The organism is Pseudomonas yamanorum, assembly GCF_013386765.1.
Lineage (GTDB): Bacteria > Pseudomonadota > Gammaproteobacteria > Pseudomonadales > Pseudomonadaceae > Aquipseudomonas > Aquipseudomonas yamanorum_A.
Window position 1 is genome coordinate 1 of record NZ_JACARE010000010.1, and the last position, 57671, is coordinate 57671.

Genomic DNA, 57671 nt, shown 5'->3' on the forward strand with positions numbered 1-57671 from the left:
CTTTTGATCTTGATCTTAGGCGCCCCGTTAAACCACGCTGGCCGAACGCAGGTAGTACGGAGCGGGTAAACCGGCAGGACGCCGGTTTAGCCGCGACGGGGCAGGGACGCCCCGTCGCGGCGGCCCGCTTCGTGCTACCGGAGCTGAGGGCACACCGAGCCCAAGCGAGGTGCCGAGTGGTGGGGCAAGAGCGTTTTGCTTACTTTTGCGCTGTTCAAAAGTGAGCCGCTGTAAGAGCGGAACCAATAGACGCCGTTACCTAAATAACGGATATGCCCCACCAACACAAAAACACTGATCTATCGTGCGTGTCAGCTTTTACGCGTCGCATCATCCAACGCCAAAATCGTATGAGCATTGGTCACCGTAGTCGCCAAGGTATTGATCACCCCCGACCGCAACGCCCCCAGCGTGGCCGCCGCCTTGGTATTCTCACTGGCAATCGCCACCACATCCGGAATCCGGAACAACTCCTGAACCGTCAACCCGATCACCCGCCCCTGGATCGCGTTGACCGCAGGCTGCCCGTGAATGTCGATAAAGTCATACCCCATCATGTCCCCCACCGTGCCGGACAACCGCGCCTGGGCGATTTCCTGCGGTGAAAACCAGCCCATGCGCACCATGTTGCTGTTTTCACTCATGTCGCCAATACCAATCAACGCCATGTCGGCACGGCGGGCACGGTCAAGGGTCGAGCGCACGGTATCGTTGCTGATCAACACACCGCGCAACTCCGGATTAGCCACCAGCGCCGGCGCATACAGGCTTTCACTCTCGCCACCAAACCGCAGGGCCAGGCGCCGGCAGATATGGTCGGGATTCATATATTCGCCAGCCTTGAGCGAACCACCAATGGCGCACACAAACGTGCAGTTGCGAGTCACCGGCAGGAACACGTTATCCGCCACCGCGCCGACGTTACGGCCCATGCCAACCGCGACAATCATCCCGTCGCTGAGGGTTTTGTTCAGGTAGTTGGCCACCAGGCTCGCAACCGCCGAGCGCTGAGTGTCGGGGTCGCTGTGGTCGACTGCGATCAAGGCGCGGTCCAGCTGGAAGCGATCCACCAGCGCCTGTTCCAGCTCGTTGTTCATCGCCGGGTGCTGCAACACCCGCACCTCGACAATCCCTTCATCCCGTGCGCGTTTGAGCAGGCGGCTGACTTTTGCACGGGACAGGTCGAAGCGCTTGGCGATGGCTTCCTGAGTGACGTTCTCAAGGTAATAGAGCATCGCCACTTCGGTCATCAGGTCGATGTCGCTGGCGATGCGCTGGGTACTGTCACTCATGGGCACGGGCTTCCGTTTCGGTGTCAAAGGCACATTCTCCCGACTCTTGCCCCGTTCCGTCCACTACTGATGCCCGTCACGCTCGATCGCGTTGATGCGGTCGACCTTGGCCCCGGAACGCGCCGCTTCGAACTCCGACTCCAGGAACGACTTGACGATGCTCTTGGCCAGTTCCGCGCCGATCACCCGTGCACCAATGGACAGGATCTGCGCATCGTTGCTCTTGCGCGCCCGCTCCGCGGAATAGGTGTCGTGAGCCTGGGCCGCACGAATCCCCAGGACTTTGTTGGCCGAGATGGCCATGCCGATGCCGGTGCCGCACACCAACACGCCCAGCCGCTGTTCGCCGGCATTGATCGCCGTGGCCACCGCCAGGGCGATGTCCGGGTACAGCACCGGCGCCGTGGAGTGGGTGCCGAAGTCGGTCACCGGGTGACCCAGCGCCTCGATATGGCGCTTCAACAGTTCTTTGAGCTCATAACCCGCTTCATCGCATCCGATAGCCACCGGGAAAGGTGTGTTCATGGCGTTTGGCTCCGCTGCCGTTTTGGGTGCTGGAGAATGATCATATGATCACTCAATGAAATTTCGCTCAGTCATTTCTCGGATATTCCAGGCGCCCTGTCAAGCAGGATTTAGCTGACCTCACAGTCAAAGCCCTCTAAACCGGCACACTTTGCGCAAATCCGTCCATTTACAACTTTTCAGTGAAAGAGATTGACTGATCAGAATTTCATTTGATACACATATGCTCACAGCGAAACATGACTGTGCGACCTAATAAGAATTCACAGCACGAGGACACGCCGATGGCCACGCCATTACTGCTCCAGGCTGAACACGTCGCCAAGGCTTACGCCGGGATCCCTGCCCTGCGTGAGGGGCGCCTCTCTCTGCGGGCCGGCAGCGTCCACGCCCTGTGCGGCGGCAATGGCGCAGGCAAATCGACTTTCCTGAGCATCCTGATGGGCATCACCCAGCGTGATGCCGGGACCATCCTGCTCAACGGCACACCGGTTCAGTTCAACCGCCCCAGCGAAGCACTGGCGGCGGGGATCGCGATGATCACCCAGGAACTTGAACCGATTCCCTACATGACCGTCGCCGAAAACATCTGGCTGGGCCGCGAACCGCGCCGCGCCGGCTGCATCGTCGACAGCAAGGAATTGAACCGGCGCACTCGCCAATTGCTGGAAAGCCTGGAATTCGACGTCGACGCCACCAGCCCCATGCATCGCCTGAGCGTGGCGCAGATCCAGTTGGTGGAGATCGCCAAGGCGTTCAGCCACGACTGCCAGGTAATGATCATGGACGAGCCCACCTCGGCCATCGGCGAACGGGAGGCCGAAACCCTGTTCAAGGCGATCCGCCGCCTCACCGCACGCGGCGCCGGCATCGTCTACGTGTCGCACCGCCTCAGTGAGCTGGCACAGATTGCCGACGACTACAGCATCTTCCGCGACGGCGCCTTTGTGGAGACCGGGCGCATGGCCGATATCGACCGCGCCCACCTGGTGCGCGGCATCGTCGGCCAGGAACTGACCCGCATCGATCACAAGGTGGGCCGTGAATGCGCCGCCGAATGCTGCCTGGATGTGGACAGCCTGAGCCGTGCCGGCGAGTTCCAGGACATCAGCCTGCAACTGCGCCAGGGCGAGATCCTCGGTATCTATGGCTTGATGGGTTCGGGCCGCAGCGAATTCCTCAACTGCATATACGGCCTCACCACGCCAGACTCCGGCAGTGTGACCCTGCAAGGCAAGCCGATGCCCATCGGCCTGCCCAAGGCGACGATCCAGGCCGGCATGTCGCTGGTCACCGAAGACCGCAAGGACAGCGGCCTGGTGCTCAGCGGCAGCATCCTCTCGAACATCGCGCTGTCGGCGTACAAGCAGCTGTCGAGCTGGTCGCTGATCAATGCGCGCAAGGAAAACCAGTTGGCCCAGGACATGGTCAAGCGCCTGCAGATCAAGACCACCTCCCTGGACCTGCCGGTGGAATCCATGAGCGGCGGCAACCAGCAGAAGGTGGTGCTCGCCAAATGCCTGTCGACCCAGCCGATCTGCCTGCTGTGCGATGAGCCCACCCGGGGCATCGATGAGGGGGCCAAGCAGGAGATCTATCACCTGCTGGACCAGTTCGTGCGCGCCGGTGGCGCGGCGATTGTGGTGTCGTCCGAAGCCCCTGAATTGCTCCACCTGAGTGACCGTATTGCCGTGTTCAAAGGCGGAAGGCTGGTGACCATCAGCAGCGATACCGCCCTTTCCCAGGAAGCCTTGTTGAGTCTTGCCTCATGAATGCCAAATCACTTTCTACACCTGCAGCCGCCCCCATCACCACCGTACCGCGCAGCCGCCTGCGCCTGTCCCTCGACCGCTTCGGCCTGCCGCTGGTGTTTATCCTGTTGTGCCTGGTGATGGCCTTCGCCAGCGAATACTTCATGACCTGGCGCAACTGGATGGACATCCTGCGCCAGACCTCGATCAACGGGATCCTCGCCGTGGGCATGACCTACGTGATCCTGACCAAGGGCATCGACTTGTCGGTGGGCTCGATCCTGGCGTTTGCCGGGCTGTGCAGCGCCATGGTCGCGACCCAGGGCTATGGCGTGCTGGCAGCGGTCAGCGCCGGGATGTTCGCCGGGGCGATGCTCGGGGTGGTGAACGGCTTCATGGTCGCCAACCTGTCGATCCCGCCGTTCGTGGCGACCCTCGGCATGTTGAGCATTGCCCGGGGCATGACCTTCATCCTCAACGACGGCAGCCCGATCACTGATTTACCGGACGCTTACCTGGCGCTGGGCATCGGCAAGATCGGCCCGATTGGCGTGCCGATTGTGATCTTCGCGGTGGTCGCGCTGATCTTCTGGATGGTGCTGCGCTACACCACCTACGGCCGCTATGTGTACGCGGTGGGCGGCAACGAGAAGAGTGCGCGCACCTCCGGGATCGGCGTGCGCAAGGTGATGTTTTCGGTGTACGTGGTCTCGGGGTTGCTCGCCGGGTTGGCCGGTGTGGTGCTCTCGGCACGCACCACTTCCGCCCTGCCCCAGGCCGGCACTTCGTATGAGCTGGACGCGATTGCCGCCGTGGTGATCGGCGGCACCAGCCTGTCGGGCGGCACCGGCACGATTGTCGGCACGCTGTTTGGCGCGCTGCTGATCGGCGTGATCAACAACGGCCTGAACCTGCTCGGCGTGTCCTCCTATTACCAGCAGGTCGCCAAGGGCCTGATCATCGTGTTCGCAGTACTGATTGATGTGTGGCGCAAGAAAAAACGCTAGTCGCTTTTCCTCGAAAACCGAACTGAACGACCTACAACAATAAGCGGAGTTCTCATCATGAAAGTTGGTATTTCCCTGGCCGCCGTCGCGGCACTCTCCCTGCTCGCCAGCAGCATTGCCCTGGCTGCCGATGGCAAGACCTACAAGATCGGCGCGGCGGTGTACGGGCTCAAGGGCCAGTTCATGCAGAACTGGGTGCGTGAGCTGAAGGAACACCCGGCCGTGAAGGACGGCACCGTGCAGTTGACCGTATTCGACGGCAACTACGACGCACTGACCCAGAACAACCAGATTGAAAACATGGTGACCCAGCACTACGACGCGATCCTGTTCGTGCCGATCGACACCAAGGCCGGCGTCGGCACCGTCAAGGCTGCCATGAGCAACGACGTGGTGGTGATCGCCTCCAACACCAAGGTGGCTGACGCCAACGTGCCGTATGTGGGCAACGACGACGTGGAAGGCGGCCGCCTCCAGGCCCAGGCCATGGTCGACAAGCTCAAGGGCAAGGGCAACGTAGTGATCATCCAGGGCCCGATTGGCCAATCGGCGCAGATCGACCGCGAAAAAGGCGAGATGGAAGTGCTGGGCAAGCACCCGGACATCAAGATCATCGAGAAGAAAACCGCCAACTGGGACCGCGCCCAGGCCCTGGCCCTGACGGAAGACTGGCTGAACGCCCACCCCAAGGGCATCAACGGGGTGATCGCGCAGAACGACGACATGGCCCTTGGCGCGGTGCAGGCATTGAAGTCCCATGGGCTGACGTCCAAGGATGTGCCGGTGACCTCCATCGACGGCATGCCGGATGCGATCCAGGCCGCGAAGAAAGATGAAGTGACCACCTTCCTGCAGGATGCCCAGGCGCAGTCTCAGGGCGCGCTGGATGTGGCATTGCGGGCTTTGGCGGGCAAGGATTACAAGCCGCAGTCGGTGATCTGGGAACGCTATGGCAAGGACGTGAAATGGGGTGACGGCACGGCCAAGAACTACATCCTGCCGTGGGTGCCGGTGACCAATGCGAATGCGGATGCGCTGTATCAGCAGGTCAGCGGTAGCAAGTAGCAAGTAGCAACACGATCACTGTGGGAGCTGGCTTGTCGGGTCGCCGCATCGCTGCGATGGCATCACCTCGGTGCTGCTGATACACCGAGTCGCCTGCATCGCAGGCAAGCCAGCTCCCACATTTGACCGGGCTCCACCCTTAGATCTCGATTGTCAGTAAGGAGTCATGTTCATGTCTGGATTCTGGAATCAAGCCTTCGACCTCACCGGCCGCTGCGCCGTGATCACCGGCGGGGCCGCCGGGATCGGTCTGGCTTGTGCCAGCCTGCTGGTGGAGCGCGGTGCGCGGGTGGCCCTGCTGGATCGCGACCCGGCCGTGGCCGACGTCGCCGCCAGCCTCGGTGCCGGGAACATCGGCATCGCCGTGGACCTGCGCCAACTCGACCAGGTGCAGAGCACCGTCGACTACGTATTCGATCACTTCAAGCGCCTCGATTACCTGATCAACAGCGCCGGCGTCGCCCTGCTGGACAAGGCCCTGGACGTCAGCGAAAACGCCTGGGACACCACCCTCGACATCAACCTCAAGGCCAGCTTCTTCGTGGCCCAGGCCTGCGCCAGGCACATGCTTGCCCAGGGCAGCGGGCGCATCGTCAACCTGGCTTCCCAGGCGGCTGTGATCGGCCTGGACCGTCACGTCGCCTACTGCGCCAGCAAGGCCGCCGTGGTCGGCATGACCAAGGTGCTCGCGATGGAATGGGCGCCCCACATCAACGTCAACGCCATCTCCCCGACCATCGTTGAAACCGCCCTGGGCAAAAAGGCCTGGGCCGGCGAGCTGGGGGAACGGGCCAAATTGCAGATCCCGGCGGGCCGCTTTGCCCAGCCGGAAGAAATCGCCGGGCTGGCGTTGTACCTGCTCAGCGACGCCGCCCAGATGATCACCGGGGAAAACGTGGTGATCGACGGCGGCTACAGCATCCAGTAATTGATCTTTTGTCGTGAGGTTTATCGTCATGTCTACCGTTACCGAACGCACTGCCGAACAACTGTCGCCCGTGATTCCGAAAACCATGCAGGCCGTGGTCTGCCACGGCCCCGAAGACTATCGCCTGGAGACCGTCGACGTGCCGACGCCCGGCCCCGACGAGATCCTGACCAAGGTCGAGCTGTGCGGCATCTGCATGGGCGACATCAAGACCTACCGCGGCGCGCCGTCGTTCTGGGGCGACGCCGAGCAGCCGCGCTATGTGAAACCGCCAATGATTCCCGGGCATGAATTTGTCTGCCGCGTGGTTGCCCTCGGCCCGGGCGCGGAAAAGCGCGGGGTGAAGGTCGGCGACCGGGTGATTTCCGAACAGATCGTGCCATGCTGGGGCTGCCGTTTCTGCAACCACGGCCAGTACTGGATGTGCCAGAAGCACGACCTGTACGGCTTCCAGAACAACGTCCAGGGCGCCATGGCCCAGTACATGATTTTCACCAAGGAAGGCATCATCCACAAAGTGCCGGACTCGATTGCCCCGGACGAAGCGATTCTGATCGAACCCCTGGCCTGTTCGCTGCACGCGGCGGAACGGGCGAATGTGGATTTCGACGACATCGTGGTGGTGGCCGGCGCCGGCACCCTGGGCCTGGGGATCATCGGCGCGGTGCGCATGCGCAACCCGAAAAAACTCATCGTGCTCGACATGAAACCCGAACGCGCCGCCCTCGCGCTGCGCATGGGCGCCGATGAAGTGTGGAACCCCGCCGAAGTCGACGTGATGGCGAAGATTCGCGAGATCACCGATGGCTACGGCTGCGACATCTACATCGAGGCCACCGGGCACCACAAGGCGGTGAACCAGGGCCTGGCGATGCTGCGCAAGCTGGGGCGCTTCGTGGAGTTCAGCGTGTTCAACGACGAGGCCACGGTGGACTGGTCGATCATCGGCGACCGCAAGGAACTGGACGTGCTGGGCTCGCACCTGGGTCCGTACATGTACCCACGCGCCATCGACTTTATCGGCAACCGCAAGATCGACATGCGCGACGTGGTGACCCACAAATTTGCCCTGGCGGACTTCAAGGAAGCGTTTGCGGTGATGGAACGCGGGGACAAGTCGCTTAAAGTGGTCCTGGAACCCTGATTTGCTTAATAACACAGAACCCTGTGGGAGCCGGGCTTTGGCTTTTTGTGGGAGCTGGCTTGCCTGCGATGCAGACGCCTCGGTCTATCAGTGACACCGAGCCGATGCAATCGCAGGCAAGCCAGCTCCCACACAAGCCCGGCTCCCACACCCAGAACAAGAACAAAGGAAACCGCGTTATGAATCGAGTGATAAACGATCCGGATCAGGTGGTCGAGGACATGCTGCGGGGCATTCTGGTCGCGCACCCCGAGCTGCGCCAGTACGAAACCAATCCGCGGGTGATCGGCAAGGCCAAGCCGTCGCCACAGGGCCGGGTGGGCATCGTGACCGGCGGCGGTTCCGGGCATGAGCCGGCCTTCCTCGGCTATGTCGGCCCGGGCCTGGTAGACGCCGTGGCCGTTGGCGAGATTTTCTCCTCGCCCACCGCCAAAAGCTTCTTCGACGCCTTCCGCGCCGCCGACCACGGGGCTGGCGTGGCGTGCCTGTACGGCAACTATGCCGGCGACAACATGAACGTGAAGCTGGCAATGAAGATGGCCGCCAGCAAGGACATGCGCATCCGCACCGTGGTCGCCAACGACGACGTGGCCTCCGCGCCCAAGGCCGATATCGCCAAGCGCCGTGGCGTGGCCGGTGAGATTTTCATGTGGAAGATCGGCGGTGCCGCCGCTGCCCAGCATTACGATCTGGACGGAGTGATTCGTGTGGCCCAGAAGGCGGTCGACAACTGCCGCTCCATCGGCATCGGCCTTACGCCCTGCACCATTGCGGCGGTGGGCAAGCCGAACTTCCAGATCCCCGACGGCCAGATGGAATTGGGCATCGGCCACCACGGCGAGCCGGGCATTGAAGTGATCCCTATCGAGTCGGCCGAAGCCATGGCCGCGCGCATGCTCGCGCCGATCCTCGCCGACCGCGACTTCAGCCAGGACGACAGCGTGGTGGTGCTGGTCTCGGGCCTGGGCGCGACGCCGGTGATGGAGCTTTACATTTTCTACGCCGAGGTTGAACGTCAGCTGCAGGCCAGGGGCTTGAAGATTCACCGCTGCTACGTGGGCAACTACTTCACCTCCCTGGAAATGATGGGCGTGACCCTGACCTTGCTGGGCCTGGACGCCGAGCTGAAAACCCTGATCGACCAACCCTGCCGTTCCATCGGCATGACCCAGGCGGACTGAACCATGAGCCAGCATTTCTCCACCCACGACGGCAGCGCCATCGTCGCCGACCTGGTGAGCGTGATCGTTGCCAACCGCGAGTACCTGAGCGAAGTCGACGGCGCCATTGGCGATGGCGACCACGGCATCAACATGGCGAAGGGGTTCGCCCATTGCGGGCGCACCATTGAAGGCCGCCAGTTGACCCTGGCCGAAGCACTGGACGAGTTGACGCTGAGCCTGATGGAAGGCATCGGCGGCTCCATGGGGCCGCTGTATGGCAGCCTGTTTATCGGCATGGCGGATGAGGTGCGGGGCAGCGAGGAGATTGACGCGGCGACCTTTGCGCATTTGCTGCGGGGCGGGCTGACGTCGTTGCAGGACATCACCGAGGCTGGTGTGGGCGACAAGTGTTTGATGGACACGTTGATTCCGGCGGTGGAGGCGTTTGAACAGGCCCATGCGTCGGGGGCGTCGTTCAGTGAAGCGCTGGAGGCGATGAAAAGTGCTGCTTCGCGGGGGCGCGACTCCACCAAGGATCTGGTGGCAAAAATCGGCCGCGCCAGCCGCTTGGGCGAGCGCTCGCTGGGCGTGCTGGATGCCGGGGCCGTGTCGTGCTGCCTGATTCTGACGCGGCTGGCGGATTCGGTTCAACCCCGACTGATCTAACCCAACCATTACCACCTCCGTAGCAGCTGTCGAGCCTTGGCGAGGCTGCGTAGCGGTACATCAGACACACCGCCACGCAGCCTCGCCAAGGCTCGACAGCTGCTACGGGAGGTTTGGAGTTTGTTTGACCTGCTCGATGTACCGCGCCACCGCCGGCGCCTTTTCAAAGCGCCGGTGGATCAGCGACAGCCACGACGACGCCTCGCTGCCTTCAATCCTGCGATACACCACGTTCGGCAACCCCACATGCCCCACCACCGACTCCGGCACCACCGCCACGCCCTGCCCCAGCGACACCAGCGCAATCACCGCCACCAAACCACCCGGCTGCGGCCCTAACCGAGGCGCATAACCGCCCTGCGCCGCCACATGCAGCGTGCCGCTGATCTGCTCGGGCAAGATAAAGGTCTCGTTCTGCAGATGCTCACAACCGATCGCCTTTAACCCCAGCAGCCACGAATCCTGAGGCAGCGCCAGCACAAACCCCTCACTGCTCAAGCGCACCGCGTCGACGCCATCGGGCAAGGTCATCGGCGAACGAATGTAGCCAATATCAAAACGCCCCTCCGCCACCAGCCCCGGTAACGCGGCCATGGGACTTTCCCGCACGCTCAGGCTCACATCCGGGCAATCCTTGCAGAACGCCTGCACCTGGCGCTGCAACAGCCCCGAATACACCGCCGACGCCACATACCCCAACTCGATATGACCGATTTCGCCACGCCCGGCGCGCTGGGCATTGCGTTGGGCAAACTCGAACTGGCGCACCGTGGCTTCGGCCTCAATCAGCAACGCGGCACCCGCCTCGGTCAGGCTGACTTCGCGCTGGCGGCGGATGAACAGGCGGGTGCCGAGGGTGTTTTCCATGTCCTGGATCTGCCGGCTCAGGGTCGGTGGCGCGATGCCCAACTGCTCGGCGGCGCGGGTGAAATTGCGTTGCCGGGCAACGGCCAGGAAGTAGCGGAAATGCCGTATTTCCATCACAGGATTAGCTCAAAGGTAATGAAGTGCTCCGCCGTACCTAATAAAAGCACGCAACGCCGGAGATAAACTGGCAGCAGGCCCACCTTAGAGAGCATTTGCGATGTACGTCAAATTCCGTTTCAGGATTGCCCAGCAGGTAATTCGATCATGAGCAACGTCAGCCCACGCCTCACGCTGCTGACCGCCTCCGGGGTCTGCTCGCTGATTGTGCTCGACACCAATATCGTCGCCGTCACCCTGCCGAGCATCGCCCGGGACCTGGGGGCGAATTTTGCGGATATCGAATGGGTGGTCAGCGCCTACATGCTTGCCTTCGCCGCGCTGTTGCTGCCGGCCGGAAGCATTGCCGACCGCTTTGGCCGCAAGAAAAGCCTGATCTGGGGCCTGAGCATTTTCATCCTCGCCTCCCTCGGCTGCGGTGCGGCGCCGACTGCGTTGTTCCTGGACATCGCCCGAGCCATCAAAGGCGTCGGTGCGGCCTTGCTGCTGACTTCTGCACTGGCCTCCATCGGCCACACCTTTCATGACGAAGTGGAGCGTGCCAAGGCCTGGGCGTTCTGGGGCGCGTGCATGGGCGTGGCGATGACCGCCGCGCCGACCCTCGGCGGCTTGATCACCCAGTACCTGGGCTGGCGCTGGATTTTCTACCTCAACTTGCCCATCGGCCTGGGTTTGATGGCGCTGTCGGTGCATGCCATCCCGCATTCACGTGACAGCCAATCGGCGCGGCTGGACCCTTGGGGCAGTCTCGCTTTCAGCGCCAGCCTGCTGTGTTTGATCTGGGGCCTGATCGAAGCCAACCGCATCGGCTGGGACAACCCGCTGACTTACGCCCGGTTGCTGGGCGGCATCGCTTTGCTGGGCTTGTTTGTGCTCGCCGAGCGCCTGCAACAACGGCCCATGGTGGACCTGCAACTGTTCCGGCACCCACGATTCATCGGTGCGCTGTTGGGGATGTTCGCCTACGCCGGCTGCGCCCAGGTGATGATGACGCTGCTGCCGTTCTACCTGCAAAACGGTCTGGGTTTTTCCGCGATAGCGTCCGGGTTAGGCATGCTGCCTTTTGCCTTGACCATGCTGGTGTGCCCGAGGATTGGCGCACGCCTGGCCGGTCGCTTTGCGCCAGCGACAATGATGGCCACAGGGCTCACGCTGGTGGGTTGCGGCAACCTGCTCAGTGCCTGGGCGGTGAATGTCGGCGGCTACCTGCCCTTCGCCCTGGCGATCGCCGTCACCGGGGCCGGCGCCGGATTGCTCAACGGCGACACCCAGAAAAACATCATGGCCTGTGTGCCACGGGACCGTGCCGGGATGGCGTCAGGCATGAGTACCACCATGCGCTTCAGCGCGATCATGTTGGCGATCGGGGTGTACGGGGCATTGTTGAGCAGCCACAGCGAACAGTTGCTGCACACCAGCCTGGGCACGCAGTGGCAAGAACAAGTGTCGGGGATTGCGTCACGGGTGGTAGCAGGTGATATGCCGGCGGCCATGGCGCTGCTGCCTGAATCGGCGCGGGTGATGGTGCAGCCACTGGCGCGGCAGGCATTTGTCGGCGGGTTCAGCGTGGTGTTGTGGGTGGCCGGATTGTTGGGATTGCTGGGGGCGCTGGTGGTGGGATCGTTGATGCGCCATCCCATACCGGCGGCGCCGCAGGCTTCACTACCAACTCGGTGAGTTGACCACCACAAACCCATGTGGGAGCGGGCTTGCCCGCGAATGCGGAGTGTCAGTCAATACATGTGTGACTGATCCACCGCATTCGCGAGCAAGCCCGCTCCCACATTTTGATCTTCGCCAGTCAGTTGATCTGTTACCAGAAACGCTGCTGGGTCAGGCGACTCCACCAGGTCAGCAGCACCCGGTCTACCGAACCGCTGGCTGCCAGGCCTACCCGCTCCTGCAGGCTTTTACGCTCGGCATAGTGCAGGTGGAACACCTCGGCGGTCTTGGCCTTGGAGGCCAGGTATTCGTCGCTGGTTTGCAGTTGGTCTACCAGTTGCTTGTCCAGCGCCGCGACGCCGAGCCAGACTTCGCCGGTGGCCACATCGTCAATGGCCAACTGCGGGCGGTAGCGCGACACGAAGTTCTTGAACAGTTGATGGGTGATGTCCAGGTCTTCCTGGAACTTCTCCCGGCCCTTCTCGGTGTTTTCGCCAAACACGGTCAGGGTGCGCTTGTATTCACCGGCAGTCAGCACTTCGAAGTCGATGTCGTGCTTCTTCAGCAGGCGGTTGACGTTGGGCAGCTGCGCCACCACGCCAATCGAGCCCAGGATGGCAAACGGCGCGCTGATGATCTTCTCGCCGATGCACGCCATCATGTAGCCGCCGCTGGCCGCAACCTTGTCGATGCATACCGTCAACGGCACGCCGGCCTCGCGGATACGCGCCAGTTGCGACGACGCCAGGCCATAGCTGTGGACCATGCCGCCGCCGCTTTCGAGGCGCAGCACCACTTCGTCCTTGGGCGTGGCCAGGCTCAGCAGCGCGGTGATTTCATGGCGCAGGCTTTCAGTGGCCGAGGCTTTGATATCGCCGTCGAAATCCAGCACGAACACCCGTGGCTTGGCCTCGGGTTTCTTCTTGCTGTTCTTCTTTTCAGCCTTGCTTTCAGACTTGCGCAAGGCCTTGAGCTGGTCCTTGTCGAGCAAGGTCTGCTCCAGGCGCTCCCGCAGGCCCTTGTAGAAATCATTGAGCTTGCTGACCTGCAATTGGCCGGCAGATTTGCGACGCCCTTTGCTGCGCAGCGCGGCAAAACTGGCGAGCACCACCAGAATGGCGACCACCAGGGTGACGGTTTTAGCTAGAAAACTTGCGTACTCGGCAAGAAACTCCATAAGGCACCTGTGAGGCTTGAAAGGCGCAGTCTACGGGGATTGTCGTCGTGATGTCTAACACTGTCGAACGCAACAATTTCCTACAAAAATAACCAATTTTTCCTACTTGCGTAGCTCAATTCCCACAACATTTTCAGACCTGACGACCAGCATTTACGGGAAAAAACCGACTTAAACTCCGCGTTTATCGACCCTTCCGTAGAAGCAACGCTCATGCATAGCAGGCATCCCGACATTCCACGCCCCGTGTCCACTTCCTGGATGCTGGCAGCCCTGGCGATTGTGCTGATTGCCCCAGCGCCAGCCCTGGCCGCCGACCCACGCGCCCAGGAGCTTGAGCGGCGTACGCGGGAACAACTGGAACTGGAGCAACGCTTGCGCCTGCTGGAGCGTTCCGGCCCATCGTCCCCCAAGGCTGCGCCCGCACCACCAGCGTCGCCGCCCGACGAGCCCTGCTGGCAGGTCCGGGGGCTCAGGCTGGCCGGCAACACCTTGATCAGCCAAGGGCAGATCAACACACGACTTCAGCCCCTGATGAGCGACTGCATGGGCGTCACCCGACTCAACCAACTGCTGGCGGCCCTCACCGCGCTGTATGTGGACGCCGGCTACATCGCCAGTCGGCCTTACCTGGCGCAACGGCCACAGGACGGGCAAAGCCTGGAGATCCGCATTGAGGAAGGCTTTGTGGAAAGCATCGAACTGGCGGCCCCGGAGCTGGCCATCTCGCTGCGCGGCGCCTTCCCCGGCATGCTCGGCAAGCCGCTGCAACTGCGCGAGCTGGAACAGGGCCTTGACCAACTCAACCGCCTGCGCTCCCTGGACCTGACCGCCGACGTGGCCCCCGGCAGCCTGCCCGGCGGCTCGCGCTTGCTGATTCGACCACGCACCAGCGCCGCGCCGATCGGCGCCGTGGTGAGCTACAACAACCGTGGCACCGACTACATCGGACCCAATAACGGCGCGCTGACCCTGACCTACGACAGCCCCTCGGGGTTAAACGACTTTATCGCCCTCGCCGCCAGTACCACCCTGGACCAGACGTCCGCCTACAGCCGCAGCCAAAGCCTGTACTACAACATTCCCTACGGTTTCTGGACCCTGGCCTTGAGTGCCAGCCACTCGCAATACCGCTATCCGGTCCAGTTGCCCAGCCAGACCGTCCGCGCCAACGGCCAGACGAGCCAATACAGCCTCAGCCTCAACCGCCTGCTCTGGCGCGACCAGGGCACGCTGCTCAACGGCATGCTGCGCCTGAGTTCAAAGCGCTCGCAGAGTTACTTCGCCGAACAATACCTGGCCATCCAAAGTCCGAGCCTGACGGTGGCCGAGGCCAGCCTCAACCTGGTGAAGATCACCGACGGCCTCTGGAATACCAGCGTGAGCTACGCCCAGGGCCTGGACTGGCTGGGAGCCGACCGCGACGAGCAACGGCTGTCGCCCGCGCTGCCCCGCGCGCAGTTTCGCAAGTATCGAGCCGACATCAGCTACTGGCGCCAGGGCCGCGATGCGCAATGGAACTGGAACAGCCAACTGGCCTTGCAATACAGCCCCGACCCGCTGCCGAGCCTGGAACAGATGCTGCTGACCGACGACTACGCGGTGCGCGGCGTTCGTCAGGACCTGGTACAGGCAGCCAATGGCGCGGTGTGGCGCAACACCCTGAGCCTGCCCCGCCACCTCGGCGCGCAATGGACCCTCAGCCCGCGCCTGGGGCTGGACATAGGCTGGAGCCGGCTGGTGGCGGGCGCCGAAAGCCAGCGGCTGGCCGGGGCCAATATCGGTGTCGGCCTGAGTTCACGCGACTGGCAGCTGGACCTGGACTACCAGCGCCGGCTCTTCGGCCCGACCCCTTCGAGCCGGGAGCCCGGCTTCTGGCGCCTGGAATTGAGCCTGCGAATGTGAATCCACAAGACGGGTGTTCCGGACCAACACCCGAGGAGCTTCACCGTGCTCGCAAGGAGCATAAGGACAGTGCACGCAACCCGATAACAACAATCACAAGGTTTCGTCATGAAAAGAACTGCGCACCTCCCCCCTTCCGCCCTCAAACCCTGCCAGACCTTGCGCTGGATGATCGGCAGCCTGGTATTTATCCACTACCTGCAGCCCGCCATCGCAGCCGACGGAGCAATCGTCATGATGACCATGCAGGCTGCGCCGAGCCTGGTCCCGGCGCCCGGCGGCGCCACCGTGTCCTCCAACCAAGGCGTGCCGGTGATCAACATCGTGGCCCCCAATTCGGCGGGCCTTTCCCATAACCAGTTCCTGAACTATGACGTCGAGCGCCAAGGCCTGGTGCTGAACAACTCCACGCTGGCCGGGCAGTCGCAACTGGCCGGGCAACTGGGCGCCAACCCGCAGTTCAATGGCCGCGACGCCAGCCTGATTCTCAACGAAGTGATCAGCCGCAACAGCTCAAGCATCAATGGCCCACAGGAGATCTTCGGCCGGGCCGCCGACTATGTGCTGGCCAACCCCAACGGCATCAACGTCAACGGCGCCAGCTTCATCAATACGCCGCGCGCCACGTTTGTGGTGGGTAGCCCTGAGTTGGAAAACGGGCGCCTTGCACGGCTTTCGACCCTCGACGCCAGCGCCGGGTTGACGGTCGGCGATCTGGGAGTGAGCAACATGGGCGGCGCCATCGCGCTGATCGCCCCGCGCATCGACACCACCGGCAGCGCAGACGCGCGGGGCGACCTGGAGGTGATCATGGGCCTGAATCAGGTGGCGTACGAAGACTTGCGGATCGAGCAGACCCGCCAGCCCGGCAGGCCGACGGTGGATGCGCAATTGTTCGGCGCGATGCAGGCCGGACGGATCAATATCATCAGCACGGCCGACGGGGTTGGGGTCAAGGTGGCGGCGCCGTTGCTGGCCATGGGCGACCTCAAGGTCGCCTCCGCCGGCAACCTGGAGATGACCGGCAGCACGTTCACCAACTCGCTCGTCGCCAACCGCAACGTACTGAACAGCGACAACGGCGATGTGCAGTTGCACGCCAAGGACGACCTGGTGCTCAAGGCCTCCGACGTCAATGGCCGCAACATCGATGCCAGCGCCGGGGGTGACGTGCGCCTTGACGCGCTGACCAGCTCGCGCACGACCGAAAAGCAGGAAGACTGGAGCAAGAAAGTCCTGTTCATCACCACCGAAACCTACGACAAAAAAAACACCGAGACCCGTCTCCAGCAACAGGGTAGCCATCTCAAGGCCAGCGGCAACCTGACCCTCAAGGCCGGTCAAGACATCGACCTCAAGGCCTCCACCGCGAGTGCCGACGGCACTTTGCAGGCCAAGGCCGGCAAGGACCTGCGCCTGACCGCGCTGAACGACGCCACGCAAACCCGCGAAACCGTCAAACACCGCAAAAACCTCTGGCGCGGCGATTACGACACCACCGAAACAATCGAAACCGCTCGCAGCAGCGCCCTCGTCAGCGGCGGCGCCATGACCCTGGCCAGCGGCGAGAACCTGCACGTGCTCGGCAGCCAGGTGCAAAGCCAGGGCGACTTGACGGTCGACGCCGGGGGCAAAGTCGAAATCGGCACCACCCGCGTGATCCAGGAACGCCTGGAAAAAAACTACAAAGGCGACCTGCTCTCCGGGGCGTTTTTCGGGCAGAACGCCCAGGACGATCAAAGCCAGGACCTGGTGGTCGGCAGCCAGGTCGACAGCAACGGCACCCTGAGGATCAGCTCCGAAAACGTGGTCATCAGTGGCAGCCAGGTACTGGGCCGCAAGGATGCGCTGCTGATCAGCCAAAGCGGCGCCCTGAGCATCGACGGTGCGCAGAACCTGATCAGCTCGGACAAATCCGCCACCGACAGCAAACTGTTCGGCCTGCTCAAGGACCAGACCCGCGAGCGCAAGAACACCACCACTCAGGTGCGCAGCCAGGTGCAATCCCAAAGCAACCTGCGCCTGCAAAGCGCCAGTGACGTGAACGTGATCGGCTCCGACGTGGCGGCACAAGGTCGGCTGGAACTGGAGGCCGCCGGCGACATCAACCTGCTGGCGGGGAAAAACACCGAAAAAACCGTCACCGAGACAGACCGGCACGGGTTCTCTGCGTCAGCCGGCGAAACCAAGGAAGCCGCGCCCGGCGTCAAAGGGTCGGAGCAATACCAGGCCGGCGTCAACTACAACCAGCAGCAAACCACCACCACCGTGGACACACTCACCCACGAAGGCAGCCAGCTCAGTGGCGCCAGTGTGGATATCAACGCCGGCAACAATCTGCTGGTCAAGGCTTCCGACGTGACGGCCACCGAGGGTGACTTGAACCTCACGGGCCAATCCATCGAGTTGCTCAGCGAGGCGGATAAAAGCCTGCTGGTCGTCGAGGAAGACAGCCTCAGCCTGGGCCAGTTCTACACCGGCGGCATGGACCGCGCAGGCGGTGGCTGGCAGGTCGACAAGGATAAGGAAGTGACGACCACCGACATCACCAAGGTTCAATCGAGCCAGTTGAACGCTGCCGGCAATATCAATGTGAACGCCGGCGATGGCCAGGGCCAGATCATCACCGAGGCGGTCAAGGTCAAGGCCGACGGCGAGCTTAATATCAGCGCCGGCAGCCTGGAGAACCGCGCGGTTTACGACAGCGTGGTCGAGACCCGGGAAGTCGAGCACTGGAGCGCAAGCCTCGGCGCCAATATCGAATACAAGGACGTGACCCGGCCGATCAAGAAAGTGGTCGACGGAATCGACCAGACCAAGGTCTACCAGCCGTCGGTACTGGATGCGCTGGACCCGCCCAACGCCGGGCTCGACCTGGCCGTCAGCGTACGGGACAGCCGCGCCGAGTCTGGCTCTACCACGGCCGTGGTGAGTGAGTTCGAAGGGGGTTCGGTGAAGGTGCAGGTCGACGGCGCACTGACCGACACCGGCACCCGCTACGTGGCCACCGACGGCCTGCTTTCAATTACCGCTGACAGCCATGACTTTGCAGCCGCCGAGAACACCACCTTCAGCCGCGACAAGGGCACGGATGTCGATACCGCGCTGCGGGCGTATACCACCACCGGCAGCGACATCAACGCGCGTATCCTCGGTGCGGGCGGCCGCTTCGACCTGCGACAGGCCACCGGCACCGCCGTACCCGGCAGCCTGGAAGGCAAATACGGCATCCAGGTGCAACTGGGTACTGACGGTCGCTATGAAAGCACCCGGTTTGACGCCGGAAAAGGTGACCTGAAGATCCGCACGCCCGGCTCCCTGAGTTTTACCGAAGCCCGCGACTGGCAAACCAGCAACGAAACCACTCTGGGCGGATTTGGCTGGGTGGAAGCCGGTACCAGCCCCGACACCCTGAAAAAAGCCAACGCCGGCGGCCAGCTCGACAAGGCCTGGCTGGACGTCGAAGACACTCAAGGCCGCAGTGCCAGCCTGTTCGCCGAAGGGGTGACCGAGATCGTCGCCGGGCAGGACCTGACGCTGCAGGGCACGCAAATCGACAGCAACGGCGATGTGCGGCTCAAGGCCGGTGGCGACGTTGAATTCCTCGCCGGCGTCGATACCTACTCGGCCCGAGGCGGCAACCTGGGCGGCGGCGGGCGTGTAAGCGTCAAGGCCACCCAAAGCGACACCGCCAGCGGCGGCAATGGTGCATTCGGCCTCCAGGGCAGCGTGGGCAGCATCGATGAGCGCAGCACCCTGCAACGGGGCGGCAGCGTCGACAGCCGCGGTACGGTGCAAATCGAGGGCCGCAACGTGCAGCTGCAAGGGGTGCAAGGCAACGCCCAGGCGTTCGAGCTGGCCGCCACCGACGGCAATCTGATCCTGGAGTCCGCCGTTTCCGACGAGCAGCGCAATAACAAAGCCCTGTCCGCCGGGCTGGGTGCCAGCCTCGCCCGTAGCTCGGACTCGTCCAATAACGGCTCGGGCCTGTTCGCGCGGGTGAAAGGCGGCATCGACCAACTCGACAGCCAGACCCACGACAACACGCGCCTGCGGGCCGACCGGGTACAACTCGACAGCCGTGGCGACACGCGCTTGCTGGGCGCCACCGTCACGGCCGGCGAGGTCAGTGGCCGGATCGGCGGTGACCTGCGGGTGGAAAGCCGGCAAGACCAGGTCCGGGGGTTGACGTTGAATGTGGATGCACAACTGGCCACCGAAAAAAATCCGTCTGGCGGCATCGATAAGGCCAGCGTTGCCGCCGGCCCGATTGGTGGCAGCGTGAAAGACAAAAGCAAAAAACTCTACGAAAAGGCCGGCGACAAAACCCAGGCGCTCAAGGATAAATTGCTGGCCAGAAGTACTGGCAGCCCGGGCACCTCCCGTGACCGCTTCAAGGACCTGCTGTTCCAGAACCCTGAAAACCGCGATGTCACCCCGACCTTGCTGGCGGACTTCAGCCGTACCCGCAACAACACCGTGGCCGAGGCCTCCGGCATCCAGGGTCGTGACGGCGTGAATCTGCAGGTGGCGGGCGGTGTCGACTTGCTCGGCGCGCGGATCGGCGCCAGCAACGGCGCCGTGGACCTGGGCGGCGCGGCGGTTACCGGCAAGGACTTGAGTGGCCGCGACCAACGTACGGACCTGGGCCTCAATGCCTCCTCGTCCCCGTTGCTGCTGGGCCTTGCACTGCGCGATGCGTACACCGACGCCCGCGACCCGCAAAGCCTGGCCGACGAGCAGTTCGATACCGGCCTGCTACGCGCCGGCGGACACGACCAGAGCCAGTTGCTGACCAGCGGGGTTGATCAAAAAGGCCGCTGACAACGGCGCACGAGCAAGGCCGCCCCGGCGCCGGGGCGGCCTTCCAACGAGCTTTTAAAACAAGCGTATGTTTTTTCATTGACAGCTTCCCGGCATCCTCATAACCTCGCCAGACTTTCAACGTACCGGGAAAACGGACGTGGGCAGCATCTACCTGATTCGACATGGCCAGGCCTCCTTCGGTGCAGACGACTACGACGTGCTGTCGCCCGTCGGCGTGCAACAGGCGCAAGTGCTGGGCAGCCACCTGGCAGAACTGGGCCTGAGCTTCGACCGTTGCGTGTCCGGCGACCTGCGTCGCCAGCAGCACACGGCCACCGCCGCCTTCGAACAGTACAGCGCCCTTGGCCTGCCGGTACCGCCGCTGGAAATCGACAGCGCGTTCAACGAATTCGATGCCGAGGCAATCATTCGCGCCCTGCTCCCGGACTTGCTGCACAGCGAACCCGAAGCCCTGCACATCCTGCGCAACGCCGCGCAAAACCGTGGCGAGTTCCAGCGCATCTTTTCCCTGATTGTCGAACGCTGGTTGGCCGGCACCTACGACCCGCCGGGCCTGGAAAGCTGGCTGGGGTTTGTCGAACGGGTCCAGGGCGGCCTGCAACGCCTGCTCGAAACCGCCGATAACAGTCACAAGATCGCCGTGTTCACCTCCGGCGGCACCATCACTGCCCTGCTCCATCTGATTACCCGGATGCCTGCCGCGCAGGCCTTCGAACTGAACTGGCAAATTGTTAACACCTCGCTCAACCAGCTGAAATTCCGTGGTCGCGAGGTGGCACTGGCTTCCTTCAACAGTCATACCCACTTGCAACTGTTGAAGGCGCCGCAGCTCATCACCTTCCGATGAATTGCGGCCAACCGTGACCCCAAGGTCACTGGACTCACCATAAAAGGATCGAAACCATGACTGACGTAGCTAAAGCCGTAGAAGCAATGAAAGCCAAATTCAACCCAGCCGCTGCCGACGGCCTGGACCTGGTGTTCGGTTTCCGTATCGACGACACCAAGAACTTCTCGCTGGTGGTGAAAAACAACACCTGCGAACTGCTGGAAGGCGAAAACCCTGACGCCCAGGTCACCCTGGTGATGGACGCCAAAACCATGGAAGGCATCGTCGACGGTTCCACCGATGGCATGCAGGCATTCATGGGCGGCAAACTGCGCACTGAAGGCGACATGATGCTGGCGATGAAATTGAGCGAGCTGTTCCCGGCCTGATCAGGGTAACTCTGGCCAGACCAGGTGAGTTTGTGTGGGAGCCGGGCTTGCCCGCGATAGCATCACCTCGGTGCAACTGATTCACCGAGGCGTCTGCATCGCAGGCAAGCCAGCTCCCACATAAGCCCCACATTTTGATCGTGTTGTTTTCAGGTTTTTGGCTGCAACAACAGCGCCACCAACGCACTCCACCCCGTCTGGTGCGACGCCCCCAACCCACGCCCGGTCTCACCATGAAAGTACTCATGGAACAACACCAGGTCGCGACTCGCCGGGTCCGCCTCCAACTGCGCATACCCCACCATCGACGGCCTTGAACCGTTTTCATCTCGCAGAAACAAGCGGGTAAGGCGCTGGCTGAGACCGTCTGCAACCTCCTCCAGCGACGCCAGGTACCCACTCCCCGCCGGATACTCCACCGAGAAATTGTCGGCGTAGTAGCGATGAAACTCCCGTAGCGACTCAATCAGCATGTAATTGACCGGCATCCACAACGGCCCGCGCCAATTGGAGTTGCCGCCGTACAGTCGTGAGTCAGACTCCGCCGGCTCATAGCGGGCGCACAGGGTGTTGCCATTCATCTTCAGCGCCAGCGGTTCCTCGGCAAAGGCCTTGGATAGCGAGCGTACGCCAAACGTGGAGAGAAACTCGGACTCATCCAGCATGCGCCGCAACAAGTCCTTGGTCCGCTCGCCCCGCAACAACGCCAGCAACAGGCGATTGCCCTGCCCCGGCTCGTTCCAGCGCGACACCAGCTTGGCCAGGTCCGGCCGGTGCTTCATAAAACCCAACAGACGCTCGCGCAGCCCCTCCAGGCCTTCATGCTCGCGCTGCTCCAGCACCAGCACCGCAAACAGCGGCATCAGCCCGACGATGGAGCGCAGCCGCACCGGCTCACTTTCACCCCCGGGCCGGTGCAGCACGTCGTAGAAAAACTGGTCCTGCTCATCCCACAGGCCTTCTTCGCCGTTGTCCACGCGGTTAATCGCGCCGGCGATGTACAGGAAGTGCTCGAAGAACTTCACCGCAATGTCCACGTACACCACGTTGCGCTTGGCCAACTCCAGGCCAATGCGCATCAGGTCCAGGGCATACGCGGCCACCCACGCCGTACCGTCCGCCTGGTCCAGCTGGTAACCCGGCGGCAGATCGGCCGAGCGGTCGAACAGCGCGATGTTATCCAGCCCCAGGAACCCGCCCTGGAACAGGTTGCGACCCTCGGCGTCCTTGCGGTTGACCCACCAGGAAAAATTCAGCAGCAGCTTGTGGAAGATCCGTTCGAGGAAATCCATATCGCCCACGCCGTTCAGCGCTTTGTCCTGCTGGTACACCCGCCAACTGGCCCAGGCGTGTACCGGCGGGTTCGCGTCGTCGAAACGCCACTCGTAGGCCGGCAACTGGCCGTTGGGGTGCATGAAGCGGTCCTTCACCAACAACAGCAGTTGCTGCTTGGCGAAACCCGGATCGATCAGGGCAAAGGCCACTGCCTGGAAACCCTGGTCCCACGAGGCGTACCACGGGTATTCCCAGGTGTCGGGCATTGAAAGAATGTCGAAATTCGACAGGTGCCGCCAATGGGTATTGCGAATATGCAGGCGCTCGGGAGGCGGCGCGGGCTGGGCCGGGTCGCCGTCGAGCCATTGGTTGACGTCGAAGTAATACAGCTGCTTGGACCACAGCAACCCGGCCAGGGCCTGGCGCTGCACATTACGCGCGTCCTCATCGGCGATGCCCTGTTGCAGGGCCGCATAGAAGTCATCTGCTTCCTGGCGGCGCGCCTCGAACAGCTTGCGCGCGTTGGTCCAGGGCGCGTCCGCCGGGGCGAAACGCAGGTACAGGGTTTTGCTTTGCAGGCCCGCCAACTCCAGGATGAAACGGGCGGCGACCTTGGTCCCCGAATCCCGGCGGATCGCGGTGGGCGCGCCGGTGGTGACGTAGTCGTTGATCCCGTCCTTGAACGGCCCGGGCCCAGGCAGCCCGTCCAGCCTGGGGTAGTTGGTTTCGTTCTCGCAGAACAGCCACTCCACCCCGTCCTGGCCCCAGGCACTCAGATGACGATCAGACAATTCATGATGCCGCGCCAGCACCTGCTCACCCTCCAGGCGCAACTCGGGCTTGGGCGCGTCCGCGGTCCAGCTCCAATCGTTGCGCGCCCACAGGTGGGGCAACACCTGCAAGCGCGTGGGCTGGTCGGATCGGTTATGCACGGTGATGCGCATGAACACGTCATCGGGCTGGTGCTTGGCGTATTCGACGGTGACATCGCAATAGCGGTTATCTTCGAACACCCCGGTATCGAGGATTTCGTATTCAGCGTCACCCAGGCCGCGCCGGGCGTTCTCGGTAATCAGGTCGTCGTAGGGAAAGGCCGCGTGGGGGTATTTGTAGAGCATGCGCATGTAGGCATGGCTCGGCACGCCATCGACGAAAAAGTACAGTTCCTTGACGTCTTCGCCGTGGTTGCCCTCGGCGTTGTTCAGGCCGAACAGGCGCTCCTTGATGATTGCGTCGTGCTCGTTCCACAGCGCCAGGCCCAGGCACCAGCGCTGGGCCTTGTCGCTGAAGCCCGCCAGGCCATCCTCGCCCCAGCGGTAGGCGCGGCTGCGGGCATGTTCGTGGGGGAAGTAGCGCCAGGCGTCGCCGTCGGCGCTGTAGTCTTCGCGCACCGTGCCCCATTGCCGCTCGCTCAGGTAGGGGCCCCAGTCACGCCAGCGCTCGGCGTCGTCCCTGGCCAGGCGCTGGCCTTCAATCGTTTCCAGAATGTTCGTCGCAGGCTGTGCCGTCATCGAGTCTTCCGTCGCGTTCCGAGGTGACGGCCAGTGTAGAGCCCTTCGGCGATGAGATGCACGTGAAGCTGACTACATGCAGCTCATTCATTTGCAGAATGAAGTCCAGAGGAATCTTCGTTTGCAAGGCGCCGGCAGGCCCAACAAAATCAGGCAACCGTGCTTTTTACCTCTGTAGCCGCCAGGAATTTTTCTATGCCCACCGTCCGCCCTGTCAGCCCTGACGAGATTCGCAAAGGCTTCTCCAAGGCCATGTCCGACATGTACCGCGATGAAGTGCCGCTGTACGGCGCACTGATGGAACTGGTGGCCGAGACCAACGCCCGCGTACTGGAAACCGACCCCGGGCTGGCGCACCAACTGCAGCGCACCGGGGAAATCCAGCGCCTGGACATGGAGCGCCACGGCGCCATCCGCCTGGGCACCGCCGAAGAGTTGGCGACCATCAGCCGCCTGTTTGCGGTGATGGGCATGCAGCCGGTGGGCTATTACGACCTCACGCCGGCCGGGGTTCCGGTGCATTCCACGGCCTTTCGTGCCGTGCATGAAAGCGCGCTGCAAGCCAGCCCGTTCCGGGTGTTCACCTCCCTGCTGCGCCTGGAACTGATCGAAAACCCTGAACTGCGAGCCTTCGCCCAGTCGGCCCTGGCCAAGCGTTCGATCTTCACCCCGCGCGCCCTTGAGCTGATCCAGCAGGCGCAAGCCGATGGCGGCCTCGACGCGGCCCATGCCGAAGAGTTTATCCAGCAGGCCCTGGAAACCTTCCGCTGGCACCACACCGCCACCGTCACCGCCGCGCAATACCAGCAACTGAGCGACCAGCACCGGTTGATCGCCGACGTCGTGGCGTTCAAGGGCCCGCACATCAACCACCTGACGCCGCGCACCCTGGACATCGACCAGGTGCAGGCCGCGATGCCCGGCAAAGGCATCACCCCCAAGGCCGTGATCGAAGGCCCGCCCCGCCGCCAGTGCCCGATCCTGCTGCGCCAGACCAGTTTCAAGGCCCTCGACGAGGCCATCGCCTTTACCGACGCCCAGGGCAGCCACAGCGCGCGCTTCGGCGAAATAGAACAACGCGGCGTGGCGCTCACTCCCAAGGGGCGCGCGCTGTATGACCAACTGCTGAATGCCGCGCGGGATCAACTGGGGGCGTTTCCAAATGAAGCCAACGCCGGGCGCTACACCGAACTGATGGAGCAGCACTTCCAGGCGTTCCCCGATAATTACCGGCAGATGCGTGAACAGGAACTGGCGTACTTCCGCTATTTCGTGACCGAGAAAGGTTTGGCCGCCCAGCACAAGGCCGCGACGCTGGACGAGCTGATCGCCGCCGGCCACGTGGACGTGGAGCCGTTGGTGTATGAAGATTTTCTGCCGGTGAGTGCGGCGGGGATTTTCCAGTCGAACCTGGGGGATGCCGCGCAGAGTCACTACGCCGCCAACGCCAACCAGGCCGAGTTCGAAAAGGCCCTGGGCCGATCGACGATCGATGAGTTGAAGTTGTACGGGGAAACCCAGCAGCGCTCGATTGACGAATGCACCCGCGCGCTGCTGGCTTGAAAAGAGAGTTCGCCCGGCCACAGCGCATTCCATGCGCCGTCTAAGAGCCCCAGTGCCGGGCGAACGGTTGGCATGATAGGCAGCGCCAAGGTCGCTGTCTTTCAGACAATTCTGAACAAATCTTCTACCTGGCCGCCGCTTTCTCCAGTTGCTCGACGATCTTGTCCTTGATCAACAGGCGTTTCTTCTTCAGCTTTTCCAACTCGTCGTCGCTGCCACTGGAGGACTCAAGCTCCAGTACCTCCTTGTCAGCACTGTCGTACTGGTGGAGCAGCGAATCCAGGTAGTTGTCGCCCGCCCTGCGCTGTTGAATGTCTTCCTTGGTGAAAGTCAGGTCCTGATACAGGTCGTGTTTCACTGGCATGGAGTACCTCCGCAAGTTGATCAATGACTGAGTGCACCTTGAAGCTAGCCCATCTGGCGGGCTCTTGTCATGTTTGAGATCAACCTGTCGCGTTTGAGTCCCCGTTCGTCGCTGGGCAGACGATTTCATAAAACCTTTGGCCCACCCTGGCCTCCACTGTAGATCGTCACCCGATGGAGAACAGGTTCCATGAATCACGCTGCCAACGCTGTCGACACCCAGTGCATCAACACCATTCGCACCCTGGCCATGGACGCCGTGCAAAAGGCCAACTCCGGCCACCCCGGCACGCCCATGGGCCTGGCGCCCGTCGGCTACACCCTGTGGAGCCGCTTCCTGCGGTATCACCCCGAGCACCCCGACTGGCCCAACCGCGACCGTTTCGTGTTGTCGGTAGGCCATGCGTCGATGCTGTTGTATTCGCTGCTGCACCTGGCGGGCGTGGTGGAGATTGACGCACACGGTAAGCGCTCCGGCCAGCCGGCCATCAGCCTGGACGACATCAAGCAGTTCCGGCAGATGAGTTCGAAAACCCCCGGCCACCCCGAATACCGCATGACCACCGGCGTGGAAACCACCACCGGGCCACTCGGCCAGGGCTGCGCCAACAGCGTCGGCATGGCGATGGCCGAGCGTTGGCTGGCCAAGCGTTTCAACCATGACGACCAGGTGCTGTTCGACTACAACGTGTACACCCTGTGCGGCGACGGCGACATGATGGAAGGCATCAGCAGCGAGGCCGCCTCCATTGCCGGGCACTTGAAGCTGGATAACCTGTGCTGGATCTACGACAACAACACCATCAGCATCGAAGGCCACACCGAACTGGCCTTCAGCGAAGACGTGATCAAGCGTTTCCAGGCCTACGGCTGGCACACCCTGCACGTCACCGATGCGAATAACCTGCTGGCCCTGAGCGATGCCCTGAGCACGTTTCAGAAAAACACCGGGGCACCGACCCTGATCGTGGTCGACAGCGTGATTGGCTACGGCTCGCCCCACAAGCACAACACCGCTTCGGCCCATGGCGAACCCTTGGGCGAAGAAGAAATCCGCCTGACCAAAGCCGCCTACGGCTGGCCCGAAGACTCAAGCTTCCTGGTGCCGGATGAGGCGCGCACGGTCCTGCGGGATGCGCTGCTGGCGCGCAGCAAGCCGCTGTATGAACAATGGACGCAAACCCTGTCCCACCTGGAACAGTACGAGCCGGAACTGGCCGATGAACTGCGGCGCATGCGCGCGGGTGAAATGCCCGAGCATTGGCAGGACCCATTGCCAAGCTTTGCCAGCGATGCCAAGGGTGTCGCCAGCCGCGCAGCCGGTGGTGAGGTGTTGAACGCGTTTGCCCAACAGATCCCGTGGTTGCTGGGGGGCTCGGCCGATTTGTCGCCGTCCACCAAGACCAACCTGACCTTCGACGGCGCCGGGCGTTTCAGCGCCGAGAACTATGGCGGGCGCAACCTGCACTTCGGCATTCGTGAACATGCCATGGGCGCGATTGCCAACGGCATGGCGCTGTCGTACCTGCGGCCCTACACCTCGACGTTCCTGGTGTTCAGCGACTACATGAAGCCGCCGATTCGCCTCGCGGCGATCATGGAGTTGCCGGTGGTGTTCGTGTTTACCCACGACTCGATTGGCGTCGGCGAAGACGGCCCCACCCACCAGCCCATCGAACACCTGACCCAACTGCGGGCCACGCCGGGCTTGCTGACCCTGCGCCCGGGCGACGCGAATGAAACCCTGGAAGCCTGGAAAATCGCCCTGGCCCAGACCCATCGGCCGACGTGTGTGGTGCTGTCGCGGCAAAACCTGCCGACCCTGGACCGCACGAAATACGCCGCCGCCTCGGGCACGTCCCGTGGTGCCTATGTGCTGGCCGGCGCCGAAAATCCCCAGGTGATCCTGATGGCCACCGGCAGTGAGGTCAGCCTGGCGGTGCAGGCCTATGAGCAACTGAAGGCCGAGGGCGTGGCGGCGCAGGTGGTGTCGATGCCGAGTTGGGAACTGTTCGAAGAACAGGACCAGGCCTACCGCGACAGCGTACTGCCGCCCACGGTGAAAGCCCGGTTGGTGGTGGAACAGGCAGGCCCCCTGGGCTGGGATCGCTACGTGGGGCAGACCGGGGCGAAAGTGGTGATGAACAGCTTTGGCGCCTCGGCTCCGCTGTCCAAGTTGCAGGCCAAGTTCGGCTTTACCCTGGAGAACGTGGTGAAGCTGGCGAAAGAGCAGGTCAAGCTCAACGCCACGGGCTAGGCACAGGCACGAGGCGATGAAGGATCAGTAGAGGTAAGCACGCATGTTCTGGATAATGGCTGCCGCGTGACCGCACGCCCAGCCAAACGATACGGAAATCTTGCCCGATGAAATTGCTGCCCCTTCTCGCCTCTGCCCTGCTGCTTCCGTCAATTGCCCATGCAGGCGATGCCGCACTGGACGACACCCTCAAGGCCTTCAGCCGGTGTGACGCCAGCTTCTTCTCAAGCCTCAAGGCCCACAGCGATGCGTGGAAAGCCTATGCGCCGCTGCAGCAGGACAAGGATACTGCGTGGATTACCGTAGCCAACCGTGCCAGCCGTTCCGGTAACACGGTGGCCCTGCGTAACCTGCCCCCTGTCGCCGGGATGAAACTGCTGTCCTATTTCGACGAGAGCACCGACCTCGGCAACGTGGGCTACTACTTCTACTGGGGTTTCATGGTCGATGGCAGTCCGGACGACGTAGCCAAACGCCTCGGCCCGCTGCTTGAAAAACCCGCCCTTCTGAAGAAAATCGACACGGCTTACGTGCGCAGTGAACTGCGGTTTCGCGACAACTGGGTGAGCATCGAGCCGATGCCGGGCAGCGCCCCTGGCAAGTCGCGGGTAGAGCGCGTATTGCTGCTGGAACCGGAAGGCGCACAAACCCGCCTGAGCTGCTCGGTGCAAGGCGCCGTCGACGCTGCGCTGCTGGTGCAATTGCGCCCGGACATCCCGCCGGCCGAGTACCCGCAAACTCGCCTGGAGATAGCGATTGGCGATGTCCCCGTGCCGCAGGAACTGCTGAAGAAACTCGACTCGCCCCTGCTGGCGCCAAAATTCAAATCGTTGACCTACACCTACACGACACAACCGGTGGGAGCCACCAAGCGGGACTCGAAGTCGGTGGAGTACAAGGTCGAGAATGGCCTGCTGAACAAAACAGAGAACTACAGCAGCTTCCGGGTCGAACGGGTGACCAAGGCCGACCTGATCCAGCTGAAGGCGAAAATGATCGGCCTCGGCGATGACAGCGTGCTGCAAACCAGTGAAATGGAATTCAAGGCACCCCAAAGCTGGAGCCCGGGCCAGACCCTCAGTGCACGCCTGCTCATGAAGCATGTGCCGGCCAAGCCCGGCGACGAGCCCTTCAAGACTCAACTGGAATGCACCGTGGGCGAACGCATGCCTGCCCGCCAGGTATTCGCCTCGCTGCCGGGGGATGCCATCAAGCTTGCGTGTGTCCAGGGCGAAATCCGCACATCCCAGGCCTTTGTAGAAGACCTGGGCCTCGCCATTACACTGGAGTCAACGTCCGGTGCCGACCATGACGTGTACGAAATCACCGCCCTGGAGGTGGTGCGCTGATCACTTGCCGCCGGTGACATCCAGGAAGGTGCCCGTGATGAAGGATGCCTCGGCGCCGGCCAGCCACAGGATCGCCCGCGCCACTTCTTCGGGCTGACCGCCCCGGCCCATGGGGATCGAATCCTTCACGCGGTCAACCCGCCCCGGCTCCCCGCCGCTGGCGTGAATATCGGTGTAGATATGCCCGGGACGAATACAGTTGACGCGTATTCCCTCCCGGGCGACTTCCTTGGCAAACCCGATGGTAAAGGTCTCAAGCGCACCCTTCGACGCCGCGTAGTCGACGTATTCATTGGGGCTTCCGAGCCGGGCCGAGGCCGACGAAAGATTGATCACCGAGCCGCCGCGCCCCTCGTGACGGAACGACATACGCTTCACCGCTTGTTGGGCACACAGCATCGGCCCGATGGCGTTCACCGCAAAAATCCGCTGCATCCGCTCGAACGCCAGGTCCTCTACCCGGGACTGCAAGGCGTTGATCCCGGCGTTGTTGACCAGCACATCGATGCGGCCGAATGCCCGGTCGATCGCGGCGAACAGTTGAATGACCTGCTGCGGGTCGGCGCTGTCGGCGCGCACGGCCAACCCCCGGCGCCCCACCGCCTCGACATCCGCCACCACCCCGAGGGCAGCAGCCTCATCGGAAACGAAGCTGATCGCCACGTCATAACCTTGTGCGGCGGCCAGCCGCGCGGTGGCGGCACCTACGCCACGACTTCCACCCGTTATCAGAATCAGCGGTGCCTGCGAGACGGTATCCATTGAGCGAACCTTCATGTGGTGGGGAAAGCGTTACCTGGCCTCAGCCGATAAGGAAGGTGCCGGTGGCAATCACCACGCACGCCAGTACCTTTCGAACCGTCAATGTCTCGCCCAGGAAGAAATAACCGATCAGCGCCGCAAACAACACGCTGGTTTCACGCAGTGCCGACACCGCGCCCATGGGCGCGCCGGCCATGGCGTAGATGATGATTCCGTAGGCCAGGAGCGACACCAGCCCACCGGCGAAGGCCGTGAAAAACCCGGGCCGCAGGCTGAACAGACTTTTCGGCCCGCGCAGGCCGATATACACCGCCGGCATCAACACGCCCCACAAGGCGCACATCCACACGGTGTAGGCCATCGGGGCACCCGACAGGCGTGCGCCAATCCCATCCGTCACGCTGTAAGCGGCAATGAAACACCCGGTGCCCAAGGCGTAAGGCAGGCTGGGAACGGCCAGCCGGCGGCCCCTGAACGCCAGGGAAATGATGCCGCCCGACACCAGCGCAATGCCCAGCAGTGAGCTGGCGGAAACGCTCTCCCCGGCAAACACCGCGGCCCCAAGGGTGATCAGCACCGGCGAGGAGCCACGTGAAATCGGATAGGTTTGCCCCAGGTCGCCCACCTTGTAGCTGCGCACCAGGAACAGGTTATAGCCAACGTGCAGCACCGCCGACAGCACCACATAAAACCAGCTGGCCGGCGCCGGCGGCTCCAGGAACACCGCAACTGCGGCGCTGGCGATGGCCACCGCCAGGCACATGACCGTCATCGACCAGAGCCGGTCGGCGCCGCCACGCAGCAGCGCGTTCCAACTGGCATGCAGTAAGGCAGCGAAGAGAACCAGGAGAATGATGTGATAAGGCATGCGCCGATCTTAAGCAAAGTGGCGCGTTAAATGTAACAAAGTCTCCTCATTCAACAATGAGCATTTCCTCATGCTTCATTCGTACGCCAACCCGGCGTTCACCGCCTCCTGCATCAGCCATTCACGAAAGCTGACGATGTGTGGCCGGGACTCGATGCCCTTGGGGCAGACAAAGTAATAGGCCACCGGCGACGGAAACGGCACATCGAACAACTTGACCAGGCTGCCGTCCCGGAGCTCCGATTCCACATGCCCACTGCGCGCCAACGCAATGCCCTGGCCGAGCAATGCGGCCTCGATCGTCATGTTGGTATCCGCAAACCTGACGCTCTCCTTGAGCGGCGAAATCCCCAGCCCGACGTGCTGGAACCAGACTTCCCATTTCGGCACCAGGTCCGCGCCGTCCCGCGTCAACAAGGGATAGCGCAGCAGTTCCGCGGGCGTGCGCGGCATGCCAAAACGGTTTAACAAGTCAGGACTGGCCACCGGGAAAATCTGCTCCCGGAAGAGAAACTCCGAGTACAGGGCCGGGTAATTGCCATTGCCGAAGCGAATCGCCACATCCGCCTCCGCACTTGAGAAGTTGATGGCTTTGTCGCTGGAATCCAGCGTGACCAGTATTTCAGGATGCCGCTGGGCCAGGCTCGGCAACCGTGGCAGCAGCCATTTCAGCGCGAAGGAATAAGTGGTGCTGACCTTGAGCCGAACCCGGCCCTTCTGCTCTCGCAGGTCTGCGAGTGTGGTCTCAAGGTTCATGAAGAACTCGCGCACGATCGGCGCCAGGGCCGCCCCGGCAGGCGTCAGGCTGAGGGACTTGCCCCGCTGGAACAGCTGCAATCCCCAGAGTGCTTCGAGATGCTTGAGCTGATGGCTGACGGCACTTTGGGTGACATGCAGCTCTTGCGAGGCCGAGGTAAAGGTGGCGTGCCGCGTCGCAACTTCAAAGGCACGCAATGTCGAGGTGGGTGGCAGGTCTTTCATGGCATCGCATCACCGCTTATGAACAGATGCTCATGATAGAACATCTATCCATTATACGGTTGCCCTACAGCCCGCATAAAAACCAAGATTTTATCCACTGCATTTTCATACTTATTTCACATTCACTTATTTATAAAGCGGGCCTAAATAACGCAGCCCGTTCCACAGTTGTTAATTGAGTATCTAAATATGTCAGGCGCGACACAATCAGCAACAATTACATACATAGCCACACGTCATTTTCACGCCAATTGCTTTGTTAAAAATGAAACTCAAGGACAACTAAGAACAAGGATTTTTTACCCTCATACACACCCACTCTGAGTACGTGAATGATGAGTGAATCCGATATACCCAGCGAACTCCCAATGCCATTCAGCATAGTGCTTGTCAATTATAAAACGCCTGAAATCACCAAGATCTGCCTGGAGCTATTGCACCAGCATATTGACCCCCGCCGCACGCCTGTCTGGGTGGTCGACAACTATTCAGGCGATGAAAGCACCGAGTATTTGCGAACACTTGACTGGATCAACTTGATCGAGCGGACCACTTCCGAGCCCGAGCCGGGCCATATCGCCCATGGCAAAGCACTGGATAAGGTGCTGGAGCGCGTTGACACTGATTACTTATTGCTGATTCACACGGACACCTTCATTTTCGACAAGAACGTTTTTCCGATGATGCTGAACAAGTGCATCAACTATCCAGACGTCGCGGCAGTGGGTTGTGTAGAGCAACTCAATCGCGGCCCCACCAGAACGTTCTGGCGTTTCAGCTCGCGCCTGTTCAAGCATTATTTCCGACGCCTGAAAATTGCCCTGGGGCTACGTTCAAGAGAACCCAAGCCCTACCGGGAACTCTACCTGAAGAGCTTTTGCACCTTATGGAATTGCAAGCTGATCAAACAACATGGCCTGCACTTTTCAATGGATGACCGCGTGCCCGGCTATACACTTCAAGATCGCATGACTGCACTCGGCTACAGCGTTGAAATGCTGCCGCCGCGCAAAATCTTCAGTTACCTGGATCATATCCAGGCCGGGACCGTTTCGGCGGCGGGTGGCTATGGCGCGACCCACAGGCGAACCAGGATGTATAACAACATCCTCAGGCGCCTTAACAAGGACGCCCTTGGTGCCTAGGCTTCGGCAACACGCAACCGGGGCCAGTCCGAGCGTGATCGAAGGCCTTCACAGCGCTTTATTTTCAGAATCGGAGCGGTAATGGCACCTATCACCCAAACGCTACCCATGACCCTTTCTCCAGCGCTCGACTTCGATCAGAAGGCGGCCAGCGAGCTAGGTACGTCATTGAGCAGTCTGTATGTGCAGGCCACGCCGTTTGCGCACATCGTCATCGATGATTTCCTGCAGGACGAGCTGATCGCGAGCATTTGCTCGCACTTCCCCGTTGAGCCAACCCATAACGAAACGCTGTATGAGCGCGGCTATAAAGGCCAGCGCAAACGTCAAATCAGCCCGAACGAATGTGATCCCTATTTAAAATCGGTGTTCAACGCTTTCAACTCGGCGCCCATGTTGCAGTTTCTGGAACATCTCACGGGCATCGACGGCTTGATACCCGACCCCTACTTCACCGGTGGCGGGCTGCATGAAACAAAAAGCGGCGGCTATCTGGGCGTGCACTCCGACTTCAGGCTCAACAAGAAACTCAATATTGAGCGCAGGCTGAATATCATCATTTACCTGAATGAAAACTGGCAGGAGGCCTATGGCGGCAACCTGGAGCTTTGGGATGCCGGGATGAAAACCTGCCTCAAGAAAGTGCTACCCGTGTACAACCGTTGTGTCATTTTCAATACAGACAAAGACAGCAATCACGGACACCCAGAACCGTTGACCACGCCGGAACACATCACGCGCAAATCCATAGCGCTGTATTACTACACTGCCTCGGCCGGGGCGATCGACCCGGCACAAAGAAACAAAACCCACTACAAACCCCGGCCAAAAGACCGTCTAAGCCTCAAGTACTACATCAACAAGCTTCTCAAGAAGAAAAACTAGCCAGGGTCGGCCTGGGTCGGGTATCCCCGACCTCCTGCCCCATCAACCCAACCGAAACCGCGCGGTGTTGTCACTCAACGCGCGGCTGCCTTTGCTCAAGGTGTCTGCGGCCTGGTTCACCGCCCGCGCGCCATCCAGCAAGCGCCCTGCGGCCTGGTCCACCTGCTGGATATTGCCGCTTACCTCGTCCGCCGTTGCCGCTTGCTCCTCCACCGCCGTGGCAATCTGCGCCAGGGTGTCGGTGACACTCTGCACTGCGCTGGCGATCTCGCCCAAGCGATGGCCCAGGCCGGTGACGGACTCGGCGTCGGTCACCGCCTGCTCACAGGCCGCGCCCATCAGCGTGACTGCCTGGCTCACTGTCGAGCGCAGGCTGTCCACCGTCCCGGCGATCTGCGCCGTGGAGGCCTGGGTGCGTTGTGACAGGCTGCGCACTTCATCGGCCACCACCGCAAAACCCCGGCCCTGCTCGCCAGCCCGTGCGGCCTCGATGGCAGCGTTAAGCGCCAGCAAGTTAGTCTGCTCGGCAATCCCGCGAATGGTGTCGACCACCGACTGGATCTGCTGGCCCTGCTGGCTGACCCGCTCCAGTGCGTCGGAGGTGTCGCTCAAGCGCTGGTTGAGCTGTTGAATACTGGCGGTGGTGCGCTGGCTGTCGCGGCTGCTGTCCTCGGCGATCTGCCGGGTTTTCTGCGCGCTGCCGGAAGCCTGCTCGCAGCTTCTGGCGACGCCCATGGAGGTGGCAGCCAACTGCGTGGCGGCCGCGGCGATCTGGCTGATTTGCTGTTGCTGGTCTTCCACTTCGGTCAGCGTGCTGCCCGATTGCGAATTCAGCGTCAGCACCGCAGAGCCCAACTGCTGCGTCTCGTGGTTGACGCCCAACAGGCTTGCGCGCAATTGCACCACGGCCACGTTGAGCGCAGTGCTGATCGCCGCCAGTTCGTCGCGCCCTTCCACCGCCACCTCCACGCACAAATTGCCGTCACGCAAGGATTCGGCCAGGGTGGTGATGCCGCTGGCACTGCGGCGGATCGACGCCTGCAGGCACACGAACAGGTACAGGGCCGCCAACGCCAACACGCTGAACGTCACCGCCACCGGGATGAATTGCTTGAGGGAGCTGTCGCGGTAGTAACTAAGACGCGCATCCAGCGAGGTCAGCGACTGGTTACGCAGCGCCCCCAGGGTGCCGAGCATGCCATCCACACTGCGTTCGAAGGCGCTGGTGTCGAGCTTGATGGTGCCGCCGAACACGCCGTCGTCCAGGGCTTTGAGCTCGCTGTCCAGGCGTTGCAGGCTGTCGTCGTATTGCGCGATCCAGGGTTGCAGCCCCGGGTATTGTTTGGCCTTCAGCGATGCAGCGGCCTTGACCAACTGGTCCCGGGCATCGCCGATGCGCCCGCGCAGGTCGCGCATCTGCAAACGGCTTTGCAGGGTGAACTGGCCCGACGCGATGGAGGACTGGCCGACGCTTGCCATGCGCCCGATGCGTTCGATCAGGTCGGGGGTCTGCTGGGTGGAGATCTGCATCAACAGGTAGGTTTCAAGCCACGGGTCGAGGATCAAACCGGCGTCCATGGTGATCTGTTCCCGCAGGGTTTGCATCGCGCTCAGGGCAGAGGTGAAGCGGTCGTAACCGTCCGGCCACCAGCCCACGGTACGCAGGGCCTGGGAGTCCATGCCAGTGACCGAGGCCTGCAACGCTTCGAAGCGCGCAACGGTGTCTGCGCTGGCGTTCTGGGCTTTCAGGGCCTCGCCCAGGGCCTGCACGCTTTGCAGGATCAGCGGGAAATTGCTGTCCACTGCGGTCATCGCGGCTTTGGCGGCGGGTGTCTGATCGTGGAGGATGTCGGCAGCTTTCCAGCGCGCTGCCAGGTTGCGCTGGGCAGTGAGCTGGGCGTCCAGGGCATCCAGGGCCAGCAGTTCGCGCACGCCGGATTGCTCGTTTGAAATGACCGTCAGCTTGGTGCGGTACTCCTGCGCGATCATCCACAAGCTGCCCGCCAGGGGCAGCATGAACAGAAAAAACAGGATCTGGAACTTGCGCGCAAATCCGAAACGTCCGAGCAGGCGGATTCCCGGCGACAAGAGGCTTTGCATGTCCGACTACTCCTAGAACCACTCGCCTGAGCGGCGAATCAAGCTTTGAAATGACTGACGGCAAAATGCCATGTCATTGATTAAGCTGGCTCAAGCAAGAAACGGACCGCCGGGCAAAGGCCGCAGATCAGACGGGGCATCGCTGAACAATCTGCGAGGTGTGCGCGAAAATGGGGCAAAAGCACTCAGCAGCGGTGGCAGAACGGTAACCCTCTGTGGCGAGGGAGCTTGCTCCCGCTGGGGTGCGTAGCAGCCCCAAAATCCTGGGAGCGCTGCGCACTCCAGCGGGAGCAAGCTCCCTCGCCACAGGGTTAGTGTTTGCTGGGCAGGTGGGGTGAGTCAGATGACTGGCTCACAAACGCCAGCACCTGCTCCAGCATCCGGTCACAGGCCTCAAGCTGCGCAACGCTGATGAATTCATCAGGCTTGTGCCCCTGGTCCATGCTGCCCGGTCCGCATACCACGGTGGGAATCCCCGCCTGATCAAACAACCCGCCTTCGCTGCCGAACGCCACCGTGCCGTATTCCCGGGAGCCACAGAAACCGGCGACCCACTCGGCCGCCTGGCTTTGCGCCGCGGTCGACAACCCCGGGTAACTCGACAGCTCGCTGAAGTGAATCGCGCACTGCGCACTCACGGCCTGCATCGCGGGCAATAAAGTGTGCTCGGCATAACCGCGCAGCCGGTCCGCGACCTGCCAGGGATCCTGCGCCGGCAGCGAGCGCACTTCAAAATCGAAACTGCAGTGCTGCGGCACGATATTCAGCGCCTTGCCACCCGCAATCATGCCGGTCTGCACCGTGGAAAACGGCGGATCAAAACTCCGGTCGTGGTGTTGCGGCGCCTTGAGTTCTTCACCGAGCCGGCCCAGTTCGATGATCAATTGCGCAGCATATTCGATGGCGTTCACCCCCGACGGCGCATACGCCGAATGGCACGCCGCGCCGTGCACCTCGCAGCGCATCGCCAACTTGCCCTTGTGGCCCAGCACCGGCTTGAGTTCGGTGGGTTCGCCGATCACGCACAGCAACGGTTTGACCGGGTTGGCGTGGAAGGCTTCGATCAGCGAACGCACGCCCAGGCAGCCCACCTCTTCATCGTAAGACAGCGCGATATGCACCGGCATGCGCAGCGGTGCCTGTACCAGCGCCGGCACGCTGGCCAGCACACAGGCGATGTAGCCTTTCATGTCGGCGGTGCCACGGCCGTACAACTTGCCGTCCTTCTCGGTCAGCTCGAACGGCGCAACGCTCCAGCGCTGGCCGTCCACGGGCACCACGTCGGTGTGGCCCGACAGCACGATGCCCGGCACGTCCGCCGGGCCGATGGTCGCCAACAGATTGGCCTTGCTCTTTTGCTCGTTGAACAACAACTCGCAGCTCACGCCGTGGTGCTGCAGGTAGTTGCGCACGAAGTCGATCAGTGCCAGGTTGGATTCGCGGCTGGTGGTGTCGAAGCTGACCAGTTGCGCCAGCAGCTCGCGGCTGCGGTTCATCGCACATCCCCCGGCACGCCGTAACCCGGGGCGTTTTGCGGGTTGATGGCGCGGTCGATGTAGTCCTGCATTTGCCCGCGATAGGCCTGCCAGAGTTGCTCGAGTGCGCCGATCGGGTCTGCGTCGGCCCAGTCCACCCGCAGGTTGACGATGGGCCACAGGTGATCGCCGACCACCACCAGCGCGGCCGAATGCACCGGCCCCGCCTCGCCGCCCCCGGCCACACCCGCCTGCATGGCGGCGAGCAGTCGGTCGGCGAGGTGCCCTGGCGCGTCTTCAAAGGCGCGCACCATGGCCTCGATCACGCCGGTATTGGCCAGCATATTTCCCGCGGCCACGCACTGCTCACCGCTGACCGCATGATGAATGCCCAGGGTGTGTACGCCGCTGAAATGCGCGGTTTTGCCGGCACTGTCAATGGCGGTCACCTGGCGATACTCACTGTGGCTTTGCGGGGTCAGCACCGCAGCCAGTGCATCACCGGGTGCCATGCCTTCAGCCAGCAGGTCCAGGGCTTGCGGGCCGAGCGCCGGCAAGGTGATGTTCTGCGACGCCACCGCACCCACGCCCGGGCGCAACCAGGGGCAACGGGCGCCCACGGCAATGCTCGACGAGCTGATAGCGATACCCAGCTGGCCGGTTTCGGCACAGCGGGCGACAACCGAAAAGGTCATGGGGAATCCTGCCTCTGAGGGGTCAAGTCAATCGAGCAACGAAGGGTCCGCGTCAATCATCAGTTGCTTCATTTCTTCAAAATGCCGTTGCGAGAAATCCGTGATGCCTTCCCAGCCCCGTGCAGTTTTTTCCGCCACCTCGTCAGACAGCACCCGCAGCGGTTGGCCGGTGGACCACGCCGTGACGAGTATCTGGCAGGCGCGCTCCAGGGTCCAGATATCGTCGAATGCCTCGCCGATGGAGGTGGCCGTGACCATCACCCCATGGTTGCCCATCAGCAAGCGGCTCTTGCCGTCCAGCAACCCGGCCAGGCGCTCGCCCTCGGCCTCGGTGTCGGCCATGCCGCCGTACAGTTCATCCACCGCCACGCGATTGAAATAGCGCGCGGTGTTCTGGTCGATCGGCGGGACATGCGGCCTGGCCAGGCAGGCGACGGCCGTGGTGTACACCGGGTGCAGGTGCAGCACGGCGCGGGTTTGTGGCAACAACCGGTGGATCTGCCCGTGGATCGACCAGGCGGTGGCGTCCACGTCCGGGTGATCGGCGCCGCAGGCGTCGTCGGCGTTCAACAGCAGCAGGTCACTGGCGCGGATGCGCGAGAAGTGCTTCCACTTCGGGTTGAGCAGAAACTGTTTGCCGTCGGCCGACACCGCCGCGCTGAAATGGTTGGCCACTGCCTCGTGCATGCCCAGGTGCGCAACGATGCGGAAGGTGGCGGCCAGGTCGATGCGGGTTTGCTCTTCAAGTGATAACGCCATATTGCTTTCTCCGCAGGGCGATTAGATGGCGAGGGGTTTATTGTGGTGAGGGAGCTTGCTGTGGCGAGGGAGCTTGCTCCCGCTGGACTGCGCAGCAGTCCCATTCGCTTGGATAACGCGAGGGGGCCGCTTCGCGGCCCAGCGGGAGCAAGCTCCCTCGCCACAGCAAGCCCCTTCACCGCAAGCTCCCTCTCCACAAGCTCCCTCGCCACAGGTTCGGTGCGTACTTTTAAGTGAGCACTCTTGTGATCAGGACTTCGGCATCAGCTCGGCGATGTCGGCATCGGTGGGCGCCTGGAAGTTGTATTTCTTGAGCAAGGCCGCGTATTCAGGGGTTGCGCTGAATTTCTTGATGCCTTCGATCAAGGCATTTTTGACCTCGTCATTGCCTTTCTTCACGCCAAAACCGTTCAGCACCGGGTAGATCAGGGTCTCGGAAGAAATCACCACGCGCCCGCCAAGTTTTTCCACCGCACCACGGGCCACCGCGGCGTCGGTGATCTGTGCTTCAACCGCATGGGCCAGCAACGCCTGGGTGGTTTGCGGGTCGGTGCTGTACTCGCTGATCGCGATCGGCTTCAGGCCTTTCTTCACGCAGTACTCATCCGACAGTTTGTGCATCTGCGCCAGCCAGGACGTGGCGCCCATGGAGCCGATCTTGTGGCCGCAGAACTCTTCCGGGGTCTTGGGCTGGAAGTCGCTGCCCTTGAGGGTGAGGATCGATTCACCGCTTTTGAGGTAGGGAATCATGTCGATGACTTTGACGCGCTCAGCGGTGATGTACATCGACGAGTTGGTCACGTCGAAGCGCCCGGCCTGCAAGCCGGTGATCAGGTTGGGGAAGCGCGTGTCGAGGGTTTCGACGGTGCGGCCCATGGTCTTGGCCAGGCCGTCCATGAACTCGATATCGAAGCCGGCGGGCTTGTTGTTGTCCATGTATTCATAGGGGAAGAAGGTCACGTCGGAACCGGCGACAATTTTCCCGTCTTTCTGGAAAGCCGCAGCCGCCAACGACGTCATTGCAACCGCAGCGCCCAGCAGGCACACGGCAATTGGGCGAGCAATCATGTGAAACGCTGTCATGGTAATTCCCTGCAAGGTGAGAAGAAGGTTAGGCAGTGACTGAGTCCTGGCCGGCCTGTTGCACAAAGAAAGAGGCGCCACGGGGCTTCTGCGGCAAGCGCAGGTGGTTTTCCGTGGAACGCACCAGGCCACTTTCTTCACCGGCCACCATCAGGCCGGCGTGTGCACTGGGCAGCGGGTTTTCGCCGAATGGCAGCGCGTCTTCAGCGGCGTAGACGCTGATGAACAGGGTGCGCGGCAGTTCGGTCTCGTTAGGGCTTGAAGCATGCAAAAGACGGGTGTGCATGAAGCACACGGAACCGGCCGGGCCATAACAGGCCACCGGGTTGCGGCACAGGTCGTCAACCACCGTGTCTTCCACCGAGCCGGTGAAACGCTGCTCGTGCCAGTGGGACCACAGCGGCCCTTTGTGGCTGCCGGGGATCACATTCAGCGGGCCATTTTGCGGCGTGACTTCGCTGACCATCAGCAAGGCCGTGACGATGTCGTCGTTGCTGTGGGGCGTGAACAGAAAGTCCTGGTGCCACTTCACCTGCGTGGCGGTGTGGGGCAATTTCGAGTTGATCTTGCTGTGATGAAAGCGCGCGCCGCCGCCCCCGATCAGTTGCGCGGAGATCGCCGCCATCCGCGATTGCAGCGCCACGCGCTGGTACGCCGGCGAAATTTCGGTGGGCGAACTTACCCGGCGCAACGAAGGATGATCCGGGCGATGGTCGCCTTCCAGGTCGAACCGCGCACGGCCATCCACCGTTTCACCAAAGCCCTGGTCGTGACTGCGGCTGTCTTCTACCCACTGGTCGAAGTCATGCTGCAACGCGGCCACTTCTTCAGGCGACAGCACGTCTTGCACCACCAGAAAACCGTCCCGGTGAAACTGTTCAATTTGCGCTTGCTCGATCATGTTGTTGCTCTCTTGTCGCTCGAACGTTAAGGGGGTCACGCCAGCGAGACGTCCTTGAGGAACGCCTCCACACGTGGGTTTTCACCGCTGCGCAATGCGTGCGGCGTGTCATCGCACACCACCCGGCCCTTCTCCATGAACACGATCCGGTCGGAGACCTTGAACGCGAAATTCATCTCATGGGTGACGATCACCATGGTGATGCCCTCCTGGGCCAGGGCTTCGATGACCTGCAGGACTTCGTTGACTTTTTCCGGGTCGAGGGCCGAGGTAGGCTCGTCGAACAGCATGATTTGCGGGCGCATCATCAGGGCGCGGGCAATGGCCACGCGCTGCTGCTGGCCACCGGAAAGCTGGTGCGGATACTTCCAGGCGTGGTCGAGCATCCCGACCTTGTGCAGCAGCGCGTAGGCCTGCTGCTTCAGCTCTTCGACGCTGCCGAGGCCGTGGTACTTCGGCGCCATCAGCAGGTTGTCGAGCACGCTCAGATGCGGGAACAGGTTGAAGCTCTGGAACACCATGCCGATGTTCAGACGATGCTCGGCGTGCTCCACGTACTGCGGCTTTTGCGCACCGACTTTGTTCAGGTGAATGAAGGGTTGGCCGTTGATTTTGATCTCGCCGTTATCCAGTTGCTCAAGGCCGTTGAGCAGGCGAATCAGGGTGGTTTTGCCGGAGCCCGAAGGCCCGATCACCGACACCACTTCACCGGGCTGGATCTGCAGGTTGACCGAGCCCAGCACCTCCACATCGTTGTAGGCCTTGTGCAGCCGGCTGGCTTGCAGCGCCGGGCCGTCGGTGCTGGCAGGACGTAGCAAGGCGACACGTTGTTGAGTCGCCAGTGCCAGCACTTGCGCATCGGGCACCCGGGAAACGTTGCGCTGGTTGACGTCGAGAAAACGCTCCAGCCGTTTCAACAGGAAGTCGAACACCGTGACGATGAACACGTAGAAGAACGCCACCGCCGCCATCGTCTCGATCACCAGGAAGTTCTGCGAATACAGGCGCTGGCCGACCATCAGGATCTCGGTGAGCGAGATCACCGACACCAATGAGGTGAGCTTGACGATGGAGATGTATTCGTTGGCCAGCGACGGCAGCGCCACCCGCAATGCCTGGGGAATCACCACCCGCCACTGGATCCCGAAAAACCTCAGCCCCAGCGCCCGGGCGGCTTCGCCCTGCCCTTTGGGAATCGACAGCAAACCGCCTCGGTGAATCTCCGCCACATAGGCGGTTTCGCAGATCACCAGGGCCAGCAGGCCGGCCCAGAACGGGTCCGCCAGAATCACTGACGTGGCGGGAATCGCTTGCGGCAGGTTGTAGATGAAGATCAGCAGCACCAGCAGCGGCAGGCTGCGGAACAACCAGATATAGCCGCGCGCCGGCAGGCTGATCAGCGCATGTTTGGATTGCTTGGCCAGGGCCAGCAGGAACCCCAGCGCGATACTCAACACCCATGTCAATGAACTGAGCTGGATGACCGTCCATGTCGCCCGCCAGAACTCGGCATCGGCCAGCAAACCAAACATGTAATTCCAGTTGAAAGTCATCGTCACTGTGCTCGACAAAAAAATGAAAATGCCCACCGAATGCTCAACGTGAAGGTCGAACCCTGATCTGCACCGATGGACTGAGAGTCGTGGGAGGAGGCACTTGGGGTCAATTCGTAAAAGCCGGCCTATTGGGTAGGGAGAACCTACGCAGCGTCACCGTTCCCTGGGTGACGACCGGGCTGTTAAAACAGCCTGTCTCGTATTGGTGCGACACCGCGTGCGCAATGCAGCCAGCGCCATCTTTTGGTGCAATGCGAACACAACCCTCTGTAGGAGCTGGCTTGCCTGCGATGGCATCGCCTCGGTGTATCTGCAAGACCCAGGTGCCCGCATCGCAGGCAAGCCAGCTCCTACAGGACTGTGCGCACCGCATGGGCATCAAAAAAGCTCGGAGCCGCCATGCCCGGGATGTACTGGTCTGAAACAAACATGCGGCAACGCTCGGCAAACGCCGACACCACGCGAGACAATTGGGTGTTGCTCGCCGTGGCATAGCCCAGTTGCATGGGCCGGTGCGGGCCGGACAAGCGCAGGCGGATCAAGCGCTTGCCGTCCTGGGAAAGGTTGGCCTTGGGCCGGGCATTCGCGAACGAATAACCGATGCCATTGGCGACCATCGAGCGCACGGTTTCAAGGTTGCTGGAACGCATGATGATGTTCGGGGTGGTGCCGGCCTGCATAAAGAAGCTGAGGAAATATTCCCGGCTCCACGGCGTGTCCAGCAGCACCACGGGGTAATCCTCAAGGTCGAGCATGCTCACCGCCGACAGGCTTGCCAGCGGGTGGTACTCACCCACCATCACATACGGCGGCAGTTGCGCCAGCGGCTGGAAGTCGATGTCGTCACTGGTGACCAGGTCGTAGGTCAGGGCGATATCGATCTCGGCGCTGCGCAGTTTTTCCAGCATTTCCTCGTGGTTGCCCTCCACTTGCGTGAGGCGCACACCCGGAAACGCCCGGCCAAAACCAAACACCAGCTCGGGGGTGATCATCGGTGCCAGCCACTCCAGGCACCCCACCCGCAGCGGGCCGCGCACGCTGTTCAGCGACTCGGAGGCGATGGTGTAGAGGTTGGTCATCTGCTCCAGGATCAGCTTGGCCTCTTGCATCACCTGGCGCCCAACCGCCGTGAGGGAAATGCCCTGGGCGTGGTGCCGCACAAACAGCTGGATGCCCAGCTCGGCCTCCATATGGGTGATCGCCGCCGAGATCGACGGCGACGACACATGAATGCGTTCAGACGCGGCACTGATGCTGCCTGCCTCACCGGAAGCCACGAAATATTCCAGTTGGCGCTGGGTAATACGACTGAGCATCACGCCTCCACATCATCAATAAGCTGACGCCAAACGGGCGTCGACGGCCTTGACGGTGACGTTGCATGGTTCATGCCGGATGCTGTTTTGGCCTGACGCTGACGCCGGGGTATGGCGCTTCGGTTTTGCCTAAGCATTACCTCGCGCAAATGCTGGTTTCGCGTGCACGGGCTGAATGTGAAGCTGGATTTATTCCGCTCCCCAAGAGTTGCCAGCAATGCCCACCCATACCCGTATTCGCATGTTCAACACCAAGCAGACTTACCCCAACCAGGCGCTGGACAACGACCTGTGCCAGGCCGTGCGTGCCGGCAACACCATTTATGTGCGTGGCCAGATCGGCACCGATTTCGCGGGCAACCTGGTCGGCCTCGGCGACCCGCGGGCCCAAGCCGAGCAGGCGATGAAAAACGTCAAGCAACTGCTGGAAGAAGCCGGTTCCGACCTGTCGCACATCGTGAAAACCACCACCTACCTGATCGACCCGCGCTATCGCGAGCCGGTGTACCAGGAGGTTGGCAAATGGCTCAAGGGCGTGTTCCCGATCTCCACCGGCCTGGTGATTTCGGGGCTGGGGCAGCCGGAGTGGCTGATGGAAATCGACGTGATCGCCGTGGTCCCGGATGACTGGAACCCTGGCCAGCAAATCTGAAGACCTGGAGGTTCTCATGCCCCGCACCGTGTATTTCCTCAACGGCCCCAACGCCAACCTGTACGGGCTGGACAAGAACGGCACCTACGGCAGCGAGAGTTTCGCCAGCATCGAAACCCGCTGCCAGCGCCACGCCACGGAGCTGGGCCTGACCCTGGAGTTTCGCCAGAGCAACCACGAAGGCGTGCTGGTGGACTGGATTCAGGAAGCCCGGCTCAACGCCCACGCGGTGATCATCAACGCCGCCGGCCTGACCTACAGCTCGGTGCCGATCCTCGATGCGCTGCTGGCGTTCGACGGCCCGATCATCGAAGCCCACATGAGCAACATCTGGAAGCGCGAGGCTTTCCGGCATCACTCCTATGTATCCAAAGCCGCCACCGGCGTGATCGCGGGACTCGGCGCGCTGGGTTATCGCCTGGCCCTGACGGCGGTGGCCGAGCTGCTGGAGGCCGATTGAAGGGCTTTGGTTTTGCCTAACCTCTACGTTCAAAAAGCAGAATTTCCGGCTGGCCGGCGCTTGATCACACTGGCCCCTGTCGATGGTCGCTTATCTTTAGGAAGCTCACATGTCAGTTGAAACAATCAACACCCTGGTGGTCGGCGCAGGCCAGGCGGGAGTCGCCATGAGCGAGCATCTGTCACTCATGGGCGTGCCGCACATCGTGCTGGAGCGCAGCCGCATCGCCGAGCGCTGGCGGTCGGAGCGCTGGGATTCCCTGGTCGCCAATGGCCCGGCCTGGCACGACCGTTTTCCGGGGATGAAATTCGAGGGCATTTCCCCCGAGAGCTTCCCGCCGAAAGAGCGCATGGCGGCGTATTTCGAAGACTATGTGAACATGCTCAAGGCGCCGGTGCGCACCGGGGTTGAAGTCCAGCAAGTGGAGCGCCACGTGGGTCGGCCCGGGTTCAAGGTGACCACGTCGGCCGGGGTGATCGAGGCTGACAATGTGGTTGCCGCGACCGGGCCGTTTCAACGGCCGTCGATCCCGAACCTGGTGCCCGAACACGCCCAGGTGCAACAGCTTCATTCCTCTGCGTACAAGAACCCTGGCCAGCTCGCCGAAGGGGCGGTACTGGTCGTGGGCGCCGGTGCATCCGGCTCGCAAATAGCCGAGGAACTGCAAAAGGCCGGCAAGACGGTGTACCTCTCGGTGGGCGAACACTATCGCCCTCCTCGCTCGTATCGTGGCCGCGACTACTGCTGGTGGCTGGGCGCCCTGGGTTTGTGGGACGAGGTCAAAATCCAGCCGAAGAAGAAGCACGTGGCGTTTGCCGTCAGTGGCTATGAAGGCGGCAAGACCGTCGACTTCCGCCGCCTGGCGCACCTGGGCATCACACTGGTGGGCGTCACCCGCGCGTGGGAAGACGGCGTGATGGAGTTTGAACCCGGCCTGGCGGCCAACGTGGCAGAAGGTGACCGTGCCTACTTTGATGTGCTGCGGGATGCCGACACCTATATCGAGCAGAACGGCCTGCCATTTGAGTTTGAGCCTGACGCGTGGGAACTGCTGCCTGACCCGCAGTGCCTGGTGAACCCGATCCTGAGCCTGGACCTGGCCGAAGCCGGCGTGACCACCATTCTGTGGGCCACCGGTTTCAGCTTCGATTTCAGCTGGCTGAAGGTGAATGCGTTTGACGAGAAAGGCGAGCCTTTCCACAAGCGAGGGATCTCGGCCCAGAGCGGGATTTACTTCCTGGGTTTGCCCAACCTGGTGAACCGAGCGTCTTCGTTCATCTACGGGGTTTGGCACGATGCGAAGTACGTGGCCGACCATATCGTCTTGCAGAATGACTACAGGGCCTATCGCAAACCCTGACGCACTGGCGCGGCCCCGGCAATCCCGGCAGACTGCCCGCAACGAAGCATGGCGGGGAACAACAGGATGGATCGGCTGGCGGCGATGGAAACCTATGTCTACGTGGTAGAGACCGGTTCGTTTTCTGCGGCGGCCAGGCGCCTGGACGTCGGGCAACCCGCCATTTCAAAAACCATCGCACAGCTTGAAGACCATCTGGGCGTGCGCCTGCTGATCCGCTCGACCCGCGGGTTGACGCCCACCGAGGCCGGCACGCTGTTTTTCGAGCACGCCAAAAAGGTCATCGAAGGCGCAGATGAAGCCGAGCTCGCCGCACGCGGATCGGCGGCCGGGCTGACCGGCACCCTGCGGATTTCGGCGGCGACCACCTTCGCCCGCCTGCACGTTCTTCCACACCTTGGCGCGTTCCTGGAGCAGCACCCGCTGCTGGAGGTCGACGTGCGCCTGGACGACCGTTCGATGAACCTGATTGAAGAAGGGATCGACGTCGCCTTGCGCATGGGCGACCTCAGTGATTCGAATCTGACGGCGAGAAAAATCAGCCAGTGCCGGCGGTTGGTGATGGCCACGCCGGCATATTTCCAACGCTGCGGCATGCCCCAATCCCCCGCCGACCTGGCCGATCACGAGGCCGTGATCTATACGCTGGGCGGCGGGGGCACTTCATGGGCCTTCAAGAAAGACGGCACCGAGCAACCCGCCACCCTCGCCGGCCGTATACGGGTGAGCGCGGCCGAGGGTGTGCGCACGGCGGTGTTGTCGGGCTACAGCCTCACCGTCTCGTCAGAATGGATGTTCACCCCTGAGCTGGCGAGTGGCGAGGTGGTAGCGGTGCTGGGAGACTGGGCGCTGCCGGAGCTGGACCTGTGGGCGATCTTCCCCACCGGGCGCATGGCAAGCGCCAAGGCCCGGGCGTTTGTCGGCTTTGTCGAGCAGTTGATGGAAAAGCGTTAACCCTGCAGCGCGGGAAGCAACTCGGCAGGGTCCGGGCGGCGGGTGTAGTCCGGGTTGACCTCGGCGTAAGTGATCACGCCGTCCTGGCCGATCACGAAACGCGCCGGCATGGGCAACACCCAATCCGGATTGTTGTTGAAGGCCGGCAGGTCGTTGCCGAACGACTTGTACAGGTCCACCAGATAGTCGGGCAATTTGAAACGCAGGCCGAAGGCATCGGCCACGTCGCTCAGGGTGTCGGACAGAATCGGGAAGCTCAGCTTGTTCTCGCGCACCGACTTGCGGCTGTTCACATTGTTCTGCGGAGAAATCGCCACCAGGCTTGCCCCCAACTCGCGAAACGCCGGCAAGGCTTGTTCCAGGGCTTGCAGCTCCATGTTGCAGTACGGGCACCAAACGCCACGATAGAAGGTGATGACCAGCGGGCCCTTGGCCAACAAGTCCACCGAGGAAACCGGGTTGCCGTCCGGGTCGTTGAGCTTGAAGGCCGGGGCTTTGTCGCCGACCTTCAGCGCGCGTTCGGCCTGGCCGGTGGCGATCAATTCGTCGGTGGCGCGCTTCATCACAACGTGCACCTGGGGTGGCGCGTTATAGGGTGGTTTGCCGGCGACGAAGTCCGCTTTGAAGGCATCGAGTTTTGCTTGAAGAGTCATGTTCGGTTCCTGGCATGGGGGCGGTTGACCGCCCGGATTTAATCGCCAGACCAGCATTGCTGTTTACAGGGTGCGGTAGTAGAGAGGCTGAAAGCATAGGAGCTATTCTTCCCAGGAATGCTCCCCCTGTGGTGAGGTTGCCCGGCTCAGTGCACCCGGATCAACCGCTGGATCGTCGGCTGAACAATCGTCCTGAACGTCTCGGGGGCACCGAATGCACGGGCGGCCAACATGGCCCCATGCACCGTCGCCATCAAGGCCATCGCTTCGACAGCCGGCTCGCCCGCAACGTGAAACTGCCGGGTGGCCTGCCCCTTCTCGATAACGGAGGTCAGCCAGGTGGTCAGGTCCTCAAAGTGCCCGCGAACCTCGTCTGCGATCTCACTGGGGATCATCGGAAGCTCGGCTGCCAGCATCGCGCAAATACAGAATGAAGACGTGCCGTCGAGAATGCAGCTGGACCAATAATCGACATAGGCATTGATCTCTGCCAGCGGATCGCCGAGCTGTTGTGCCAGGTGGGCCATGCCTTCCCGTGCTTCTTCCCGATAGCGAATGACGACGTTACGCACCAGTTCGGCCTTGCTTGGAAAGTGGTGATGGATACTCGCCTTGCTGATGCCGACCCGTTGCGAAATATCGGCGTAGCTGAAACTGTTGTAGCCACCCGCGGCAAGCAGCAATCGGGCGTGTGCCACAATTTCGGCGGCCTTGGGGGAAAGTTGTTCACTCATGACACGAATCCATCAACAAATAGCAATTGGAACACCGCAAAACGGGCTCATGAAAATCAAACCTACTGGTTGGTCAGCAGCCCGTCAACGACGTGGTCCATCAATTTCTATGCACGTGCCATTTCGCTGTTTCGCGCATAAATCCGCCAGCACTGCGCGGCAAAACCGATAGCGAACAGAGCGAGAAAAACCAGCAACGTGCCCAGCACGGCTGGCGAGCCAGGGCCGTCGGCCAGCGGGTGGGCGACCGGTAGCCGGGTCAGGGTTTCGTTGACGCCGGGCACCAGCGACAGGAAAAAACTGAACGACAGCCCGAAGGTCGACAGGTACGGGCGAAGCCTGCCCAGGAAGGTCACCCGCCGCACAAACACGCCGCCAAAAGCCGCAAGCAGGATCACGAGGCCGAACGCATGCCCAGGGTTCAAACCGCCCGTGCTTGAGACCCCAAAAGAAGTGATAACCGCCAGTGTCAATCCGGCCAGGTAGACCTTGCCGGAGCGTGTCAGCGTGTCGATTTTCAGATAGCGGGCGAAGCTGTAGAGGCCCGCAACAACAGGGACCAAACTGATCAGCGTATGGATCGCGCCAAGGGATGAAATGGGATGAGTCATGGGTAGCTCTCTCAAGACAGGAACGAATCAGCACCACAGGCTGTGGAGCCGGAAGGTGGCACATCGCGAAACCAAACCTACTAGTTGGTAGGGTGACTGTCAAGCAGCTGTCTTCTGAGTTCCAGGCACTCCAGCAGTTGTAGGGGTCACCTCCCCTCATATGCCGAAAACAACTGCATTTCCCAACATTGCGCAGGGTGCCGCCCGGCATTTCGCCAACCCATAATGAACCGACAACAATAAAGGGGCTCACCCCGGGGCGCGTAAGCCATGTACAAAGACCATATCGTCAAGACCCGCATGACTGACAGCGCCGCCTTCATGGGCGCAATCGCCGTCGTGATCTTCATCATCACGCTGGCCTGCGGGGTGGGTGACGGCCGCCTTTCCCATTTGATGGGCCCCATCGTTCTCGACCTGAAGGCACCACTGGCGCGCGACATTGCAGTGGGCGGCACGTTCACCATAACGGTGGTGCTGAACCTCTTCATCCTCGGCCGCTTTCCCTTGCGCGCACAGATCATCACGGTGTGGTGCGAGTTGCTGGTGCTGTTCCTACTGTTCTTCGACACCTTCAACCTCTCCTACAGTTTCATCGCGACCAAGATCGGTTTCATGATCACCCAAGGGGTTTTCACTACCGTCTATGTATCGGCGATCTCCATTGCGATCGCATTCGTCCTGGCCTTGCTGGGCGCCACCGCCCGCTTGTCGTCCAACGGTTTCGCGATTGCGATTGCCAGCTTCTACACCTCGTTTTTCCGCGGTGTTCCGCTGCTGATCCAGATCTATCTGATTTACCTGGGCATCCCTCAGCTCGGTTATGTGGTCGGCGCTGTTCCGGCCGGCATCCTGGCGCTCTCGCTGTGTTATGGCGCCTACATGACGGAGATCTTCCGTGCGGGCATCAGCAGCATTTCACGGGGCCAGTGGGAAGCCTCGCGGGCGATTGGCCTGAATCCTTTCCAGACCATGACCCGGGTGATTCTTCCGCAGTCCATGCGCCTGATCATTCCGCCAACCGGCAACCAGTTCATCTCGATGCTCAAGGACAGTTCGCTGGTGTCGGTGATCGGGGTCTGGGAGTTGATGTTCCTGGCGCGAACCCAGGGACGCGCCGAATTCCGGCACCTGGAAATGCTCATCACCGCGGCCGTGCTGTATTGGCTGCTGTCGATCGTGCTGGAAACCGTCCAGGCCCGCCTGGAAAAACACTTCAACCGCGCCCATCGCTGAACCAGGAGCATGACGATGAATCAGCCCTCAGTAGCCCCTGCCCCGTATCCCGCGATTTCGATCCAGGACATGCACAAATGGTATGGCGATTTTTATGTGCTCAAGGGGATCGACCTGCACATTGCCAGCGGTGAAATCGTGGTGGTGTGCGGCCCGTCGGGTTCCGGCAAGTCCACGTTGATTCGCTGCCTGAACCTGCTGGAAGACTTCCAGAAAGGCCACGTATTTATCGAAGGCACCGAGTTGACCCGCGATGCCGCCTGCGTGGCCGGCATACGACGCCAGGTGGGCATGGTGTTCCAGCAGTTCAACCTGTTCCCGCACATGACCGTGCTGGAGAACCTCATGGTGGGCCCTCGCCTGGTGAGCAAACTCAGCGAGCTGCAGGCCCGCGAGCTGGCCCATGAATACCTGGACCGGGTGCGTATCGGCAACCAGGCCGACAAATACCCCAGCCAGCTCTCGGGCGGCCAGCAGCAGCGCGTGGCCATTGCCCGCGCCCTGTGCATGCGCCCGCGCATCATGCTGTTCGACGAACCCACCTCCGCCCTCGACCCCGAGATGGTCAAGGAGGTGTTGGACGTGATGGGCGAACTGGCCCAGGACGGTATCACCATGGTCTGCGTCACCCACGAGATGGGCTTCGCCCGACGGGTTGCCGACCGGATCATTTTCATGGACCAGGGCTGCATCATCGAGCAGGCCAAGCCCACCGAGTTTTTTGACAACCCCCAGCACGAACGTGCCCGGGAATTCCTGTCGCAGATTCTCAGCCACTGAGAAGCACCGTCGGACATCGACCAAAACAACAAAAAACCGTACTCACGATATCTGGAGGCTTACCCATGATCTCGCTCACTCGCTTAGTCGCAGCAGCCACTGTCGCCACCGCCCTCGCCGGCCTTACAGGCGCAGCCTGGGCGGGCTCGACCCTCGACCGTATCCATGAAACCAAGGTGATCAAAGTGGCCACCTCTGCCAACTGGCCACCGCAATCGTTCCTCGGGCCGGACAACAAACTGCAAGGGTTTGATATCGATGTCGCCAGCGAGATCGCCAAACGCCTGGGCAGCAAAGTCGACTTCGTGACGCCCGAGTACGGGATCATCACCGCGGGCCGCTGGTCGAGCCGCTGGGACTTGTCGGTGGGCTCCATGACGCCCACCACCGAGCGCACCCGCGTGCTCGACTTTCCCGCCATCTACTACTACACGCCGTATGTATTCGCGGTGCACAAGGACGCAGCCGGGACCAAGCTGGCGGACCTGAACGGCAAGATCATCGGCGTCGAAGCCGGTACCACTTCCGAGGACTACATCAACCGTCGCCTGAAGATCGACGCCGCCGATGTGCCGCCGTTCACTTACGACGTCACACCCGGCGAGGTTCGCACCTACGGCGACAGCATGGGCCCGCTGGATGACCTGCGCATGGGTAACGGGGTGCGGCTGAATGCAACCCTGTCCGCCCTGCCCACCATCGTCGCGGCCGTCAAGAATGGCTACCCCATCGTCCGGGTGGAAGGCAAACCGGCCTACTACGAACCCCTGGCCATCGCCGTGGACAAGGGCGATGAAGCCTTCAACAGCGCGCTGACCAAGATCGTCGCCGAGATGAAAACCGACGGCACGCTCAAGCAACTGTCTGAAAAATGGTACGGCGCCGACCTCACCCAGGTGCAATAAAAACCCCACAGGCCCTACAGGCGCCCGTCCTCGACGCGGCGCGCTGTACGCCTGCGCCGCAAAAAAAGGACGACGGACTTCATGTACACCTACAACAACAATTACTACACCGCCACGATGCGCGACACCACCGAACGCGCGGCGCTGTGCCGCAATGCCCAGGCCGATGTCTGTGTGATCGGCGCCGGGCTGGCGGGGCTCAGCGCGGCGTGGGAACTGGTCTCGCGGGGGCAGTCCGTGGTGCTGCTGGACGCCGGCCGTGTGGCCTGGGGCGCGTCGGGGCGTAACGGCGGGTTCGTGCTGCAAGGCTGGTCCGAAGGCTTGTCCTCCATCGAGCGGCGCTGCGGTAAACCCACGGCTGCCGCGCTGTTCAAGCTGTCCCTTGAAGGGGTCGACATCGTGCGGGGCATGATCGCCCACCATCAATTCCCCGGCTGCACGCCCACCCCCGGAAAGCTGAGCGTGGTGCGCTACGAAGACGGCGATAACCTGCAACGCATGCGCGACAAAATGGCGGCGGATTTCGACTTTCACCTCGACTACCTGGACCGCCAGGCGGTGCGTGAAAAGCTCAAGACCGAGCGCTATTTTCAGGCACTGCGCGACAACCACGGCTTTCACTTCCACCCGTTGAACTATTGCCTGGGCCTGGCCCAACTGATCGAACACAGCGGTGGCAGAATCCATGAGCGCTCGCCCATGACCCGCGTCGAGAGCCGCAACGGGCGACACCGGGTGATCACCGACCAGGGCAGCGTCGATTGCGCCCATGTGGTGTATTGCTGCGGCGGCTACGGCGGGCCTGAGTTCGGCAAGCTGCGCCGCGCCTTCCTGCCCATCGCAACCTATGCGGTGCTGACCGAGCCTCTGGGTGATCGCCTGGCAGAGGCGGTGTGTACCACCGAGGCCGTGGGCGATAACCGCCGGGCCTCGGACTATTACCGCATCGTCGAGGGCGACCGGCTGCTGTGGGGCGGTCGCATTACCACCCGCAACCTGCAGGATGAAAAGCGCCTGGGCCAGCTGCTGACCCAAGACATCCTCGACGTGTATCCGCAATTGCGCGGCATCAAGATCGACAAAGCCTGGTCCGGGCTGATGGGCTATGCGCGGCACAAAATGCCGCACATCGGCCCCCTCGGGCAGGGCTTGTGGACATGTACATCATTTGGTGGCCATGGTATGAACACCGCGCCGATTGGTGCACGGGTGATCGCCGAAGCGATCTGCAGCGAAACCGATCGCTACCGACTGTTCGATGCCTACGGCCTGGAATGGAACGGCGGCCCCCTGGGCCCGGCGGCGGCACAAACGGTTTACGCGGGCCTGAAGATGATGGACCTGTTTCAGGAAAGGCGTTCACAACACCGAGCGACTCATAAGAACTGAAACCCAGCGAGGTCAATGACATGCCCATGGATACGCAGAATCCCGGTCCACTGTTCAACCTCACCGACAAGGACCGGCAATTGCTTGGCCTGCTGCAAGCCAACGCACGCGAGCCCACCGCGTCCTTGGCGCGCAAGCTCGGGGTCTCGCGCTCTGCGGTGCAGGAGCGCATTACCCGCCTGGAAAAGGCCGGCGTCATCACCGGCTACAGCGTGCGCATCGACCAGGACCGGCTGCAGCAGACGGTTACCTGTTTCACCATGACCTCCTGCACCAACAAGAGCTACACCGATGTGATGACCTCGCTGCGCAAGATGGACGCGGTGCAGGCCGTGTATGCGGTCTCGGGTGAGTCCGACTTCATCATTCACCTCGCCACCGCCACCCTGAGCGAACTCAACGCCGAGCTCACCCGCATCAATATGATCAAGGGCGTGGCGCACACCGCGTCCCATATCGTGATGGAAACCAAGTTCAGCCGAAAATTGACGGTGTGATCGCCAGCCTTTGGGGGACGGCGCAGACCTCAAGCAGCCTCTTCCCACGACTCCCCAAGTCATTTCTTGCAAAATAATCCGCCTCGCCTCAATATTCCAAGTAATAACTTGCTTAATTAATCCAGGCCTGACGCTTATGCCATTCGCCGGGTTCCACCGCGAACGCATTACAAGGAATCGTTGATGCACACCCAAGACAGCAGTTGGGGCGAGTTGCTCCGCGGCAAGAATGCCACCCGTTCCCTCGCCCTCTCAGGTGGCATCGCGCTCTATGCCACCAACACCTACATCGCTACCACCATCCTGCCGTCGGTGGTCGCGGAAATCGGCGGCCTGGAGCTCTATGCCTGGAGCACCACACTGTACGTGGTGGCCTCGATCCTCGGTTCGGCCCTCACCTCCAAGCTCTTGCAGCACACCGGCCCACGGCGGGCATATGCCGTGGCCACGCTGGTGTTCATGGTTGGCGTGCTGATATGCGCCCTGGCGCCGAGCATGCCGGTGATGCTCGCGGGGCGCTTCATCCAGGGCCTGGGCGGCGGGGTCTTGCTGGCCTTGTGTTATTCGATGATCCAACTGGTGTTCGAAGAGCGTCTGTGGCCGCGTGCAATGGCGCTGGTGTCAGGCATGTGGGGCGTCGCGACGCTGGTCGGGCCGGCGGTGGGTGGCGTGTTCGCCGAGATGGACGCCTGGCGTCTGGCCTTTGGCGCGATGGTGCCGGTGAGCCTAGCGTACATGGTGCTCACCAGCCGTGCGTTGCCACCACGGGACACCACCGAGGCCGCCACCGCCCGCTTGCCGGTGCCGCAACTGGTGCTGCTGGCCGGCGCGGTGCTGGCCGTGTGTGCGGGCAGCGTTTCGTCGCTGCCGGGCTGGAACCTGCTGGGCATCGCCACCTGTGCGGTGCTGGTGTGGCTGTTGATCCGCAAGGAATCCAAGGCCACGGTCCGTCTTTTGCCCAGGGATGCGCTGAAGTTCAGCACGCCCCTCTGCGCCCTGTATGCGACCACGTGCTTGTTGGTGATCGGCATGAGCAGCGAGATTTTCATGCCGTATTTCCTGCAGCACCTGCACGGGCAGTCACCGTTGATTGCCGGTTACATGGCGGCGCTGATGGCGGCGGGCTGGACCGTCTCGGAAATCCTCAGCTCCGGCTGGACGGGCCGTGGTCCACATCGCGCCATCGTCGCAGGGCCGCTGTTTATCGTGGCCGGACTGATCATGCTGGCCATCACCACTCCCATCGCCAGTCAGGGCGAATGGACACTTCTGGCCCCTATCTGCCTCGGGCTGTTCCTGGTGGGTTTTGGCATCGGCCTGGGCTGGCCGCACCTGCTGACGCGCATCCTGCAGGTGGCGTCGGAGCAGGACAAGGACACGGCGGCTTCGTCGATCACCACCCTGCAACTGTTCGCCATGGCCATGGGCGCGGCACTGGCGGGGGTGATCTCGAACATGGCGGGCATCAATGATGTGGCGAGCAATACCGGGGTCGCCAACGCGGCACGCTGGCTGTTCGCGCTGTTTACCCTGGCCCCGGTGTTGGCCCTGGTGATGGCGCCGCGGGCCACACGGACGAAGGCGATCGACGGCGCACACCTGGATCTTGGTATTGCCCAACCCGCCCCCATAACTACCGCTGTATCCAACAACGGGAAGCACAGACCATGACCAACCCGACCGAAACCGCCCTCCTCGCCGGCGGCTGCTTCTGGGGCATGCAAGACCTGTTGCGCCGCTACCCCGGCGTGCTGCACACGCGGGTCGGCTACACCGGTGGTGATGTACCGAATGCCACTTACCGTAACCATGGCAACCATGCCGAAGCCATCGAAATTGTCTTTGACCCGGCGGTGATCACTTACCGGCAGATCCTCGAGTTCTTTTTCCAGATTCACGACCCGAGCACGCCCAACCGCCAGGGCAATGACCTTGGGCCCAGCTATCGTTCGGCGATTTATTACCTGAGCGAACAGCAACGTGATGTGGCCGAAGACACTGCGGCGGATGTGGATGCGTCAAAGCTGTGGCCAGGCCGTGTGGTGACCGAGATCGAACCGGCGGGGCCGTTCTGGGAAGCAGAGCCGGAGCATCAGGATTACCTGGAGCGGATTCCCAACGGTTACACCTGCCACTTCATCCGGCCGAACTGGAAGCTGCCAAAACGCGGTTAACAGTGTGGGAGCGGGCTTGCCCGCGAATGCGGTGGGTCAGTAAAAAATTTGCTGACTGACACACCGCTTTCGCGGGCAAGCCCGCTCCCACACTTTCCGATCAGCGCATCTGCAGAATGATCGGGCTGCTGCTCGCAGGGCCCGTATGCTCGCGCAACTTGCCCACCGCCTTCGCATCCACCGCGCCCCCCTGATTGCCCCAGGTGCCGCGCACAAACGTCAGCACTTCAGCAATCTCCTGGTCCGACAACTGCTCCCTGAACGCCGGCATGCGATAAGCGTCCGCCACATTGGCGGCCACCACGCGCTGTGAGCCATTCAAGGTAATGTTGATCGCCGAAGCAGTCTCCTTGGCCAACGCTGAGGTAGCACCCGCCAGCGGCGGCATCCAGTCCGGTTGCCCTTTGCCTTCCAGCCCGTGGCACGAGGCGCAGCGGGTCACATAGGTATGGGCGCCCGGCGCCTCCAGGCGTTCTGCAGCCGACACCGCCTGATACTGCCAGGCCGGCCCATCACGCTCCTTGTCCCCCGGCAACGACCGGAGATACCGCGCAATCGCCGCCAGGTCATCGTCGCTCATGAACTGCGTGGAGTTGTTGAACGCCTCGGTCATCGAGCCATAAACCACCGCATGTTTATTGCGACCGGTCTTCAGGAACTGCACCACTTCCGGCTCGCTCCAGCGCCCCAGGCCGGTGTTGGGATCGTCCCGCAGGCTCGGCGCGTACCAGCCATCCAGCAAGGCCCCGGCGAGGAACGGCTTGCCGCCTTCATCCAGCGCCTTCTCGTTAAAGGCCAGGCCCCGTGGCGTGTGGCAACTGCCGCAATGCCCCGGCCCCTGCACGATGTAGGCGCCACGGTTCCACAGCTCATCCTTGCCAGCCTTGGCTACATACGGCTTGCCATCGGTAAACACGCCATTCCACAGCGCGATCGGCCAACGCATATTCAAGGGCCACGGGATCGAGCTCTTGATATTCGCCTGCCGCACCGGCGCCACGCCCTTCATGAAGAACGCGTACAAGGCACGCACATCATCGTCGCTGAGCTTGGCGTAGGACGGATACGGCATCGCCGGATACAGCCGGCGTCCACCCGGCGCGACGCC

General features: G+C 62.1%; 49 protein-coding genes (1 of these 49 running past the window's edge). 28 read left to right on the top strand and 21 right to left on the bottom strand.

All coding sequences use genetic code 11. The features are described from left to right. Positions 1-311 precede the first annotated feature (311 nt). Together HX875_RS05995 and rpiB are read right to left on the bottom strand one after the other, a co-directional pair. Positions 312-1292, bottom strand: coding sequence for a sugar-binding transcriptional regulator (locus HX875_RS05995; RefSeq protein WP_017479041.1), 981 nt, complete (start codon positions 1290-1292; stop codon positions 312-314). 63 nt (positions 1293-1355) lie between these two features. Beyond that, positions 1356-1817, bottom strand: coding sequence for a ribose 5-phosphate isomerase B (gene rpiB, locus HX875_RS06000; protein WP_177042432.1), 462 nt, complete (start codon positions 1815-1817; stop codon positions 1356-1358). Between the two features lie 284 nt (positions 1818-2101). On the opposite strand from rpiB, the gene HX875_RS06005 reads away from it, so the two are divergent. The 7 genes from HX875_RS06005 (at position 2102) to dhaL (ending at position 9541) form a co-directional block, all read left to right on the top strand. Then, positions 2102-3589: a sugar ABC transporter ATP-binding protein gene (locus tag HX875_RS06005; protein WP_177042433.1), complete on the top strand. Its 1488-nt coding sequence runs from the start codon at positions 2102-2104 to the stop codon at positions 3587-3589. Continuing rightward, a complete protein-coding gene (locus tag HX875_RS06010; RefSeq protein WP_177042434.1) occupies positions 3586-4575 on the top strand; it encodes an ABC transporter permease in 990 nt (329 codons plus the stop codon). Before HX875_RS06005 ends, HX875_RS06010 begins: the two co-directional genes overlap by 4 nt. Positions 4576-4632: 57 nt before the next feature. Further along, complete coding sequence (locus HX875_RS06015) at positions 4633-5640, top strand: substrate-binding domain-containing protein (RefSeq protein ID WP_169388881.1); 1008 nt, start codon at positions 4633-4635, stop codon at positions 5638-5640. A 172-nt stretch (positions 5641-5812) separates the two neighbouring features. Then, the gene (locus HX875_RS06020) at positions 5813-6568 is read left to right on the top strand and encodes an SDR family oxidoreductase (RefSeq protein ID WP_177042435.1); all 756 of its coding nucleotides are present in this window, start codon (positions 5813-5815) and stop codon (positions 6566-6568) included. A 28-nt stretch (positions 6569-6596) separates the two neighbouring features. Beyond that, positions 6597-7712 (top strand): erythritol/L-threitol dehydrogenase, encoded by a 1116-nt coding sequence (locus HX875_RS06025; protein WP_008434653.1) that lies wholly within the window; start codon positions 6597-6599, stop codon positions 7710-7712. A gap of 179 nt (positions 7713-7891) precedes the next feature. Next, on the top strand, positions 7892-8893 hold the full coding sequence (locus HX875_RS06030) for a dihydroxyacetone kinase subunit DhaK (protein WP_177042436.1): 1002 nt from the start codon (positions 7892-7894) through the stop codon (positions 8891-8893). Positions 8894-8896: 3 nt separating this feature from the next. Continuing rightward, positions 8897-9541 carry a dihydroxyacetone kinase subunit DhaL gene (gene dhaL, locus HX875_RS06035; RefSeq protein ID WP_177042437.1) on the top strand — a complete coding sequence of 215 codons (645 nt, stop codon included), beginning with the start codon at positions 8897-8899 and terminating at the stop codon, positions 9539-9541. Between the two features lie 102 nt (positions 9542-9643). Here dhaL and HX875_RS06040 read toward each other — a convergent pair whose 3' ends face one another. Next, a complete protein-coding gene (locus HX875_RS06040; protein ID WP_177042438.1) occupies positions 9644-10522 on the bottom strand; it encodes a LysR family transcriptional regulator in 879 nt (292 codons plus the stop codon). 150 nt (positions 10523-10672) lie between these two features. On the opposite strand from HX875_RS06040, the gene HX875_RS06045 reads away from it, so the two are divergent. Further along, a complete protein-coding gene (locus HX875_RS06045; RefSeq protein ID WP_177042439.1) occupies positions 10673-12202 on the top strand; it encodes an MFS transporter in 1530 nt (509 codons plus the stop codon). Positions 12203-12338: 136 nt separating this feature from the next. Here the strand turns inward: HX875_RS06045 and sohB are convergent, their stop codons facing one another. Then, positions 12339-13364 (bottom strand): protease SohB, encoded by a 1026-nt coding sequence (gene sohB, locus HX875_RS06050; RefSeq protein ID WP_177042440.1) that lies wholly within the window; start codon positions 13362-13364, stop codon positions 12339-12341. A gap of 213 nt (positions 13365-13577) precedes the next feature. Here sohB and HX875_RS06055 point away from each other — a divergent pair, with 213 nt between their 5' ends. The 4 genes from HX875_RS06055 to HX875_RS06070 all read left to right on the top strand — a co-directional run bounded on the left by HX875_RS06055 (position 13578) and on the right by HX875_RS06070 (position 21314). Then, complete coding sequence (locus HX875_RS06055; RefSeq protein ID WP_256348050.1) at positions 13578-15269, top strand: ShlB/FhaC/HecB family hemolysin secretion/activation protein; 1692 nt, start codon at positions 13578-13580, stop codon at positions 15267-15269. Between the two features lie 108 nt (positions 15270-15377). Beyond that, positions 15378-20093: a hemagglutinin repeat-containing protein gene (locus HX875_RS06060; RefSeq protein ID WP_177042441.1), complete on the top strand. Its 4716-nt coding sequence runs from the start codon at positions 15378-15380 to the stop codon at positions 20091-20093. Between the two features lie 139 nt (positions 20094-20232). Continuing rightward, positions 20233-20943 (top strand): histidine phosphatase family protein, encoded by a 711-nt coding sequence (locus HX875_RS06065; protein ID WP_177042442.1) that lies wholly within the window; start codon positions 20233-20235, stop codon positions 20941-20943. Between the two features lie 56 nt (positions 20944-20999). Further along, complete coding sequence (locus HX875_RS06070) at positions 21000-21314, top strand: SCP2 sterol-binding domain-containing protein (protein ID WP_177042443.1); 315 nt, start codon at positions 21000-21002, stop codon at positions 21312-21314. A gap of 149 nt (positions 21315-21463) precedes the next feature. Here HX875_RS06070 and HX875_RS06075 read toward each other — a convergent pair whose 3' ends face one another. After that, a complete protein-coding gene (locus tag HX875_RS06075; RefSeq protein ID WP_177042444.1) occupies positions 21464-24100 on the bottom strand; it encodes an MGH1-like glycoside hydrolase domain-containing protein in 2637 nt (878 codons plus the stop codon). A 195-nt stretch (positions 24101-24295) separates the two neighbouring features. Between HX875_RS06075 and hglS the strand changes: the two genes are divergently transcribed. Next, positions 24296-25663, top strand: a complete 1368-nt coding sequence (hglS, locus tag HX875_RS06080) for a 2-oxoadipate dioxygenase/decarboxylase HglS (RefSeq protein WP_177042445.1) — start codon at positions 24296-24298, stop codon at positions 25661-25663. 124 nt (positions 25664-25787) lie between these two features. Here the strand turns inward: hglS and HX875_RS06085 are convergent, their stop codons facing one another. Then, positions 25788-26027, bottom strand: a complete 240-nt coding sequence (locus HX875_RS06085; RefSeq protein WP_177042446.1) for a DUF465 domain-containing protein — start codon at positions 26025-26027, stop codon at positions 25788-25790. Positions 26028-26216: 189 nt separating this feature from the next. Between HX875_RS06085 and tkt the strand changes: the two genes are divergently transcribed. Both tkt and HX875_RS06095 read left to right on the top strand, forming a co-directional pair. Beyond that, on the top strand, positions 26217-28283 hold the full coding sequence (gene tkt, locus HX875_RS06090) for a transketolase (RefSeq protein ID WP_177042447.1): 2067 nt from the start codon (positions 26217-26219) through the stop codon (positions 28281-28283). 107 nt (positions 28284-28390) lie between these two features. Then, a complete protein-coding gene (locus HX875_RS06095) occupies positions 28391-29632 on the top strand; it encodes a hypothetical protein (RefSeq protein WP_177042448.1) in 1242 nt (413 codons plus the stop codon). Here HX875_RS06095 and HX875_RS06100 read toward each other — a convergent pair whose 3' ends face one another. The 3 genes from HX875_RS06100 to gcvA all read right to left on the bottom strand — a co-directional run bounded on the left by HX875_RS06100 (position 29633) and on the right by gcvA (position 32243). Continuing rightward, entirely contained in the window at positions 29633-30394 is a 762-nt protein-coding gene (locus HX875_RS06100; RefSeq protein WP_177042449.1) for an SDR family oxidoreductase, read from the bottom strand. Between the two features lie 40 nt (positions 30395-30434). Then, positions 30435-31262 (bottom strand): DMT family transporter, encoded by an 828-nt coding sequence (locus HX875_RS06105; protein WP_177042450.1) that lies wholly within the window; start codon positions 31260-31262, stop codon positions 30435-30437. A 75-nt stretch (positions 31263-31337) separates the two neighbouring features. Next, positions 31338-32243: a transcriptional regulator GcvA gene (gene gcvA, locus HX875_RS06110; protein WP_177042451.1), complete on the bottom strand. Its 906-nt coding sequence runs from the start codon at positions 32241-32243 to the stop codon at positions 31338-31340. A 335-nt stretch (positions 32244-32578) separates the two neighbouring features. On the opposite strand from gcvA, the gene HX875_RS06115 reads away from it, so the two are divergent. Both HX875_RS06115 and HX875_RS06120 read left to right on the top strand, forming a co-directional pair. Beyond that, on the top strand, positions 32579-33388 hold the full coding sequence (locus HX875_RS06115) for a glycosyltransferase (RefSeq protein ID WP_177042718.1): 810 nt from the start codon (positions 32579-32581) through the stop codon (positions 33386-33388). An 81-nt stretch (positions 33389-33469) separates the two neighbouring features. Then, entirely contained in the window at positions 33470-34273 is an 804-nt protein-coding gene (locus HX875_RS06120; RefSeq protein ID WP_177042452.1) for a 2OG-Fe(II) oxygenase, read from the top strand. A 42-nt stretch (positions 34274-34315) separates the two neighbouring features. Here the strand turns inward: HX875_RS06120 and HX875_RS06125 are convergent, their stop codons facing one another. The 8 genes from HX875_RS06125 to HX875_RS06160 all read right to left on the bottom strand — a co-directional run bounded on the left by HX875_RS06125 (position 34316) and on the right by HX875_RS06160 (position 44158). Beyond that, entirely contained in the window at positions 34316-36373 is a 2058-nt protein-coding gene (locus HX875_RS06125) for a methyl-accepting chemotaxis protein (protein ID WP_177042453.1), read from the bottom strand. A gap of 311 nt (positions 36374-36684) precedes the next feature. Next, entirely contained in the window at positions 36685-37869 is a 1185-nt protein-coding gene (gene argE, locus HX875_RS06130; protein ID WP_177042454.1) for an acetylornithine deacetylase, read from the bottom strand. Next, the gene (locus tag HX875_RS06135) at positions 37866-38543 is read right to left on the bottom strand and encodes a DUF1028 domain-containing protein (RefSeq protein ID WP_177042455.1); all 678 of its coding nucleotides are present in this window, start codon (positions 38541-38543) and stop codon (positions 37866-37868) included. Before HX875_RS06135 ends, argE begins: the two co-directional genes overlap by 4 nt. Before the next feature lie 27 nt (positions 38544-38570). Further along, positions 38571-39302 carry a class II aldolase and adducin N-terminal domain-containing protein gene (locus HX875_RS06140; RefSeq protein WP_177042456.1) on the bottom strand — a complete coding sequence of 244 codons (732 nt, stop codon included), beginning with the start codon at positions 39300-39302 and terminating at the stop codon, positions 38571-38573. A gap of 249 nt (positions 39303-39551) precedes the next feature. Further along, positions 39552-40385 carry an ABC transporter substrate-binding protein gene (locus tag HX875_RS06145; protein ID WP_177042457.1) on the bottom strand — a complete coding sequence of 278 codons (834 nt, stop codon included), beginning with the start codon at positions 40383-40385 and terminating at the stop codon, positions 39552-39554. A 28-nt stretch (positions 40386-40413) separates the two neighbouring features. Beyond that, positions 40414-41286, bottom strand: coding sequence for a phytanoyl-CoA dioxygenase family protein (locus HX875_RS06150; protein WP_177042458.1), 873 nt, complete (start codon positions 41284-41286; stop codon positions 40414-40416). A 35-nt stretch (positions 41287-41321) separates the two neighbouring features. Beyond that, positions 41322-42839 carry an amino acid ABC transporter permease/ATP-binding protein gene (locus HX875_RS06155; RefSeq protein WP_177042459.1) on the bottom strand — a complete coding sequence of 506 codons (1518 nt, stop codon included), beginning with the start codon at positions 42837-42839 and terminating at the stop codon, positions 41322-41324. A gap of 353 nt (positions 42840-43192) precedes the next feature. Further along, on the bottom strand, positions 43193-44158 hold the full coding sequence (locus HX875_RS06160) for a LysR family transcriptional regulator (RefSeq protein WP_177042460.1): 966 nt from the start codon (positions 44156-44158) through the stop codon (positions 43193-43195). A gap of 217 nt (positions 44159-44375) precedes the next feature. Here HX875_RS06160 and HX875_RS06165 point away from each other — a divergent pair, with 217 nt between their 5' ends. The 4 genes from HX875_RS06165 to HX875_RS06180 all read left to right on the top strand — a co-directional run bounded on the left by HX875_RS06165 (position 44376) and on the right by HX875_RS06180 (position 47584). Next, positions 44376-44810, top strand: coding sequence for a RidA family protein (locus HX875_RS06165; protein ID WP_177042461.1), 435 nt, complete (start codon positions 44376-44378; stop codon positions 44808-44810). Positions 44811-44826: 16 nt separating this feature from the next. After that, positions 44827-45270 carry a type II 3-dehydroquinate dehydratase gene (locus HX875_RS06170; protein ID WP_177042462.1) on the top strand — a complete coding sequence of 148 codons (444 nt, stop codon included), beginning with the start codon at positions 44827-44829 and terminating at the stop codon, positions 45268-45270. A gap of 109 nt (positions 45271-45379) precedes the next feature. Continuing rightward, positions 45380-46630 (top strand): flavin-containing monooxygenase, encoded by a 1251-nt coding sequence (locus tag HX875_RS06175; protein WP_177042463.1) that lies wholly within the window; start codon positions 45380-45382, stop codon positions 46628-46630. Between the two features lie 66 nt (positions 46631-46696). Further along, positions 46697-47584 (top strand): LysR family transcriptional regulator, encoded by an 888-nt coding sequence (locus tag HX875_RS06180; protein ID WP_177042464.1) that lies wholly within the window; start codon positions 46697-46699, stop codon positions 47582-47584. On the opposite strand, the gene HX875_RS06185 is transcribed toward HX875_RS06180, so the two are convergent. The 3 genes from HX875_RS06185 to HX875_RS06195 all read right to left on the bottom strand — a co-directional run bounded on the left by HX875_RS06185 (position 47581) and on the right by HX875_RS06195 (position 49582). Next, positions 47581-48237: a peroxiredoxin-like family protein gene (locus tag HX875_RS06185; protein ID WP_177042465.1), complete on the bottom strand. Its 657-nt coding sequence runs from the start codon at positions 48235-48237 to the stop codon at positions 47581-47583. The two genes, HX875_RS06180 and HX875_RS06185, sit on opposite strands and share 4 nt — an antisense overlap. 146 nt (positions 48238-48383) lie before the next feature. Further along, positions 48384-48971: a TetR/AcrR family transcriptional regulator gene (locus HX875_RS06190; RefSeq protein ID WP_177042466.1), complete on the bottom strand. Its 588-nt coding sequence runs from the start codon at positions 48969-48971 to the stop codon at positions 48384-48386. Positions 48972-49078: 107 nt separating this feature from the next. Next, on the bottom strand, positions 49079-49582 hold the full coding sequence (locus HX875_RS06195) for a hypothetical protein (RefSeq protein ID WP_177042467.1): 504 nt from the start codon (positions 49580-49582) through the stop codon (positions 49079-49081). A 270-nt stretch (positions 49583-49852) separates the two neighbouring features. Here HX875_RS06195 and HX875_RS06200 point away from each other — a divergent pair, with 270 nt between their 5' ends. The 7 genes from HX875_RS06200 to msrA all read left to right on the top strand — a co-directional run bounded on the left by HX875_RS06200 (position 49853) and on the right by msrA (position 56563). Continuing rightward, complete coding sequence (locus HX875_RS06200; protein WP_177042468.1) at positions 49853-50818, top strand: amino acid ABC transporter permease; 966 nt, start codon at positions 49853-49855, stop codon at positions 50816-50818. A 15-nt stretch (positions 50819-50833) separates the two neighbouring features. Then, the gene (locus HX875_RS06205) at positions 50834-51598 is read left to right on the top strand and encodes an amino acid ABC transporter ATP-binding protein (RefSeq protein WP_177042469.1); all 765 of its coding nucleotides are present in this window, start codon (positions 50834-50836) and stop codon (positions 51596-51598) included. A 65-nt stretch (positions 51599-51663) separates the two neighbouring features. Next, positions 51664-52503 (top strand): transporter substrate-binding domain-containing protein, encoded by an 840-nt coding sequence (locus HX875_RS06210; RefSeq protein ID WP_177042470.1) that lies wholly within the window; start codon positions 51664-51666, stop codon positions 52501-52503. A gap of 81 nt (positions 52504-52584) precedes the next feature. After that, positions 52585-53892, top strand: a complete 1308-nt coding sequence (locus HX875_RS06215) for an NAD(P)/FAD-dependent oxidoreductase (protein WP_177042471.1) — start codon at positions 52585-52587, stop codon at positions 53890-53892. A 26-nt stretch (positions 53893-53918) separates the two neighbouring features. Then, the gene (locus tag HX875_RS06220; protein WP_076016960.1) at positions 53919-54389 is read left to right on the top strand and encodes an Lrp/AsnC family transcriptional regulator; all 471 of its coding nucleotides are present in this window, start codon (positions 53919-53921) and stop codon (positions 54387-54389) included. 183 nt (positions 54390-54572) lie between these two features. Continuing rightward, the gene (locus tag HX875_RS06225) at positions 54573-56060 is read left to right on the top strand and encodes an MFS transporter (RefSeq protein WP_177042472.1); all 1488 of its coding nucleotides are present in this window, start codon (positions 54573-54575) and stop codon (positions 56058-56060) included. Further along, positions 56057-56563 (top strand): peptide-methionine (S)-S-oxide reductase MsrA, encoded by a 507-nt coding sequence (gene msrA, locus HX875_RS06230; protein WP_177042473.1) that lies wholly within the window; start codon positions 56057-56059, stop codon positions 56561-56563. Before HX875_RS06225 ends, msrA begins: the two co-directional genes overlap by 4 nt. A gap of 100 nt (positions 56564-56663) precedes the next feature. Here the strand turns inward: msrA and HX875_RS06235 are convergent, their stop codons facing one another. Beyond that, positions 56664-57671: the 3' portion of a c-type cytochrome gene (locus HX875_RS06235; protein WP_177042474.1), read on the bottom strand. Its footprint extends 336 nt past the window's final position; 1008 of the gene's 1344 nt are visible here — the last part of the coding sequence; its start codon lies off the right edge, out of view; the stop codon is at positions 56664-56666.

Coding starts and splice junctions, on each gene's coding strand:
- HX875_RS05995 (WP_017479041.1), bottom strand. CDS start 1,292: ATGAGTGACAGTACCCAGCGCATCGCCAGCGACATCGACCTGATGACC.
- rpiB (WP_177042432.1), bottom strand. CDS start 1,817: ATGAACACACCTTTCCCGGTGGCTATCGGATGCGATGAAGCGGGTTAT.
- HX875_RS06005 (WP_177042433.1), top strand. CDS start 2,102: ATGGCCACGCCATTACTGCTCCAGGCTGAACACGTCGCCAAGGCTTAC.
- HX875_RS06010 (WP_177042434.1), top strand. CDS start 3,586: ATGAATGCCAAATCACTTTCTACACCTGCAGCCGCCCCCATCACCACC.
- HX875_RS06015 (WP_169388881.1), top strand. CDS start 4,633: ATGAAAGTTGGTATTTCCCTGGCCGCCGTCGCGGCACTCTCCCTGCTC.
- HX875_RS06020 (WP_177042435.1), top strand. CDS start 5,813: ATGTCTGGATTCTGGAATCAAGCCTTCGACCTCACCGGCCGCTGCGCC.
- HX875_RS06025 (WP_008434653.1), top strand. CDS start 6,597: ATGTCTACCGTTACCGAACGCACTGCCGAACAACTGTCGCCCGTGATT.
- HX875_RS06030 (WP_177042436.1), top strand. CDS start 7,892: ATGAATCGAGTGATAAACGATCCGGATCAGGTGGTCGAGGACATGCTG.
- dhaL (WP_177042437.1), top strand. CDS start 8,897: ATGAGCCAGCATTTCTCCACCCACGACGGCAGCGCCATCGTCGCCGAC.
- HX875_RS06040 (WP_177042438.1), bottom strand. CDS start 10,522: ATGGAAATACGGCATTTCCGCTACTTCCTGGCCGTTGCCCGGCAACGC.
- HX875_RS06045 (WP_177042439.1), top strand. CDS start 10,673: ATGAGCAACGTCAGCCCACGCCTCACGCTGCTGACCGCCTCCGGGGTC.
- sohB (WP_177042440.1), bottom strand. CDS start 13,364: ATGGAGTTTCTTGCCGAGTACGCAAGTTTTCTAGCTAAAACCGTCACC.
- HX875_RS06055 (WP_256348050.1), top strand. CDS start 13,578: ATGCATAGCAGGCATCCCGACATTCCACGCCCCGTGTCCACTTCCTGG.
- HX875_RS06060 (WP_177042441.1), top strand. CDS start 15,378: ATGAAAAGAACTGCGCACCTCCCCCCTTCCGCCCTCAAACCCTGCCAG.
- HX875_RS06070 (WP_177042443.1), top strand. CDS start 21,000: ATGACTGACGTAGCTAAAGCCGTAGAAGCAATGAAAGCCAAATTCAAC.
- HX875_RS06075 (WP_177042444.1), bottom strand. CDS start 24,100: ATGACGGCACAGCCTGCGACGAACATTCTGGAAACGATTGAAGGCCAG.
- hglS (WP_177042445.1), top strand. CDS start 24,296: ATGCCCACCGTCCGCCCTGTCAGCCCTGACGAGATTCGCAAAGGCTTC.
- HX875_RS06085 (WP_177042446.1), bottom strand. CDS start 26,027: ATGCCAGTGAAACACGACCTGTATCAGGACCTGACTTTCACCAAGGAA.
- tkt (WP_177042447.1), top strand. CDS start 26,217: ATGAATCACGCTGCCAACGCTGTCGACACCCAGTGCATCAACACCATT.
- HX875_RS06095 (WP_177042448.1), top strand. CDS start 28,391: ATGAAATTGCTGCCCCTTCTCGCCTCTGCCCTGCTGCTTCCGTCAATT.
- HX875_RS06100 (WP_177042449.1), bottom strand. CDS start 30,394: ATGGATACCGTCTCGCAGGCACCGCTGATTCTGATAACGGGTGGAAGT.
- HX875_RS06105 (WP_177042450.1), bottom strand. CDS start 31,262: ATGCCTTATCACATCATTCTCCTGGTTCTCTTCGCTGCCTTACTGCAT.
- gcvA (WP_177042451.1), bottom strand. CDS start 32,243: ATGAAAGACCTGCCACCCACCTCGACATTGCGTGCCTTTGAAGTTGCG.
- HX875_RS06115 (WP_177042718.1), top strand. CDS start 32,579: ATGAGTGAATCCGATATACCCAGCGAACTCCCAATGCCATTCAGCATA.
- HX875_RS06120 (WP_177042452.1), top strand. CDS start 33,470: ATGGCACCTATCACCCAAACGCTACCCATGACCCTTTCTCCAGCGCTC.
- HX875_RS06125 (WP_177042453.1), bottom strand. CDS start 36,373: ATGCAAAGCCTCTTGTCGCCGGGAATCCGCCTGCTCGGACGTTTCGGA.
- argE (WP_177042454.1), bottom strand. CDS start 37,869: ATGAACCGCAGCCGCGAGCTGCTGGCGCAACTGGTCAGCTTCGACACC.
- HX875_RS06135 (WP_177042455.1), bottom strand. CDS start 38,543: ATGACCTTTTCGGTTGTCGCCCGCTGTGCCGAAACCGGCCAGCTGGGT.
- HX875_RS06140 (WP_177042456.1), bottom strand. CDS start 39,302: ATGGCGTTATCACTTGAAGAGCAAACCCGCATCGACCTGGCCGCCACC.
- HX875_RS06145 (WP_177042457.1), bottom strand. CDS start 40,385: ATGACAGCGTTTCACATGATTGCTCGCCCAATTGCCGTGTGCCTGCTG.
- HX875_RS06150 (WP_177042458.1), bottom strand. CDS start 41,286: ATGATCGAGCAAGCGCAAATTGAACAGTTTCACCGGGACGGTTTTCTG.
- HX875_RS06155 (WP_177042459.1), bottom strand. CDS start 42,839: ATGACTTTCAACTGGAATTACATGTTTGGTTTGCTGGCCGATGCCGAG.
- HX875_RS06160 (WP_177042460.1), bottom strand. CDS start 44,158: ATGCTCAGTCGTATTACCCAGCGCCAACTGGAATATTTCGTGGCTTCC.
- HX875_RS06165 (WP_177042461.1), top strand. CDS start 44,376: ATGCCCACCCATACCCGTATTCGCATGTTCAACACCAAGCAGACTTAC.
- HX875_RS06170 (WP_177042462.1), top strand. CDS start 44,827: ATGCCCCGCACCGTGTATTTCCTCAACGGCCCCAACGCCAACCTGTAC.
- HX875_RS06175 (WP_177042463.1), top strand. CDS start 45,380: ATGTCAGTTGAAACAATCAACACCCTGGTGGTCGGCGCAGGCCAGGCG.
- HX875_RS06180 (WP_177042464.1), top strand. CDS start 46,697: ATGGATCGGCTGGCGGCGATGGAAACCTATGTCTACGTGGTAGAGACC.
- HX875_RS06185 (WP_177042465.1), bottom strand. CDS start 48,237: ATGACTCTTCAAGCAAAACTCGATGCCTTCAAAGCGGACTTCGTCGCC.
- HX875_RS06190 (WP_177042466.1), bottom strand. CDS start 48,971: ATGAGTGAACAACTTTCCCCCAAGGCCGCCGAAATTGTGGCACACGCC.
- HX875_RS06195 (WP_177042467.1), bottom strand. CDS start 49,582: ATGACTCATCCCATTTCATCCCTTGGCGCGATCCATACGCTGATCAGT.
- HX875_RS06200 (WP_177042468.1), top strand. CDS start 49,853: ATGTACAAAGACCATATCGTCAAGACCCGCATGACTGACAGCGCCGCC.
- HX875_RS06205 (WP_177042469.1), top strand. CDS start 50,834: ATGAATCAGCCCTCAGTAGCCCCTGCCCCGTATCCCGCGATTTCGATC.
- HX875_RS06210 (WP_177042470.1), top strand. CDS start 51,664: ATGATCTCGCTCACTCGCTTAGTCGCAGCAGCCACTGTCGCCACCGCC.
- HX875_RS06215 (WP_177042471.1), top strand. CDS start 52,585: ATGTACACCTACAACAACAATTACTACACCGCCACGATGCGCGACACC.
- HX875_RS06220 (WP_076016960.1), top strand. CDS start 53,919: ATGGATACGCAGAATCCCGGTCCACTGTTCAACCTCACCGACAAGGAC.
- HX875_RS06225 (WP_177042472.1), top strand. CDS start 54,573: ATGCACACCCAAGACAGCAGTTGGGGCGAGTTGCTCCGCGGCAAGAAT.
- msrA (WP_177042473.1), top strand. CDS start 56,057: ATGACCAACCCGACCGAAACCGCCCTCCTCGCCGGCGGCTGCTTCTGG.